General features: G+C 57.4%; 60 protein-coding genes and 1 pseudogene (1 of these 61 cut by a window edge). 11 read left to right on the forward strand and 50 right to left on the reverse strand.

Annotation, left to right across the window (positions count from 1 at the left end):
* From BN1189_RS16200 to comGA, 5 genes are all read right to left on the reverse strand, one after another.
* Window positions 1-208, reverse strand: a 208-nt coding sequence (locus tag BN1189_RS16200; RefSeq protein WP_040228788.1) for a hypothetical protein, incomplete at its 3' end; no start/stop codon positions are given.
* Window positions 198-602: a hypothetical protein gene (locus BN1189_RS13380; protein WP_040228741.1), complete on the reverse strand. Its 405-nt coding sequence runs from the start codon at window positions 600-602 to the stop codon at window positions 198-200. The genes BN1189_RS16200 and BN1189_RS13380, both read right to left, overlap by 11 nt.
* A gap of 22 nt (window positions 603-624) precedes the next feature.
* On the reverse strand, window positions 625-951 hold the full coding sequence (gene comGC, locus BN1189_RS13385) for a competence type IV pilus major pilin ComGC (protein WP_040228789.1): 327 nt from the start codon (window positions 949-951) through the stop codon (window positions 625-627).
* Between the two features lie 12 nt (window positions 952-963).
* The gene (gene comGB / locus BN1189_RS13390) at window positions 964-2007 is read right to left on the reverse strand and encodes a competence type IV pilus assembly protein ComGB (RefSeq protein ID WP_040228790.1); all 1044 of its coding nucleotides are present in this window, start codon (window positions 2005-2007) and stop codon (window positions 964-966) included.
* A complete protein-coding gene (gene comGA, locus BN1189_RS13395; protein WP_052455868.1) occupies window positions 1943-2971 on the reverse strand; it encodes a competence type IV pilus ATPase ComGA in 1029 nt (342 codons plus the stop codon). Before comGA ends, comGB begins: the two co-directional genes overlap by 65 nt.
* 312 nt (window positions 2972-3283) lie before the next feature.
* On the opposite strand from comGA, the gene BN1189_RS13400 reads away from it, so the two are divergent.
* A complete protein-coding gene (locus BN1189_RS13400) occupies window positions 3284-3517 on the forward strand; it encodes a DUF2626 family protein (RefSeq protein ID WP_373604626.1) in 234 nt (77 codons plus the stop codon).
* A gap of 100 nt (window positions 3518-3617) precedes the next feature.
* On the opposite strand, the gene BN1189_RS13405 is transcribed toward BN1189_RS13400, so the two are convergent.
* Window positions 3618-4259 (reverse strand): MBL fold metallo-hydrolase, encoded by a 642-nt coding sequence (locus BN1189_RS13405; protein ID WP_306610716.1) that lies wholly within the window; start codon window positions 4257-4259, stop codon window positions 3618-3620.
* Window positions 4260-4421: 162 nt separating this feature from the next.
* Between BN1189_RS13405 and BN1189_RS13410 the strand changes: the two genes are divergently transcribed.
* A complete protein-coding gene (locus BN1189_RS13410; protein ID WP_040228793.1) occupies window positions 4422-4601 on the forward strand; it encodes a DUF2759 family protein in 180 nt (59 codons plus the stop codon).
* A gap of 127 nt (window positions 4602-4728) precedes the next feature.
* Here the strand turns inward: BN1189_RS13410 and BN1189_RS13415 are convergent, their stop codons facing one another.
* The 8 genes from BN1189_RS13415 to BN1189_RS13450 form a co-directional block, all read right to left on the reverse strand.
* On the reverse strand, window positions 4729-6630 hold the full coding sequence (locus BN1189_RS13415) for an LTA synthase family protein (RefSeq protein ID WP_098049700.1): 1902 nt from the start codon (window positions 6628-6630) through the stop codon (window positions 4729-4731).
* Between the two features lie 179 nt (window positions 6631-6809).
* On the reverse strand, window positions 6810-6989 hold the full coding sequence (locus BN1189_RS13420; protein ID WP_040228795.1) for a YqgQ family protein: 180 nt from the start codon (window positions 6987-6989) through the stop codon (window positions 6810-6812).
* The gene (locus BN1189_RS13425) at window positions 6973-7563 is read right to left on the reverse strand and encodes a 5-formyltetrahydrofolate cyclo-ligase (RefSeq protein WP_040228796.1); all 591 of its coding nucleotides are present in this window, start codon (window positions 7561-7563) and stop codon (window positions 6973-6975) included. Before BN1189_RS13425 ends, BN1189_RS13420 begins: the two co-directional genes overlap by 17 nt.
* Window positions 7564-7621: 58 nt before the next feature.
* Window positions 7622-7771, reverse strand: coding sequence for a 50S ribosomal protein L33 (rpmG, locus tag BN1189_RS13430; RefSeq protein ID WP_040228798.1), 150 nt, complete (start codon window positions 7769-7771; stop codon window positions 7622-7624).
* A gap of 156 nt (window positions 7772-7927) precedes the next feature.
* Window positions 7928-10120 carry a peptidoglycan D,D-transpeptidase FtsI family protein gene (locus BN1189_RS13435; protein WP_040228799.1) on the reverse strand — a complete coding sequence of 731 codons (2193 nt, stop codon included), beginning with the start codon at window positions 10118-10120 and terminating at the stop codon, window positions 7928-7930.
* A gap of 112 nt (window positions 10121-10232) precedes the next feature.
* The gene (gene sodA / locus BN1189_RS13440; RefSeq protein WP_040228801.1) at window positions 10233-10841 is read right to left on the reverse strand and encodes a superoxide dismutase SodA; all 609 of its coding nucleotides are present in this window, start codon (window positions 10839-10841) and stop codon (window positions 10233-10235) included.
* A 100-nt stretch (window positions 10842-10941) separates the two neighbouring features.
* Window positions 10942-11424, reverse strand: coding sequence for a DUF456 domain-containing protein (locus tag BN1189_RS13445; RefSeq protein WP_040228802.1), 483 nt, complete (start codon window positions 11422-11424; stop codon window positions 10942-10944).
* A gap of 48 nt (window positions 11425-11472) precedes the next feature.
* Window positions 11473-13104: a Na/Pi cotransporter family protein gene (locus BN1189_RS13450; protein ID WP_040228804.1), complete on the reverse strand. Its 1632-nt coding sequence runs from the start codon at window positions 13102-13104 to the stop codon at window positions 11473-11475.
* A gap of 195 nt (window positions 13105-13299) precedes the next feature.
* Between BN1189_RS13450 and BN1189_RS13455 the strand changes: the two genes are divergently transcribed.
* From BN1189_RS13455 to BN1189_RS13470, 4 genes are all read left to right on the forward strand, one after another.
* Window positions 13300-13839 carry a DUF1189 family protein gene (locus BN1189_RS13455; RefSeq protein ID WP_040228806.1) on the forward strand — a complete coding sequence of 180 codons (540 nt, stop codon included), beginning with the start codon at window positions 13300-13302 and terminating at the stop codon, window positions 13837-13839.
* A gap of 23 nt (window positions 13840-13862) precedes the next feature.
* Window positions 13863-14213 (forward strand): hypothetical protein, encoded by a 351-nt coding sequence (locus BN1189_RS13460; protein ID WP_052455869.1) that lies wholly within the window; start codon window positions 13863-13865, stop codon window positions 14211-14213.
* A gap of 166 nt (window positions 14214-14379) precedes the next feature.
* Entirely contained in the window at window positions 14380-15501 is a 1122-nt protein-coding gene (gene ispG / locus BN1189_RS13465; RefSeq protein ID WP_040228808.1) for a flavodoxin-dependent (E)-4-hydroxy-3-methylbut-2-enyl-diphosphate synthase, read from the forward strand.
* Window positions 15498-16079 (forward strand): nucleotidase, encoded by a 582-nt coding sequence (locus tag BN1189_RS13470; protein ID WP_040228809.1) that lies wholly within the window; start codon window positions 15498-15500, stop codon window positions 16077-16079. Before ispG ends, BN1189_RS13470 begins: the two co-directional genes overlap by 4 nt.
* Before the next feature lie 27 nt (window positions 16080-16106).
* Here the strand turns inward: BN1189_RS13470 and BN1189_RS13475 are convergent, their stop codons facing one another.
* The 3 genes from BN1189_RS13475 to BN1189_RS13485 are packed head-to-tail and all read right to left on the reverse strand — an operon-like array spanning window position 16107 to window position 18155.
* Window positions 16107-16526 carry a Fur family transcriptional regulator gene (locus tag BN1189_RS13475; RefSeq protein ID WP_040228811.1) on the reverse strand — a complete coding sequence of 140 codons (420 nt, stop codon included), beginning with the start codon at window positions 16524-16526 and terminating at the stop codon, window positions 16107-16109.
* Window positions 16516-17388, reverse strand: coding sequence for a metal ABC transporter permease (locus BN1189_RS13480; RefSeq protein ID WP_040228812.1), 873 nt, complete (start codon window positions 17386-17388; stop codon window positions 16516-16518). The genes BN1189_RS13475 and BN1189_RS13480 overlap by 11 nt, the downstream gene beginning before the upstream one ends.
* Entirely contained in the window at window positions 17385-18155 is a 771-nt protein-coding gene (locus BN1189_RS13485; RefSeq protein WP_040228814.1) for a metal ABC transporter ATP-binding protein, read from the reverse strand. The genes BN1189_RS13480 and BN1189_RS13485 overlap by 4 nt, the downstream gene beginning before the upstream one ends.
* A gap of 104 nt (window positions 18156-18259) precedes the next feature.
* Here BN1189_RS13485 and BN1189_RS13490 point away from each other — a divergent pair, with 104 nt between their 5' ends.
* On the forward strand, window positions 18260-18496 hold the full coding sequence (locus BN1189_RS13490) for a hypothetical protein (protein WP_040228815.1): 237 nt from the start codon (window positions 18260-18262) through the stop codon (window positions 18494-18496).
* Between the two features lie 303 nt (window positions 18497-18799).
* Here the strand turns inward: BN1189_RS13490 and BN1189_RS13495 are convergent, their stop codons facing one another.
* Window positions 18800-19687, reverse strand: a complete 888-nt coding sequence (locus BN1189_RS13495) for a deoxyribonuclease IV (protein WP_040228817.1) — start codon at window positions 19685-19687, stop codon at window positions 18800-18802.
* Window position 19688: 1 nt separating this feature from the next.
* Window positions 19689-20993, reverse strand: coding sequence for a DEAD/DEAH box helicase (locus BN1189_RS13500; protein WP_040228818.1), 1305 nt, complete (start codon window positions 20991-20993; stop codon window positions 19689-19691).
* A 276-nt stretch (window positions 20994-21269) separates the two neighbouring features.
* On the opposite strand from BN1189_RS13500, the gene vrrA reads away from it, so the two are divergent.
* The 3 genes from vrrA to BN1189_RS13515 all read left to right on the forward strand — a co-directional run bounded on the left by vrrA (window position 21270) and on the right by BN1189_RS13515 (window position 23585).
* Window positions 21270-21617 (forward strand): VrrA/YqfQ family protein, encoded by a 348-nt coding sequence (vrrA, locus tag BN1189_RS16845; RefSeq protein WP_373604620.1) that lies wholly within the window; start codon window positions 21270-21272, stop codon window positions 21615-21617.
* A 65-nt stretch (window positions 21618-21682) separates the two neighbouring features.
* Window positions 21683-22621 (forward strand): 4-hydroxy-3-methylbut-2-enyl diphosphate reductase, encoded by a 939-nt coding sequence (locus BN1189_RS13510; RefSeq protein WP_040228819.1) that lies wholly within the window; start codon window positions 21683-21685, stop codon window positions 22619-22621.
* Entirely contained in the window at window positions 22608-23585 is a 978-nt protein-coding gene (locus BN1189_RS13515) for a 4-hydroxy-3-methylbut-2-enyl diphosphate reductase (RefSeq protein WP_040228821.1), read from the forward strand. Before BN1189_RS13510 ends, BN1189_RS13515 begins: the two co-directional genes overlap by 14 nt.
* Before the next feature lie 76 nt (window positions 23586-23661).
* Here BN1189_RS13515 and BN1189_RS13520 read toward each other — a convergent pair whose 3' ends face one another.
* The 9 genes and pseudogenes from BN1189_RS13520 to BN1189_RS13560 all read right to left on the reverse strand — a co-directional run bounded on the left by BN1189_RS13520 (window position 23662) and on the right by BN1189_RS13560 (window position 33601).
* Window positions 23662-24780: a Nif3-like dinuclear metal center hexameric protein gene (locus BN1189_RS13520; protein ID WP_040228822.1), complete on the reverse strand. Its 1119-nt coding sequence runs from the start codon at window positions 24778-24780 to the stop codon at window positions 23662-23664.
* On the reverse strand, window positions 24758-25474 hold the full coding sequence (locus BN1189_RS13525) for a tRNA (adenine(22)-N(1))-methyltransferase (protein ID WP_040228824.1): 717 nt from the start codon (window positions 25472-25474) through the stop codon (window positions 24758-24760). The genes BN1189_RS13520 and BN1189_RS13525 overlap by 23 nt, the downstream gene beginning before the upstream one ends.
* 113 nt (window positions 25475-25587) lie before the next feature.
* Window positions 25588-25989 (reverse strand): cytochrome c550, encoded by a 402-nt coding sequence (gene cccA, locus BN1189_RS13530; protein WP_040228825.1) that lies wholly within the window; start codon window positions 25987-25989, stop codon window positions 25588-25590.
* A 135-nt stretch (window positions 25990-26124) separates the two neighbouring features.
* A complete protein-coding gene (locus tag BN1189_RS13535) occupies window positions 26125-27264 on the reverse strand; it encodes an acyl-CoA dehydrogenase family protein (protein WP_040228827.1) in 1140 nt (379 codons plus the stop codon).
* Between the two features lie 507 nt (window positions 27265-27771).
* Window positions 27772-28316: pseudogene (locus BN1189_RS13540) on the reverse strand (sigma-70 family RNA polymerase sigma factor); the annotation flags it as partial.
* A 577-nt stretch (window positions 28317-28893) separates the two neighbouring features.
* Window positions 28894-30069 (reverse strand): RNA polymerase sigma factor RpoD, encoded by a 1176-nt coding sequence (gene rpoD, locus BN1189_RS13545; protein ID WP_040228828.1) that lies wholly within the window; start codon window positions 30067-30069, stop codon window positions 28894-28896.
* 30 nt (window positions 30070-30099) lie between these two features.
* Entirely contained in the window at window positions 30100-31920 is a 1821-nt protein-coding gene (gene dnaG, locus BN1189_RS13550; protein ID WP_040228919.1) for a DNA primase, read from the reverse strand.
* Window positions 31921-32137: 217 nt separating this feature from the next.
* Entirely contained in the window at window positions 32138-32950 is an 813-nt protein-coding gene (locus BN1189_RS13555; RefSeq protein WP_040228830.1) for a pyruvate, water dikinase regulatory protein, read from the reverse strand.
* A gap of 12 nt (window positions 32951-32962) precedes the next feature.
* The gene (locus BN1189_RS13560; protein ID WP_040228920.1) at window positions 32963-33601 is read right to left on the reverse strand and encodes a helix-turn-helix transcriptional regulator; all 639 of its coding nucleotides are present in this window, start codon (window positions 33599-33601) and stop codon (window positions 32963-32965) included.
* 389 nt (window positions 33602-33990) lie between these two features.
* On the opposite strand from BN1189_RS13560, the gene BN1189_RS13565 reads away from it, so the two are divergent.
* Window positions 33991-35370 carry a glycine--tRNA ligase gene (locus BN1189_RS13565; protein WP_040228921.1) on the forward strand — a complete coding sequence of 460 codons (1380 nt, stop codon included), beginning with the start codon at window positions 33991-33993 and terminating at the stop codon, window positions 35368-35370.
* Between the two features lie 519 nt (window positions 35371-35889).
* Here BN1189_RS13565 and recO read toward each other — a convergent pair.
* The 22 genes from recO to hrcA form a co-directional block, all read right to left on the reverse strand.
* The gene (gene recO / locus BN1189_RS13575) at window positions 35890-36696 is read right to left on the reverse strand and encodes a DNA repair protein RecO (protein WP_040228834.1); all 807 of its coding nucleotides are present in this window, start codon (window positions 36694-36696) and stop codon (window positions 35890-35892) included.
* A gap of 59 nt (window positions 36697-36755) precedes the next feature.
* Window positions 36756-37670, reverse strand: a complete 915-nt coding sequence (era, locus tag BN1189_RS13580) for a GTPase Era (protein WP_040228836.1) — start codon at window positions 37668-37670, stop codon at window positions 36756-36758.
* Window positions 37660-38064 (reverse strand): cytidine deaminase, encoded by a 405-nt coding sequence (locus BN1189_RS13585; protein WP_040228837.1) that lies wholly within the window; start codon window positions 38062-38064, stop codon window positions 37660-37662. Before BN1189_RS13585 ends, era begins: the two co-directional genes overlap by 11 nt.
* A gap of 15 nt (window positions 38065-38079) precedes the next feature.
* Complete coding sequence (locus BN1189_RS13590) at window positions 38080-38445, reverse strand: diacylglycerol kinase family protein (RefSeq protein ID WP_040228838.1); 366 nt, start codon at window positions 38443-38445, stop codon at window positions 38080-38082.
* Window positions 38432-38923 carry an rRNA maturation RNase YbeY gene (ybeY, locus tag BN1189_RS13595; protein ID WP_040228840.1) on the reverse strand — a complete coding sequence of 164 codons (492 nt, stop codon included), beginning with the start codon at window positions 38921-38923 and terminating at the stop codon, window positions 38432-38434. The genes BN1189_RS13590 and ybeY overlap by 14 nt, the downstream gene beginning before the upstream one ends.
* A 15-nt stretch (window positions 38924-38938) precedes the next feature.
* On the reverse strand, window positions 38939-41056 hold the full coding sequence (locus tag BN1189_RS13600; protein WP_040228842.1) for an HD family phosphohydrolase: 2118 nt from the start codon (window positions 41054-41056) through the stop codon (window positions 38939-38941).
* Between the two features lie 219 nt (window positions 41057-41275).
* A complete protein-coding gene (locus BN1189_RS13605; protein ID WP_052455871.1) occupies window positions 41276-42190 on the reverse strand; it encodes a PhoH family protein in 915 nt (304 codons plus the stop codon).
* Between the two features lie 35 nt (window positions 42191-42225).
* Window positions 42226-43122, reverse strand: a complete 897-nt coding sequence (locus tag BN1189_RS13610; protein WP_052455876.1) for a PhoH family protein — start codon at window positions 43120-43122, stop codon at window positions 42226-42228.
* Window positions 43123-43177: 55 nt separating this feature from the next.
* A complete protein-coding gene (locus tag BN1189_RS13615) occupies window positions 43178-44305 on the reverse strand; it encodes a sporulation protein YqfD (RefSeq protein ID WP_082194275.1) in 1128 nt (375 codons plus the stop codon).
* Window positions 44295-44540, reverse strand: a complete 246-nt coding sequence (locus BN1189_RS13620; protein WP_040228847.1) for a hypothetical protein — start codon at window positions 44538-44540, stop codon at window positions 44295-44297. The genes BN1189_RS13615 and BN1189_RS13620 overlap by 11 nt, the downstream gene beginning before the upstream one ends.
* Before the next feature lie 50 nt (window positions 44541-44590).
* Window positions 44591-45124: a hypothetical protein gene (locus BN1189_RS13625; RefSeq protein ID WP_040228848.1), complete on the reverse strand. Its 534-nt coding sequence runs from the start codon at window positions 45122-45124 to the stop codon at window positions 44591-44593.
* Between the two features lie 28 nt (window positions 45125-45152).
* Complete coding sequence (gene floA, locus BN1189_RS13630) at window positions 45153-46151, reverse strand: flotillin-like protein FloA (protein WP_040228849.1); 999 nt, start codon at window positions 46149-46151, stop codon at window positions 45153-45155.
* 14 nt (window positions 46152-46165) lie between these two features.
* A complete protein-coding gene (locus BN1189_RS13635) occupies window positions 46166-47479 on the reverse strand; it encodes an NfeD family protein (RefSeq protein ID WP_040228851.1) in 1314 nt (437 codons plus the stop codon).
* Between the two features lie 169 nt (window positions 47480-47648).
* Window positions 47649-47822, reverse strand: a complete 174-nt coding sequence (gene rpsU, locus BN1189_RS13640; RefSeq protein ID WP_040228853.1) for a 30S ribosomal protein S21 — start codon at window positions 47820-47822, stop codon at window positions 47649-47651.
* Window positions 47823-47922: 100 nt separating this feature from the next.
* Window positions 47923-48594: a deoxyribose-phosphate aldolase gene (deoC, locus tag BN1189_RS13645; protein WP_040228854.1), complete on the reverse strand. Its 672-nt coding sequence runs from the start codon at window positions 48592-48594 to the stop codon at window positions 47923-47925.
* A gap of 99 nt (window positions 48595-48693) precedes the next feature.
* The gene (mtaB, locus tag BN1189_RS13650) at window positions 48694-50037 is read right to left on the reverse strand and encodes a tRNA (N(6)-L-threonylcarbamoyladenosine(37)-C(2))-methylthiotransferase MtaB (protein ID WP_040228856.1); all 1344 of its coding nucleotides are present in this window, start codon (window positions 50035-50037) and stop codon (window positions 48694-48696) included.
* Between the two features lie 5 nt (window positions 50038-50042).
* Window positions 50043-50792 carry a 16S rRNA (uracil(1498)-N(3))-methyltransferase gene (locus tag BN1189_RS13655; RefSeq protein ID WP_040228857.1) on the reverse strand — a complete coding sequence of 250 codons (750 nt, stop codon included), beginning with the start codon at window positions 50790-50792 and terminating at the stop codon, window positions 50043-50045.
* The gene (gene prmA, locus BN1189_RS13660) at window positions 50773-51741 is read right to left on the reverse strand and encodes a 50S ribosomal protein L11 methyltransferase (protein WP_040228859.1); all 969 of its coding nucleotides are present in this window, start codon (window positions 51739-51741) and stop codon (window positions 50773-50775) included. The genes BN1189_RS13655 and prmA overlap by 20 nt, the downstream gene beginning before the upstream one ends.
* A 13-nt stretch (window positions 51742-51754) precedes the next feature.
* Entirely contained in the window at window positions 51755-52897 is a 1143-nt protein-coding gene (gene dnaJ / locus BN1189_RS13665; protein WP_040228861.1) for a molecular chaperone DnaJ, read from the reverse strand.
* Window positions 52898-53012: 115 nt separating this feature from the next.
* Window positions 53013-54833: a molecular chaperone DnaK gene (gene dnaK / locus BN1189_RS13670; RefSeq protein ID WP_040228862.1), complete on the reverse strand. Its 1821-nt coding sequence runs from the start codon at window positions 54831-54833 to the stop codon at window positions 53013-53015.
* 59 nt (window positions 54834-54892) lie between these two features.
* Window positions 54893-55501 (reverse strand): nucleotide exchange factor GrpE, encoded by a 609-nt coding sequence (gene grpE / locus BN1189_RS13675; RefSeq protein ID WP_040228863.1) that lies wholly within the window; start codon window positions 55499-55501, stop codon window positions 54893-54895.
* A gap of 31 nt (window positions 55502-55532) precedes the next feature.
* Window positions 55533-56453: the 3' portion of a heat-inducible transcriptional repressor HrcA gene (gene hrcA / locus BN1189_RS13680; RefSeq protein ID WP_040228865.1), read on the reverse strand. The gene runs 102 nt beyond the window's last position; 921 of the gene's 1023 nt are visible here — the last part of the coding sequence; its start codon lies beyond the right edge, outside the window; the stop codon is at window positions 55533-55535.

Here is a 56453-nt window from a genome sequence, read left to right on the forward strand (position 1 = left end):
CGATCAGGTGATGGCCGGCAGATTCGCCGTAGGCCAAGTGGGCATCCGCCGCATCGGCCGCAACCGACGCCGCCTGGGCGGCCAATCGCCGCTCGTCCATCTTCAGCGTCATCCGGTCCGCTGCCGGAATGAGCAGCAGCCATACGACCGACACGACAATGAGGCTGAGCATCGCTTCCGGCCAGGAATAGCCCCGCTCATCGTTCAAACGAAACCCGCCCCTTTCCGATATGCACTTTCAGCTTCAGCGTCCCTGACGGCGCATCAAAGTGGATCGTTCCGAATGCGGCGACCGAACCCCGGGGATTGAATTCGATGTTCCGGAGGGTCCCGTATCTGGAGACGGTCACTCCTTCTGGCAACGCGCGCCTGAACAGGATTTCCGAATTTTCCCCGGAGCCGATGTAACCGGTCCCGTCGCTCGTGAACACGAGCCGTCCGGTGACCCGGTTTGCCAGCGTATAGGACTGGAGCGTCTGGATGTCCGCCTTCAGCTGTTCTTCGAATCTCATCAGGCCGCCGCCCGACGGCACGCGGCCGGCGGCATGGACGGATGCCAGCGTGACGGCGGACACGACGAGCAGCACGAGGACGACTTCCATGAAAGTGAAGCCGGCCTCCCGCTTACGGCTGCGACAGGGTGACTTCCCCATTGTTCACCGCCACTTGCCTGCCGTCCGAACAAGTCAGCGAATCCCCGTCATCTTCGAGGAAATCCGCAGCCACAAGCTCGGCAGCGCTGGCCGGATTCTTCCGCATCTCGAGCCGGTACGCCTGGACTTGGCCTTCCACCATCTTCACCAACGCATTGCAGCCGGTGTCATCGATGCTCTCCGCCCTCTTCGTGACGTTCGGAATGGCGATGAGGATCAGCACGGAGATGACGAGCAAAACAATCATCATTTCTATCAAAGTGAACCCCCTATTGTTTTTGAACAGTCGCTTCAGCATTTGGTTCTCCTTTCATTGGATATCGATCATGCTGTAAACAGGAAGCATCAGGGCGAGATAGGCGCCGAGGATGCAGACGGCAAGAACCGAAAACAAGGCCGGCTGGATCACGGCGATGAGCCGCTCCGATTCTTCGGTGATCTGTTCATCCAGCAGTTCGCCGTAGATGAGCAGCTCCCTCGGGAGGTGCCCTCCGTCTTCGCCGTGCTGGATGAAGGAGGGGAAGTCCTCTGTAAAGCCGCCGGCATGGGCAGCGGCTTCATGCAGCTTCCCGCCGCGGAACACCTCCTCCCCGAGCCTGGACGTCAGGAATTCAAGCATCGACCCCGGCGAGTGCTCGGCCAGGATCCGGATCGACTGCTGCAGGGAAAGTCCGCCGAGCAGCAGGGTCCCCATCTCCCTCGCAAACACCGCCGTATGCGCCATCCGCTGCCATCTCGAGACGACCGGGACGGCCATGATCATCCGGTGACGGTCGCCCGGCGGCCGCCTTTTCCAGGCGATGAAGACCGGAATGCCCGCCAGGACGGCAAGCAGTCCGGCACCGAACACGAAATCAGGCAGCTTCAGCAGAAGACCGGAAATGTCCATCGCCTTGCCGCCTCCGCCGCGGCTGCCGAGAAGGCGTTCCATGTTCGGCATGAACAGCAGCCGGAACAGCATGAACAGAACGGCGATGAACCCGAACAGGACGGCCGGATAAAGAGTCGCCTTCCTTAGTTTGTCGACGGTTTTCCCCCGCCTGCGGATCCGTTCGGCCATCGTGGCCAGTGCCGCCGGCAGATTCCCGTGGGTGACCGCGATTCCGACCGGCATGAGCGCATGCCTTCCGAATCCGGTGCCTTCAAGGATTTCCACCGGGCCGAGCCCAGCCCTCAGGTTCTGTTCAAGCAGCTGCAGGGCTTCCCCCGGCTCTTTCAGGTGATGGGGCAGCAGCATCCTCACGGAGTCATGGAAAGTATAGCCTTCCTGCATGAGCCCCGCGGTGCGCTCAAGGAACCGTTCCGGCTGGCGGAGCCGGTTTTTTCTTCTGATAAACGCGGATTTTTGTCGCAACGTCCCTCTCCTTCCAGTCCAGGGACAGATGTTTCGGAACGGAGAACGGACGGTTTTCCCTCAGCGCTTCAAAGGCATCCGCCAGCAACGGACCCTGCAGGATTTCATAGACTGCCTGCCGCTTCCCGTCCTGCTCGATGAGACGCTGCGCACAGATCATCTCCACGGTCTGCCGGAGCTCCTCCAGCTGGATCCCGAACTCCAACATGCGGAACAGGCTGCCGACCGTATCTTTCGAATGCACCGTCGCCATGACCAGGTGGCCGGTGAGCGCTGCCTGGACGGCGACTTTTGCAGTTTCCGGGTCCCGGATCTCCCCGATCATGATGACATCCGGCGAGTGCCGGAGGATTGCCTTCAGGCCGGTGGAGTAGCTGATCCCGGCCCGTTCGTTCACCTGCACCTGCAACAGCTGCGGCTGCGTGCTCTCGACCGGGTCTTCGAGCGAGATCACATGCCGGCTGAGCGACGATGCGCAGTGCCGGGTCAGCGCGTACATCGTGGTCGTCTTGCCGCAGCCCGTCGGACCCGTGAAGAAGATCATCCCCTGCCTGAGGGCGGATGCCTCCTGCAGCAGCCGGGCGCTTTCCGCATCCCCCGTCAGCTGCCGGACCGGAAGCGCGGCCGCCTGCAGCTGGAACCGGATCGCCGCGCTTTCCCGCATGTTGACGGACGGCAGGGTCGAGATGCGGAACGAGTATTCTTCTTCGCCGAAGCTCATTTCAAATGCGCCGCTCTGCGGTTTCCTCCTTTCCCCGATATCAAGTGACGACAAGTACTTGTAGAACGAGATGATCCGCTCGCCGAGTACGCCGGGTATTTCCGAAGCCGTGATGATCCGGCGGTCCTTCCGGTGCTGCACTTCGTAACCCGTTTCCGACGGATTCAGATGCAGGTCCGTCGCCCCTCCCCGCAGGGCTTTGCCGAGCAGTTCCCTCGCCTTCTTCTCGATGAGATTGTCCATCGCCGCGCCTCCCCCTGGATCGGTGGTCAGACAAGGAAGGACCGCTCTTCCCCGTCATCCCGAGTATAGGCCCTCCGCGTGTGTCCGGGTAGTCAACTACGCAACTTTGCAAAATGAGCCAAAATCCGATGTCAAATTTGAAAAATGACATCTCAGATTGCCCCAAAATCCGATTTTCAGCAGTTAAGCAAAGGAAGCCATCCATTTGTCACAAAGAAGATCTTGAATGAGTTTGCACCGGACGGGGAAAACCCTTATAATGAATAGGAGATTATTGCACCGCTGATAAAGGAGGGAACGCGCGTGGATAATATGTACAAGCTCATGGGCTTCTGGACGGGTATTTTTGCAGTCATGTTCTATGTCGGCGGCATGATGACGCCTTCGCTCCTCATGCTGGCCAGTACCGGATTCTTCATTCTCCTTGGTTACATGAACCTGACAGAACGTATGTATATGTACATCCTCGGAGCGTATCTGATGGTCTTTATGGTCGGATTCAGCTATTATACGAACTTCATCCATGTACCGGGAGCAGGCCACTGATCACTGCGGTACATAAAAAAGGCTCCAGCTGCAGGAACTTCCCGCGGCTGGAGCCTTTTTAGTTCATCACGCGGCCGACGGGCGGCGCTTTTCTGCAGGTTCAGCCGAACCCGTTCAGGAACGGATTCGACATCGCTTCATCCTCGATCACGGCCGGTCCTCCGTGACCCGGCAGGATGACCGTATCTCCCGGCAGCGTGAGCAGTTTGTCATGAATGGACCGAAGAAGTGTTTCATGGTCCCCGCCCGGAAGATCGGTCCGGCCGATGCTCCCCTTAAACAACGCGTCGCCGCCGACGGCCACTCCTTCATCCGGGAAGTGGAATGCCACGCTCCCCGGGGAATGGCCCGGCACATGCAGGATTCTGAATCGGAACGGCCCCTCCGTGCGCTCTTCTTCGCCGGAAATGATTTTCTCGGGGCCGGCGATCCCGATCGTGCCGAGATCCGGCCAGCGTCCCGAACCGTTCAGCATCGGATCGCCCAGCCAGTCCTCTTCCTCCTGATGAAGATGCACCGGCACCCCGTATGCCCGCCGGACGCCGTCCACGCCTCCGATATGGTCGAAGTGGGCGTGGGTCAGATAGACGGCGACGGGTTGAAGGTCCATGCTCTGAAGCTGGGCAATCAGCCGATCCGGCTCGCCCCCCGGATCGAAGATGAGGCACTGTCCCCCTTCGGCTTCTGCAATATAGCAGTTGGCCTGAAGGGCGCCGAGCGGCATTGTATGGAATTTGATCATCGTGACACCTCCGCCGCTATTGTACCATGTACGGCGATGAGCCAAGTTCATACTTTCGTCACGAATATTCCTCGACAAACGGACGGCCAGACATTACAATAGAGGAGGAGTTTATATGCGGTATTTTTATTATAATGAACCAAGTCGGAAGGAGTGTCACCGATGAACCTATTGATGGTCTTTTTCGGCCTAATCGCCATTCTGGCGGCCGTTGGCACCGTTCAGGGCTTCAAACAAAGAAACATTCTGAGCATCATCTTCAACCTTGCAACATTCGTCGTCTTCGGAGCCTTCGTCGTTCTGACGATCGCCTTCCAAGGCTACCCGCCAAAACTGCACTGATGAAAAAGGGCCGGCACAGCTTGACTGTGCCGGCCCTTTTTTGGTTGCCGACGGCGATTCCAGGAAGCAGCCACCGGGCGCACCACAAAAAAGGTCCCTGCGGAGTTACACGCAAGGGACCTTTTTGTTATTTCGCTTCCTGCATCTTCACTTCGCCGGTCTCCGGCTTTTCCTCATAAAATCTGAGAAGGTCACCATTGACGACTTTGTCCGAGTAGTTCAGCTCTTCCTGGGTCTTTTCGATGCCGCGTTCACAAGCGGCCGGATCGTCTTCCGACCGTGTTTCAAGGTTGTAGCATGTTTCCGATGCAAAAATGTGATCGGGCGACACAAACCGTCCGTCGCGGAATGGAACAAACTCATCGTGCTCAGGAGAGAAGATGTCGGTCCCGAACTGAATATCGTTCTTCGTTTCGATGCCGAGCAGGTGAAGGACCGTCGGGCGCAAATCGATCTGGCCGGCCAGCGTATCAACGTTCTCCCCTTTGCCGGATCCCGGAATGTGGATGAAGAGCGGCACTTTCTGCAGCTCGGCCGAGACGAGAGGCGTCACTTCTTCGCCGAGATACGTGCTCATGGCCTTGTTATGGTTTTCCGAGATGCCGTAGTGGTCACCATACATGACGATGATCGAGTTGTCGTACAGGCCTTTTTCCTTCAGGTCTTCAAAGAATAATTTAAGCGACTCGTCCATGTAGCGGACGGTCTGGAAATAGCGGTTCAGCGTCTTGGAATTCGAATCGTATTCAGGGATGTACATGTCTTCCTCGTCAAGCGTGAACGGATAATGGTTCGTCAGTGTCGTGAGCCGCGTGTAGAACGGCTGCGGCATTTCCGCCATGTGCTCGGCCGACTGCTCGAAGAACGGAATGTCCTTCATCCCCCAGTTGACCGCCTGGCCTTCACCGACTTCATAGCTGTCGATATCATAGAAGTTGTCGATGTCGAGGGCTTTGTACATCATGTCACGGTTCCAGAAGCTCTTGCTGTTCGCATGCATGACGTTCGTCGAATAGCCATTTTCTCCGAGCCTTTCGGCAAGGGAGTTGTATGTGTTCCCGCCGTGCGTGAAGAATACCGCACCCCCGCCGAGGCCGTAGATCGAGTTCTCAAACAGGAATTCCGAGTCGGACGTCTTGCCGAGACCGGTCTGGTGATAGAAATTCGGGAAGTAGAACGTATCCTTGTCCTGCGTCAGGCTGTTCAGGAACGGGGTCACTTCATGGCCGTTCATGTCATTGTTGATGACAAAGTTCTGAAGGGACTCCATCGAGACGACGATCAGGTTCCGGCCTTCCGCTTCCCCGAACATGTCAGGATCCGGAGCGGCGTGGTTTGCGGCCGTGTAGTTCTCAACTTCGACGAGTTCCGATCCGTCCGCAAGCGCACGTTGTGCATGGGACTTGGACTGGATGTAAATGTCGTAGAGGTGGTAATTGTACGGACCGATGTTTTTGACGAGAAGTTCCCGGTCAAAGCTCCGTGTCAGCAGCTGAGGGCGCTCCGTCTCGGCAAGGCCGAGGTTCAGCACGAGCATCGCGGCAGCGCCGACAAAGTAAATCCGGCGGAACATCGGACGGACCGCCCTGTACTCTGCAACATCTTTCAGCTTGCGCGCCGCAAACCAGATGATCAGGATGTCGGCGAAGTAAAGCGGGTCATGGATCCGGAGGCTGGATGTCACCGAAGAGCCGAGGTCGCCGAAGTTATTCGTCTGGAACAGGACCGGCAGCGTGATGAAGTCACTGTAGAATCTGTAGAAGACGACGTTCGCATAAAGGATGACCGTCAAAACGGAGCTCGTGATGAGCAAATATCGCACAGCGCCTTTCCATGTCTTCATGAAAAGTGCGAGGCCGTAGATGAATAGCAGAAAACTGAGCGGATTGATGAAAAGGATCAGTTCCTGCATCACGTTATCGATTTTCAAGTTGAAGCTTGTCTTGTAGGTAAGATAGGTCTTCAGCCAAGTCGCAACAACCGCGATGAGCAGCAGAGGCAGAAACTTGGATTTTTTTGATTGGTTCACTGCTGGTCTAACCCCTTTCTCGATGATTACCCGGAGAGCCAGGCGTGGATATGAATTTGGGGAGCAACTGCAAAATACCAGAAGTCTGCAATTATCCGAGTACCCTCATTAAGACGGAAGTAAACCCGGTTTGGTTTCACCTTTGGGGAATGTTCAATAATTCTTAAGAATTGCGGGTGCTACTTTCCCTTGCGCAAAATCAGCAGAGCCCGCGTGAAATCTGCGTCATCGATCATCTTATTCTCATGGAGATCGCGCACTTCCATCTCCATGAGAATAAGATCCGCCTTCCGGTCCCCGGTATAGACGAATGTTCCAAAGCGCTTGAGCAGCTGCATGACATCATAGACGGTGTCCATCCGGCGCTCCCCCTCCGCAGAGGATCACACGCCGGTCCGTCATGACGGCATCGACCGGGATGTCATGCGGTTCCACGGGCAGGCCTCCGGACATTTGCTCTTCAAGGGCGATGGAAACCGTCTCTCCCCCGAAACCGGCGAGAAACCGGTCGTAATATCCGCCGCCGAACCCGATCCGGAATCCCTCTTCAGAAAAGACGACGCCCGGGACCACAATGAGATCCAGCTCCTCTTTCCCGACAGGGCGGGTCCGGCTCTCCACAGGCTCGCGGAGGTCCATATATACGGTTTCCAGATCGTCGAATGAGGACAGCTCACGGAACTGCATGCTCCGGTCTCCCGGAGAGCACCGGGGGACCGCCACCCGCTTACCGGCAGACCAGGCTGCCCGGATGATCGGTTCCGTGTTCAGTTCCGGATATCTCGAAACGGTGATCCCGATCACTCCGGCATCGGCGAACCGCCGGTCAGTGATCAGCCGGCCTGCAGCAAGGAGTCCGCGTTCCCGGTGTTCGTCGCCGGGGAGTTCCTTCAGCCTGCCCAGAACGGCTCTGCGGATTTCTTTCTTTTCCATTCCATACACCTCGTTTAACGAAAAAACCAAAACCGATGAAGGTTTTGGCCATATCCGTTTATTTTGTTTCACGGTGCAGTGTTTGTTTGTTGTCACGCGAGCAGAACTTTTTCATTTCAATGCGTTCCGGATTGGTCCGCTTGTTTTTCGTTGTAATATAGTTGCGCTCGCCGCATTCTGTGCAAGCAAGTGTCACATTAACGCGCATTCGATTTCCCTCCCACTCATACAGGATCGAAGAGTTGAGCATGATTCATGAGCATGTTTTGGTTGAGCAAGATTTATACGACTGTTCCATTATAGCATAAGCCGGGTGGATGTCCACAAAAGAATACGCGAAATTCAAGCCGAGTCATCTGGTCCGTCACTCGCCTTCCCGGATGGCGTTTTCTCCTTCCGGCTCGGTCAGGGTGTAGTTGATCTCCGGCCCGGAAACCCCTTCCGCTGCGCGCTTCGCCTTGAGATCGAAGTAGAAATCCGCCATCTCGCGGGCGATCTCGTTGTTCGGGTGCGGCACTTTGGAAGGAATCGTCGTCACGTGCGGCACGAGGACGGCATACGCGATTTCCGGTTCATCGAACGGCGCAAATCCGACGTGCGAGACGCTGACCGTTTCCTTCGTGTAAAAATCACTTTCAGGGTCATCATAGTAGGCGGTCTGGGCAGTGCCCGTCTTGCCGGCGGCCTTGTATTTCGTGTTATGGAAATCTTTGTAGGCCGTTCCCCGCTGATTATAGTACACCGTGTACATCGCCTGGCGGATGCGCTCGATCTCGTTGTCGCTGTTCGCGATACGGTTCAGGTAAGTCGGCTCGACTTCTTCGGAAAGCTGGCCGAGCGTGCGGCCGTCCACCGAAGGCTCCCGGATCTCCTTGACTACATGCGGAGCGACCCGGTACCCGTCGTTTGCAATCGTCGATACGTACTGGGCGAGCTGCATCGTCGTGAACGTGTCGTACTGGCCGATGGCAAAGTCCAAAACGAGGCCCGGCTTCTTCTCGGTCCCTTTCTGGCCGGTGAACTCTCCCGGCAGATCGATGCCGGTCCGGCTGCCGAGACCGAAGGAAGCGAACGATGACCGGAATTTATCGAGCGTGTCATCTTTTAGCGAAATGGCCTGTCCCCGCTGGTAGTTGCCGCCGCCAAGGGCAATGGCAATCTTGAACATATAGACGTTCGAGGACCGAGTCAGTGCCGTGATGTCATTGATCGGGATCCGGTTATAGTCCCGCGGGTTGAAGAGGGACGCTTTTCTCTGCCTGCCGATCCAGAGCGGCTCGTCAATCTTCACTTCGCCCATCGAAGCGGCGCCGTATTGGTAGCCTGTCAGGACGGTCGCCATCTTGATGGAGGAGCCGACCGGGTACGCCATGCCGTATGTGCCGAATGAAATATCCGCCACTTCGTACTGTCCCGAATCGTTTCTCACGAGCTGCTTGCCGACCATGGCGAGCACTTCCCCGTTATTCGGGTCAAGCATGACGAAGAATGCTCTGTCCAGCATCTGGGAGCCGTAATTGCGCTTGAGTGCAAGCAGCTTCTGCGAAACGACGCGCTCGGCCTCCGCCTGGAGTTCACTGTCGATCGTGAGGACCAGGTCCTTGCCGGGCCTGCCTTCCTGGACGGGGACGGTGTCAATGACGGTGCCGGAACGGTCTGTCACGTTCTTCGCAACGGTTTTCTGTCCCTGGAGGACCGATTCATACTGCTGTTCGATATAGCTTTTCCCGACCCGGTCATTGCGGGAGTATCCGCGCGACAGGTAATAGTCCAGCTTGTCCTCGGGGACCCCCTGCTTCGGCGTGCTCGTCGTCCCGAGTATGGCGAGCGGGGAGTTTCTCACCCGTTCCCAGTCCGTCGTCGTGTTGACGCCCGGAAGGTCGCCGAGCCGTTCGGAGACGAGCGCATATTCATCCTCGCTCACGTCCCCGCTCTTGATGATCTGCGGAGAATAGTTGTAGCCGGACGCCATTTCACGGTAAATGGCGAGCACTTCCAGTTCCTGTTCCGTGAAGGAGTTTAGTTCCTCGTCCGTGATCCTTTCACGGACGAGATCATCGAGCTCGCGCTGGCGCTGCGTCTTCGATTTCGTCTCGCTGCCGCTGATCTTTTTCTTTTCTTTGTCGGACACTTTATCATAGGCCTCTTCCTTATGGTTCAGGATCCAGAAGTCCTTCTTGTCCCGGACAGTGATCGCTGAAGTGTCCTTTTCAATCAGCTCGGCAAGTTTCCGGGCGACCTTCAGCATATCCTCCGTGTTCGTGCGCTGCTGTTTCGTATAGGTGATGGCGTTTTTCGGCTCGTTGCCGACGAGGATCTGTCCGTTCCGGTCATAGATCCGGCCACGGGGAACGCTCGTATTGACCGAGATTTCCTCGGTCCGCTCGATCTCCCGCTTGTAGTCCTCCCCTTTGACGATCTGGAGATAGCCGAGCCGGAGGATCAGCGTCGAAAACAGCAGGAATATGGAGAAGAACAGAACGTTCATCCGGAATTGCGTGTTTTTCCTGAGTTTCTGTTTCGGGGAATCCTGCTTTGAGCGGCGTTTTTTATTCACCCGCCTCCCCCTTTCCTGGTAGATTCACAATGTTGATTGTAACGCAATGCGACAAAAAAAGCACACACCATTGGGACGGGCCCGGTGTGTGCCTGGTTTCCGCTTATGCGGATTATTTTGTTGCTTCTTCGTAGCGCTTGGCCACTTCGTCCCAGTTGACGACGTTCCAGAACGCCGCAGCGTATTCCGGACGGCGGTTCTGGTACTTGAGATAGTACGCGTGCTCCCATACATCCAGTCCGAGGATCGGCGTCTTGCCTTCCATCAGCGGGGAATCCTGGTTGGCGGTGGAAGTGATTTCGAGTTCGCCGTTGTTGATGACGAGCCATGCCCATCCGGAACCGAAACGGCCTTTTGCGGCTGTCTCGAACTCTTCCTTGAACTTCTCGAAGCTGCCGAACTTTTTGTTGATGGCTTCTGCAAGCGCACCCGTCGGCTCACCGCCGCCGTTCGGGGAAAGAAGAACCCAGAACAGGGAGTGGTTCGCATGTCCGCCGCCGTTGTTGCGGACCGCTGTTTTTTTGTCTTCCGGTACGGAATCGAAGTTGCGTAGGACTTCTTCGATCGATTTGTCTGCAAGATCCGTTCCCTCAACCGCAGCGTTGAGGTTCGTCACGTACGTGTTGTGGTGTTTCGTATGGTGGATCTCCATCGTTTCTTTGTCGATATGCGGCTCCAGCGCATCGTATGCGTATGGAAGCTCAGGCAATTTGAAAGCCATGTCAACATTCCTCCCGGTTTATGAATGATCAGTACAATTCCACATTATCAAAATCAACCGACTCCTTCAAATGAAACGCACCGCCCAAGTGGACGGTGCTCTATGGAATGACGATCACGAAAAGGATGATCATGACAATCTGGATCGCGCCCTTGGCGGCGACGGACGTCAGGAATCCGACCAGCGAGCCGACGCCGCTCTTCAAGGCGCGGCCGGGCGGCATCCGGTTGAAGATCAGCTCCGCCGCCACGGCTCCGATGAACGGGCCGGCGAGTATGCCGAATATCGGAATGACGAACGGCCCGACGATCAGCCCGGCGGTGCTTCCCCACATTCCCGCCTTGGAACCTCCGAACCGTTTCACTCCGACCGCATTGGCCAGGAAATCCGCCCCGAACAACAGCAGTGTGAACAATACTTGCGCCACCCAGAACCACCAGGGCAGGTCGCCGAATGAAAAGAACAGCCCGTACAGGATAAAGCCGAGGAATACGAACAGCGAGGAGGGGATCACCGGATAGACGAGCCCGATGAACGAGATGACGAAGCTGAGCAAGATCAGCGTCCAGGCTATGACCGACACGGCTTTCCCCTCCTTTCATCCGTTTTCAGTCTGCTTCACAGTTTGCGGTTAAACATTCCGTCCGAGAATGGCTTCCGCGATGTTGACTGCATGGTCGCCGATCCGTTCCAGGTTGCTGACGATGTCGACGAACACGATGCCGGCCTGCGGCGAGCACTGCCCGTCGGTCAGCCGCTGGATATGTTTCTTTCGGAATTTGCGTTCCATTTTGTCGATCAGGTCCTCTTTCTCGGCCACTTCCCTCGCCATCTCGGCATCATGATGATTGAGGGAGTCGAGGGCGCGCTGGACCGTGCCGATCGTCAGTGTGAACATCTCATCCAGGTCGGCCATCGCCCCGTCCGTCATCAGGACCCGGTGGGCTTCCCGGTAATCGATCAGTTCGATGATGTTCTCGAAATGGTCTCCGATCCGCTCGATGTCCCGGACGGTCTCCATCAGGATCACATGGCGCTCGGACTCGATCGTGCTGATCGATTCGGCTGAAATCTGGACGAGGTAATCAGTGATGCTGCGGTCGAGACTGTTGATGGCATCTTCCAGCTGATACGCCGTCTCAGAATGCTTTTTGTCGCTTGTTGTCAAATATTGATACGTTTCACCCAATCCGCGGACTGCATAATCGCCCATCCGCAAAATCTCTTCCTTCGCCTGCCCGATCGCGATCGACGGGGACTGGTGGATGAATGAAGGATCCAGATGCTTCGGCCGGAATTCGATCGTCACGTCCTCACCCGGAATGATCTTGGTCACCACATAGGCCCACATCCCGATCAGCGGAAACTGGATGACCGTATTCAGCACGTTGAACGTCCCGTGGGCAAATGCGATCTGCATCTTCGGTTCAAGCCCGAGAATCCCGCTCAGCCAGATGACATAAGACGTGAACGGGGCGAGAAGGATCAGGAAGATGATCGTTCCGAGAACGTTGAACAGGACGTGGGTAGTGGCGGCTCTCCGCGCAGCGACCGATGCCCCGAGCGATGCGAGGATCGCCGTGATCGTCGTACCGATGTTATCCCCGAACAGCACCGGGAGCGCACCTTTCAGGTCGATCAGATGTTCCGCATAAAGCCCCTGGAGAATCCCGACGGTGGCGCTCGAACTCTGGACGACGAGCGTGAACACGGTCCCGATGATGACGCCGAGCAGCGAGTGTTCGCTCATGGCGACGGTCATGTCGAGAAAGGCCGGAAGCTCTCGGAGCGGCTTCATGCCGCCGCTCATCAGCTCGAGTCCGAGGAACAGGCCGCCGAATCCGAATACGACTTCACCCAGATTCTTCACCTTGTCCCGTTTGAAGAAGAACAGAAGGAAGGCACCGAGCCCCATGATCGGGAGCGCGTAGGCGCCGACGTCGAATCCGATGATGAATGCAGTGACGGTTGTCCCGATATTGGCGCCCATGATGACCCCGATCGCCTGGCGGAGTTTCATGAAGCCCGCGCTCACCAGACCGACCACGATGACGGTCGTGCCGGAACTTGACTGGATCAGGACGGTGACGATGACCCCGACCAGCACACCCATGAACGGGTTGGTCGTAAAGCGGTCGAGAATCTCCCTGAGCCGGTCACCGGCCGCTTTCTGGAGTCCGTCCCCCATGTATTTGATGGAAAACAGGAAAATCCCGAGCCCTCCGAGAAATTGAAAAATCATTTCCTGCCAGTTTAGTTCCACGTGTTAATTCAACCCCATTCGACAAATAATCATGCTTTCCCATTATGCGGATTTCGTTAAGCGAATGTAAAGCTTCCGTGCGTAAAATTTACAATACGTTAACATTGGGGTTGATCCGGTTCATGAAAATGTTGAATATCATCCATGTCTTTTCCCCTCGGCATGCTAAACTAAACGGTAGCTGGAGGCGATCATTTGAAATTCCATCAACTGTTTAAAGCAGCGCTCCATGAGCCGAAAAAACTTGCCGCATTCCGGCTGCTGCCGCTCGGAAAGGTCGTCAGGTACATATTCGTCTTCGTCCTGATCACCGCCATCCTTTCATTCGTCAAGTTTGCGCTCTCGGCCGATACGGTCATCGGCTCCACGGATATTCCCGTGGAAGAACTGGAGGACATCGGTCCCCTGCTTTACCCGGCGGCTTTCGTCATGCAGTTTTTCATCGCGACGCTCTACTTTTACGTCAAAGCAAGCATCTTTGCGCTCGCAGGTCTCGGTTTCGTCAAAATCCGCAAAAAGAGGGGCGAGTACCGGCATCTCTGGCGCACTTCCGCCATTTCGCTGACCGTCCCGACACTCATCCTTCTGCTCGACGATCTCCTCCCATCCGGAATTCCGTTCTCTTCCTGGTTGTCCGCGGCCTCAGCACTCGTCTATATCTGGCTTGCCGTCGGCTATTATCCCAAAGCCGCGCCGAAAAAGAGAGCCGTTCATAACTCCCCGTCCGCTTCATAGAATAGTGGAAAGGGGGGTTTTTCATGCGCATCATCATTGCAGCCGTTCTGATCCTGGCCATATCCTGGTTTATCCGGACCGATCTTAGGGAAGGCACCATCCCGATGGCCGCCTTCTATGACAACGAAACGGCCTGCCACGAGCAGGAGATATCCGGCTCGATAGCGGTCACCGTCGTCGCCGGCGATACGGTCCGGTCCCTTTTCGCCCTTTATCCGGATGAAATGGGCCTGCTCGAGCGGCTGTCCGAGTTTTATGCGCTGAACCCCCATCTGAAAAAACGGGACCCGGCGGAAGGCGAGGTCATCCTCCTGCCGCTCACGTCCGTGAAGCAGGACTGCAGCCGTCCAGATGCGGATGCACCGGCCTCCTGATACAGCTCGCTTGTCATAACGGCGCGCGCATTGATAGAATAAGCAATAGTGAACGGCCCGTTTCGGGAGGAACAGGCGGATGCGATCCTCCTGTCCCTCCCGGAGCCAGGCCCGAAAAGCCGGTTGTCGGAGTGAGGCACCGGCCCGAAAAGGAGAGACCAACCAAATGGCTGAAATGACACACCGTTCGAACACCCGCCCAGTCAAAGTCGGGAACCTGACGATCGGCGGAAGCAACGAACTTTTCATACAGAGCATGACGACCACCAAGACACACGACGTTGAAGCGACTGTCGCCCAGATCAAACGTCTGGAAGAGGCCGGCTGCCAGATCGTCCGGGTCGCCTGCCCCGATGAGCGCGCAGCACGGTCGATCGGTGCGATCAAGGCACAGATCAACATCCCGCTCGTCGTCGACATCCACTTTGACTACCGCCTGGCTCTGATCGCCATCGAACAGGGTGCCGACAAAATCCGGATCAACCCGGGGAACATTGGCAAAAGGGAAAAAGTCGAAGCGGTTGTCAAAGCTGCCAAAGAAAAAGGCATCCCGATCCGGATCGGCGTGAACGCCGGATCCCTTGAACGCCATATCCTTGAGAAATACGGCTATCCGACTGCGGACGGCATGGTCGAAAGTGCCCTCCATCACATCAAGATCCTGGAGGACCTCGACTTCCATGACATCATCGTGTCGCTGAAGGCATCGGACGTCCAGCTGGCGATCGAGGCATACAAGAAAGCGTCCATGGCATTCGACTATCCGCTCCACCTCGGCATCACCGAGTCCGGTACGCAATTCGCCGGCTCGATCAAGAGCGCGGCCGGCCTCGGCACTCTTCTCAGCATGGGCCTCGGAAACACGATGCGCGTGTCGCTGAGCGCCGATCCGGTTGAAGAAATCAAAGTCTGCCGCGAACTGCTGAAAGTGTTCGGCCTTTCTTCCAATGCAGCGACGCTCATCTCCTGCCCGACTTGCGGCCGTATCGAGATCGACTTGATCTCCATCGCGAACGAAGTCGAGGAATACATCTCCACGATCAAAGCGCCGATCAAGGTCGCCGTTCTCGGCTGTGCGGTGAACGGACCGGGTGAAGCCCGCGAAGCGGACATCGGCATCGCCGGCGCACGCGGCGAAGGCCTGCTGTTCATGCACGGCAAGACCGTCCGGAAAGTGCCTGAAGAGACGATGGTCGACGAACTCAAGAAAGAGATCGACATCCTGGCCGAGGAGTATTACGAGAAACAGCGCCAAGAACTTGCGCTTCAAGAGGAAGCGGCAAAATGAGTCCGCTTCGTCTCGGAATCGACATCGACGGTACCGTGACGACCCCGGACGCACTGCTGCCGCATATCAACCGGAAGTTCAACTCGCAGTTTGTCCTGGACGATATCACGGCCTACAGCCTGACCGAGTCATTCCCGATGCTCGACCCCGAAGAGTTCGCCGCATGGTTCAAGCAGGCGGAGCCCGAAATCTACCGGACCTCGCCCGCGCATGAACATGCCCGGGAAATCCTGTCCAAATGGAACGATCTCCATGAACTTTACTTCATCTCCGCCCGCGGGCTGGAAGTGAAGGATGTGACGTTCCGGTGGTTTGAAGAACATCAGATCCCGTTCCACCATATCGAGCTCACCGGTTCCCACCGGAAGATTGAAACCGCGAGGCGCTTCGGCGTGGACGTCTTTTTCGAAGACAAGCACGACAATGCCGTGGACATCCATGAAGAGCTCGGCATCCCGGTGCTTCTGTTCGACGCCCCGTACAACCGGATGCCCATCCCCGACGGCGTGATCCGGATCCATGACTGGCGGGAAGCGGATGAATGGATCAGAACTGAATTTGCCGCAAAAAAAGCGTGAGGACCCGATAAGGGTTCCCACGCTTTATTATTTTGCAACGGCACAGTCCGGGCAGCGGCCGTACACTTCGAATTTATGATCTTCGATCGTGAAGCCGGGAAGAAGGCCGGCCGCCTCATCCATCGGACAGAGATCCAGCTCTTCCGTCCTTCCGCATTCCATGCAGATGAAATGGTGATGATGCCCGTCCCGGTCGCAGTGCATCCGGAATTTCCGCTCACCCCCGAGTTCCGTCTCTTCCAGAATGCCGAGTTCCGCGAAGGAAGACAGATTCCGGTAGATCGTATCCAGGCTCATCGCCGGGTGCTCGTAGGCAAGAGCCTGCCGGACATCGGCCGCCGAGAGATAACGGCCGTCCGAGGCGAACAGCCTCAGGAGCGCTTCGCGGCTCGGCGTCCGTTTCATGCCATTTTCCCGGATCAGCCGGATCGCTTTGTCAAATGTCATCACGTTCCCCTCCGTTATCCGCTATTTTCCCTGATACCCGGATCCGTTTGACTGCCATCACCGCCAGCAAGATCAGGACCGAGATGACAACGATCGTCCCGCCCGGTGCGATGTCGAGATGGAATGCCGAAAAGAGGCCGCCCACGACGGAAAGCTCTCCGAACACGATCGACCAGATCATCGCCTGCCGGAATCCGTTTGAAATCTGCATGGCGGCGGCGACCGGCAACGTCATGAGCGAGGAGACGAGCAGGATCCCGACGATCCTCATCGATCCGGCTACGACGAGCGCCGTGGCGATCATGAACCAGATGTTCAGCCCTTTTGTCGAAAGGCCTTGCGCCTTGGAATATTCCGGATCGAACGAAATGGTGAAAAGCTCCTTGTAGGCGAGCCCGATGAACAGGGCCGTCACAATGGCCACGACCGCAATGGTCACAAGGTCCCCGCGGCTGACCGCAGAAACCGAACCGAACAGATAGCCCATCAAGTCTGCGCTGAAGCCCTTGGCGAGCGAGATAAAGATGGCGCCGATTGCGATTCCGCCGGACATGATGATCGGAATCGCCAGTTCTTCATAGCTTTTATACGTCTCGCGCAGCCGCCCGATGAGAAGCGAGCCGGCGACCGAGGAGCCGATCCCGAGATAAATCGGATTAAGTGCGGCGAGCGCGCCGACCGACTGGCTCAAATACAGGCTCCCCGCAATGCCGGCCAGCGTCACATGGCTGAGCGCGTCGGCGATCAGCGACAGCCTCCTCACGACGATGAACAGTCCAAGCATCGGGGCGATGACGCCGATGATGATTCCGGAAGCAAAGGCGTTCTGAAGGAAGCTATATTCGAATATGGCTGAAATCATCCTTCTCCGCCCTCCTTGTCATGATGGACACGGCGGACCGGATGACCGTACCACTCATTCCTGAAGCGCTCTTCCTGCCGGTTATACTCTTCATGCGGTCCGTGGAAGTGGATCGAGCGGTTCACGCATGCCACGTGGGTCACGAGCTCGGACACCGTATCGACGTCATGGGTCACGAGCAGAATTGCGATCCCTTTCTCACGGTTGAGGCGGCCGAGCATATCATAGAACGATTCCATGTGTTGCCGGTCGATCCCGACGGTCGGTTCGTCGAGGATCAGCAATTCTGGATTGCTGATGAGCGCACGGGCGATGAAGACCCGCTGCTGTTGGCCGCCCGAAAGCTGTCCGATGCTGCGGCCGGCGTAGCTTTCCATCCCCACCGCCGCAAGGGCCTTCGTGACTTTCGCTTCCCAATCAGAGGGAAACCGCCTGAAAAGGCCCGTTTTTTTCACAAGGCCGCTTCTGACCACTTCCCTGACCGTGGCGGGAAAGGCGCTGTTGAATGCGTTCGACTTCTGGGAAACATAGCCGATTTTCTCTTTGCTCCGGAAAGAGGCTGCCGGCTCGCTGAATAGGCGCACCTGGCCGGCCTGGGGCTCGATCAGTCCGAGCACCAGTTTGAGCAGCGTGGACTTACCCGAGCCGTTCGGGCCGATCACCGCCCAGAACTCCCCTTCCCTGACTTGGAGGCTGACCCGTTCAAGCGCGGTCGTTTCACCGTAGCGATAGGAAACGTTCTCCAGTTCAATTAAAATCTCCGGCATGGTCTTTCCTCATTTCAATTCGGAATGATTACGATTTAACTTAAATGAGTATAGTATGCCGGCTTCCGTTTGTAAACGAAAACTTACCGGAAGGAGAGAATCGGATGAATCTGTATGCGACGATTGCCGAGATGAAGAGGATGACGGACAGGGAGCTCCATACCCTTGCCGGACAATACGGCATCCGCCTGACGCTCAAGGAAGTGGGAAAACTTCGGCCGCTTCTCGACGAAGTGACGATGGCCTGGGTGCTCACCGGCGTGCCGGATCTGTTTATCCGGAAAGTCCAGTCCATCATCGGCGAGCAGCGGACCCAGGAGCTCGTCGACAGGTATCTTTAAGCGGAATCGAGTTCCTGGCGTTGGAAACCGTTGCGTATCTGGGCAGAAGCGTTGTGTATCTCAGGCAAAACGTTGTGTTTCTGAGCTGAAACGTTGCGTATCTGAACTGAGACACCGTGCGATGACACTCGCGGTCCGTGCGATGACACTCGGGCCTCCTGCGATGACACTCGTCCCCGATCTCTCGATAAAAAGCAAAAAACAAGGACTCCGGTCGCGGTCCCGCAGGGGCGCCCGTTGTCCTTGTTTTATCATGTTGCAGAGAAGCCGTCCCATCTTCCCTCAGGCAGGTTCCCCGTGACCTCAGACCATCAGCGTTTCGATCGGTTCACGGTTGAATGCCTGTTCACGGAGCATGGCAATCTCCTCTTTATACGGAGCTTTCCGGCTGGCTTTGTCGGGGCCGACCCACGGGGTTTCGAGGATTTTCGGCAATGCCTTGAACTCGGGGAGGTGGACGATCGACGCAAGCGCGTCAAATCCGATTTCTCCGAATCCGATGTTCTCATGCCGGTCCTTCGCCGCCCCGCACACGTTTTTGCTGTCGTTCACGTGGACAACGGAGATGCGGTCGAGCCCGATGATCTGATCGAACTGCTTCAGCACGCCGTCCAGGTCATTGACGATGTCATAGCCTGCATCGTGGACGTGGCAAGTATCAAAACAGATGCTCAGCCTGCCGTTGTTTTCCACCCCGTCGATGATGCGGGCGATCTCTTCGAACGTCCGGCCGCATTCGGAGCCTTTGCCCGCCATCGTTTCCAGCGCGATCCGGACCGGCATATCCACCGAAAGGACTTCATTCAGTCCTTCGATGATCTTGGCAATACCCTTTTCCGGTCCTTCACCGACATGAGCTCCCGGATGAAGAACGATCTGGTCTGCGCCGAGGGCAGCTGTCCGTTCGATTTCTTTTTGGAGGAACTCGACGCCGAGCGCAAACGTCTCCGGCTTGATTGTATTGGCGATGTTGATGATGTAAGGCGCATGAACGACAATGTCGGAAATGCCGTTTTCCTTCATGTGGAGGCGCCCGGCTTCGATGTTCAGCTCCTCGATCGCCTTGCGCCGTGTATTTTGCGGGGCGCCGGTGTAGATCATGAATGTCGAGGCACCATAAGACGCCGCTTCTTCACTTGCACCGAGGAGCATCTTCTTTCCGCTCATGGATACGTGGGATCCGATCAGCATCTTACTTCCCCTTTCCTTGCCACTGACGGCGCTTTTCCTTCCGCCGGATCTCGGCAATCTGTTTTTCCATTTTCTTTTTGTAGCCCGGTTTCACTTTCGCCGGCTTTTTCACGAGACTGCGCGCCTTATCGTCAAGCTGGCGGTCCGTCTTCTGCCGGTTTTCACGCGAATGTCGCTCTTTCAGTTCCTTCCATTCCCCGTCCTTCACATCCCGGTGGACGAACGGGACACCCATCTTCTCGATTCTGACGATTGCGTCGTTGTCCGTCGGCTCATACAGGGTGATGACCGTCCCTTCCAGCCCGGCGCGTGCAGTCCGGCCGGAACGGTGGACGAAGAACTCGAGATTTTCAGGCAGGTTGAAGTTGATCACATGGCTGACGCCCGGGATGTCGATGCCCCTGGACGCAAGGTCGGTCGCCACGATGTACTGGTAATCAAGGGAACGGACCCGGTTCATCATCTTCCGGCGTTCGCGCGGTGTCAGGTCGCCGTGGATCTGGCCGGCCTGGATGCCCTGTCCCGAAAGCCAGGAAGCCACTTCCTCGGCCTCTTTCCGGGTGTTCGTGAAAATGATGGCCAGATACGGGTTGATCGCCTTCATGACGTCACGCAGTTTTTTCTTCCTGTCCATGCCGCGGACGGGGACGAGCGGGAAAGTGATCCCTTCGGCGACAGGCCGGCGCTCCCCGACCCGGACATGTTGCGGGGCCTCCATATACTTCTTCAGGAAAGGCTTCAGGTTCTCCGGAATCGTGGCGGAGAACACATACATCTCGAGGTCTTTCGGCATCCGGGAAGCGATCTTGTCGATGTCTTCCACGTAGCCCATGTCAAACGCCAGGTCGGCTTCATCGACGACGAGGATTTTCGCGGTATGGACGTGCAGTGCGCTTGCCTCGGCAAGATCGCGCAGTCTTCCCGGCGTGCCGACCGCGATATGCGGCTGTGTTTTCAGCTTGTCGATCGACCGCTGTTTGTCCGTGCCGCCGATGTACAGGCCCGTGCGGATATCAGTGTTTTCCACAAGACGCAGAAGCTCTGCGTGGATCTGTTCCGCAAGCTCCCTCGTCGGTGCGGTGATGACGGCCTGGATCTCGCCGGATTCCGAATCCGTCCGCTCGACAATCGGAATCAGGAAACTGTGGGTCTTCCCCGTCCCGGTATGGGCCTGGCCGATTGTGCTCCGGCCCTCCATCATCAGCGGGATCACCGCTTCCTGGATCGGTGTCGGGCTCTTGAAGCCGATGCTGCGGATGGCCTCCTGCAGGAACGGTTTCAAGTTCATGTCTTCAAAGTTAGGCATTCGTTTTCCTCCTCGTGTCCCCCTATTTTATCAGGATTCTTCAATAAGTTCATGTCCGGGACCGAGTTTTTGCCGAATACCGCCGGGATGAGCGTGTGTCGCCGAGGAAAACCGAGCATATGATGAGTGGTAGGAGAAGATAAAAGAAAGGAGCCTCAATCGGTGAGATATCAATCCTTTTATCCATTTTCGTCAGGCGGAAGAGCCGGCGGAATGCCGGGATCCTTCCCCCCGCAGGCACGCCCGTTCAACATGATGCAGGGTCAGGGTGGTTATATGGGCCCAGGACCCGGTCCAGGTCCGGGCGGCGGGCGGTTCGGGGCGGGCGGCACCCCGTTCGGCGGGAGGGGCGGAGGCCCCTCGCGTCTGGAATCATTCATGGGGACGGCGGATAAGTTCCTGACCACCGCGCAGCAACTGTCCCCGATCATCAGCCAGCTATCCCCGATGATGCAGAATATCCCCGCACTCTGGCAGATTTACAGAGGGTTCTCCGGAAGCCCGGCGGCAGGCCAGGCCCCGGCCGCAACCGGTGGGACCTCTTCCGCAGCACCGGCCCCCTCCCGTCCGCAACCGGCTTCGGGCGGGCAATCCGTGCCCCGGATTTTTCAGCCGCCTTTGTGAATCTTTGAATCCGGCGCCCGGCTCGGCTATAATGGAGTCAGCGATTCCTTTAAGGAGTGGATTCCATGAAAGTCGTTAAAATCACACCGCGGGGATACTGTTACGGAGTTGTGGATGCAATGGTGATTGCCCGCAACGCCGCGATGGACAAATCGCTCCCCCGGCCAATTTATATATTGGGCATGATCGTCCATAATAAGCACGTCACCGACGCGTTTGAACAAGACGGGATCATCACGCTCGATGGACCGAACCGCAAGGAAATCCTTGAAAAGGTCGACAAGGGGACCGTCATCTTCACTGCCCACGGCGTGACACCGGAAGTCCGCGAGCTCGCCCGGCAGAAGGGCCTGGTCTCCATCGATGCCACGTGCCCGGACGTATCTTCCACACACGATCTGATCAAGGAGAAAACGGATGACGGCTACGAAGTGATCTATATCGGGAAGAAGGACCACCCTGAGCCGGAGGGCGCTCTCGGCGTCGCGCCCGGCAAGGTCCACCTTATCCAGACGCTGGAGGAAGCCGACGCTCTTGAGGTCTCGGCCGATCGCCTGATCGTCACGAACCAGACGACGATGAGCCAGTGGGATGTTGCCCATATCATGGAACGGCTGAAGGAGCGTTTCCCGCAGCTGGAAGTGCATAAGGAGATCTGCATGGCGACGCAGGTCCGCCAGGAAGCGGTGGCGACGCAGGCAGGCGAGACCGACCTCCTGATTGTCGTCGGAGATCCGAAGAGCAACAACTCCAACCGCCTGACCCAAGTCTCCGTGGAAATCGCGGGCACCCCTTCCTACCGCATTTCGGATCTGTCCGAACTCAGCCTGGACTGGCTCGAAGGCGTCGAGACGGTCGGCGTCACGGCCGGCGCTTCCACGCCGACACCGGTCGTGAAGGAAGTCATCCAGTTCCNCCTTTGTGAATCTTTGAATCCGGCGCCCGGCTCGGCTATAATGGAGTCAGCGATTCCTTTAAGGAGTGGATTCCATGAAAGTCGTTAAAATCACACCGCGGGGATACTGTTACGGAGTTGTGGATGCAATGGTGATTGCCCGCAACGCCGCGATGGACAAATCGCTCCCCCGGCCAATTTATATATTGGGCATGATCGTCCATAATAAGCACGTCACCGACGCGTTTGAACAAGACGGGATCATCACGCTCGATGGACCGAACCGCAAGGAAATCCTTGAAAAGGTCGACAAGGGGACCGTCATCTTCACTGCCCACGGCGTGACACCGGAAGTCCGCGAGCTCGCCCGGCAGAAGGGCCTGGTCTCCATCGATGCCACGTGCCCGGACGTATCTTCCACACACGATCTGATCAAGGAGAAAACGGATGACGGCTACGAAGTGATCTATATCGGGAAGAAGGACCACCCTGAGCCGGAGGGCGCTCTCGGCGTCGCGCCCGGCAAGGTCCACCTTATCCAGACGCTGGAGGAAGCCGACGCTCTTGAGGTCTCGGCCGATCGCCTGATCGTCACGAACCAGACGACGATGAGCCAGTGGGATGTTGCCCATATCATGGAACGGCTGAAGGAGCGTTTCCCGCAGCTGGAAGTGCATAAGGAGATCTGCATGGCGACGCAGGTCCGCCAGGAAGCGGTGGCGACGCAGGCAGGCGAGACCGACCTCCTGATTGTCGTCGGAGATCCGAAGAGCAACAACTCCAACCGCCTGACCCAAGTCTCCGTGGAAATCGCGGGCACCCCTTCCTACCGCATTTCGGATCTGTCCGAACTCAGCCTGGACTGGCTCGAAGGCGTCGAGACGGTCGGCGTCACGGCCGGCGCTTCCACGCCGACACCGGTCGTGAAGGAAGTCATCCAGTTCCTCGAGCAGTATGACCCGGAAGACCCTTCCACACACCAAAATGTGTCACAAGTGAAGATCGAAAAAGTCCTGCCGAACATCAAGAAACCGAAACCGGTCGTGCGGATTGAACCTTATCCGATATCCTGAAATGATGAACACCCTGGAAGCATTGGCTTCCAGGGTGTTTTTTGGACCTGACCGGTTTGCTTTGCCGCAAGCCGTTTCACATGAACCGGAACGGTTCGGTGATGACGGAAGATTGGTGGAACGTGCAGCCGAGTTTTTCTTTCCCCGCCATCTCTTCGAGCTTTTTGGCTACGCCGCCGACCATGATCCGCTCGATATGGTGTCCCGGGTCGACGATGGACAGACCGAGCAGGGCGGTATCCTGGGCCGTATGGTAGTCGACATCACCCGTGACGAGCACATCGGCCCCCCGGGCAACGGCATCCTGTCCGTACTTTCCGCCCGAGCCGCCAAGAACGGCGACCGTGCGGATCTCCTCTTTTCCGGAATCCACGACACGGAGCGCGGGGACGCCGAGACGATCTTTCACCAACTCGGCAAATGAATCGAGCGTCATCGCTTCTTCCAGCCGTCCGATGCGGCCGATCCCATATTCCTCGAGGCGCTGGTCAAGCACGAAGAAATCATAGGCCGGCTCCTCGTATGGATGCGCTTCGATCATCGCCCGTTCAACCCGGTTCCGGATCGATGCGGTCAGCACGACCTCGATCTTCGTTTCTTCCACGGATTCAGACTTGCCGATTTCGCCGATGTACGGATCGGCGCCTTCAGACGGCGTGAATCTTCCCGTCCCTTCAATCTCGTACGTGCAGTTGACATAGTCGCCAATGGCTCCTGCGCCTGCCCTGCCCAGCGCCTCACGGACCGTCTCCACGCTATCATGCGGCGTATAGACGGCCAGCTTGAACAGCGGCTCCACATACGTCTCGGAAAGGACGGACAGGTCCTGCAGGCCGAGCCGCTCCGCCAGCATGTCGTTGACGCCGCCGGGTGCCACGTCCAGATTCGTATGGGAGGCATAAACCGAAATCCCATTCCTGATGCAGGCTTCGATGACGGCACCCTGCGGCGTGTCGGTTCTGAGCGCCTTCATCGGCTTGAAGATCGGCGGATGGTGGGCGATGATCATGCCTGCCCCCATGTCTGCCGCTTCACTGACCACTTCCTCCGTGACGTCCAGCGTGATCAGCACTTTGTCCAGTTCCGTTTCCGGGCTGCCGATCTGGAGACCGACGGGATCCCAGTCATACGCGAACTTCTTCGGAGCCCACTCTTCCATCAGCCGGATGATATCACTGACTTTCGCTTTTCTCATCTTCCAGCACCTCCGTTGCCATCATGATGGCCTGTTGAAGGCCCTCTTGCCTTTTCCCGATTTCTTCTGCATTGGACGCCTGTTCCATCTGCCTCAGGATCTGCTTCCAGGAGAGCGCTTCCCTTTGCCATTTCTCCCGGAAGACCTCGCTTTTCTCTTTCATGAGCAACGGGCCGAACAGCAGCTCCTTGTCGTCGTAAGAGGCGTGCCCGGGCTCCAGGACAAGGATCTCATAGATCTTTCCGTCCTCCTTGAGGATCTCTTCACCGGTGACGGCCCATCCGTTCGCAACGCCCCATTTACGGATGGCCACGGCATTGATGTTCGGCTGGAGGACGAGACGGCCGACACCGTCCAGCCTGTCTTTGCCCCGTTCAAGGATCGAAGCGATGAGCGGTCCGCCCATGCCGGCAATCGACACGGTATCCACGCCGTCTTCTGGATGGATGGCGTCGAGGCCATCCGCAAGACGGGCTTCCACGGTTCCGTCCAGTTCTTCTTCACGGATGGTGGCCGCTGCGGATTCAAACGGCCCCTTTGCCACTTCGCCCGCAATGCCCTTGCTGATGAGGCCGCGGAGCGCCAGATGGCAGGGCAGATAGGCATGATCGCTGCCGATATCGGCAAGAACCGCACCTTCCCTGACCCGGCCGGCGACCGCCGCGAGCCGTTCGGATAATCTTCTGGCATTCAAATTCCGTCCAGCCCCTTCCTTTATTATTCTTTCGACTTTGCAGGCCTGTTCTCCTGCATGCTAAAGCCCTTATCCGGCGTGCCGGATAAGGGCTCCATTCATTTCAATTCATTTTACGACTCTTGAAGCGAGACGACCCAGTCCGCCATGGCGTCGAGGTTCTCTTCCGGCACGAGGCCACCAGGCATGGTGCCTTTACCGTTCTTCAGAACGTCCTTGACCGTGTCCTTGTCATCCGAAATCTCGTGAAGGTTCGGTCCGATCGAGCCTTCAAAGTTCTGACCGTGGCAAGACACACATTTCCCTTCGGCAAATGCTTGAGGGTCGAAGTCGCCGGAGTCTGCTTCTCCGCCGTCGCCTTCTGATGCCGCGCCGCCGTCTCCGCCTTGTTCAGTCTCTTCGTGATCAGCTGCAATCTCCTCCTGCTTGTCCAGCCCATAGAGGGACATGAAGAAGATCAGGCCGATACCGAGGGCCATGATCAAGATATAAGGTACAATAGGATTTCTGTTCATCGACTAAAACCCCCTTTTCCATAAGATACCCTGTACAATACAGTGAACAATTCATATTGTACTTCATAATCCGGAAAACTGAAAGCATTAGCCGAGAAGTTTTGCGGGTTTGTGACAAATTGGACAAGAATCTGTTTAAACACCGATATGGCGGGCGATGACCATATGCTGGACTTCCGATGTTCCTTCCCCGATTTCCAGCAATTTCGCGTCGCGCATGTACCGCTCCACTTCATATTCTTTCATATAGCCATAGCCTCCGTGCAGCTGGATCGCCTCATCCGCGACTTCCATCGCGATTTCCGATGCATACAGCTTGCACATGGCCGCTTCCTTCGAGAACGGACGGCCCTGATCCTTCAGCCAGGCGGCTTTGTAAACCATGTTCCGGGCGAGCTCGATCTTCAGGGCCATGTCGGCCAGCTTGAACTGGTTCACCTGAAATTCTGAGAGCGACTTGCCGAACTGCTTGCGTTCCTTCGAGTAGCGCAACGCCCTGTCGAAAGCGGCCTGTGCGATCCCGACGGCCATCGCGCCGATGCCGATCCGGCCGCCGTCGAGCGTCACCAGGAACTGACGGAACCCGTTGCCGCGCTTGCCAAGCAAGTTTTCCTGCGGCACCCGGACGTTCTCCATGACGAGCTCGGTCGTGTTCGATGCATTCAGGCCCATCTTCTCGTAGTTGTCGATCACCTTGAAGCCTTCCGCGTCTGTCGGGACGATGATCGCACTGATCTCTTTCTTGCCATCCTGTTCCCCGGTGATGGCCGTGAGCGCCAGGTTCTTGGCATAGCTTGCGTTCGTGATGAACACCTTGCCGCCATTGATGACGAAGTCGTCCCCTTCCGTCTTCGCCGTCGTCTGGGTGCCGCCCGCGTCAGATCCGGCATTCGGCTCCGTCAGCCCGAATGCTCCGAACGATTCTCCCGTGCAGATCGGCGTCAGGTACTTCTCCTTCTGCTCTTCGGTTCCGAAGAGATTGAGCGGAGCCCCGCCGAGGGAGATATGGGCCGAGTAGGTGATGCCCGTCGATGCGCAGGCGCGGCTCAGTTCCTCGGTGACGATTGCGAAGCTGATCGTATCGGCTCCCGCCCCGCCGTACTTCTCCTCGAACGGCAGGCCCATCATCCCCATGTCTGCCAGCTGCCGGAAGATCTCAACCGGGAACTCCTTCGTCCGGTCCCGTTCGATTGCCCCCGGTGCCACTTCCTCATCCGCAAATTCCCGGATGGTGCGGCGGATCATTTCCTGTTCCTGTGTAAGATCGAAATTCATGCTGCCTTCCCCCTTTGTGAATACGCTTTCAAGAGTAAGTATAACTGAACGAGCGCTCGCTTAACAACCGCAAGTTATCCGGACGAAATATACAGAAGCGGTGCATCCGGCGGAAACTGCTCTCCGGAGGATGTGTCCAAGAAATTCTGTAAATCCGCCAGCCGAATAAATTTGCTCGCTTGCTGCTGACTTTGCCGACGCCTTCACGAAGGACGGAGTCGGCGTTCTGGCTAATTAACGTTTCAGCTTAGCTAATTAACGTCTCAGTCTAGCTAATTAACGTCTCAACTTAGCTAATTAACGTTCTAACTGAATCGGTCGACTCAGAGCGTGAATCGGGCCACCCAAAATCCCGACCTGCACCCGGGAAATTTCCGTGGTCACCGGAAGGCCATCCGCGGTCGCTTCCCCCATTTTCATGGCCGCCAGCCGAACATCCCGCTCCCCAGGACCTAATCAACAAAAAAAGCCCGGAGCGTCAGTGATTCTGACGTCCGAGCATGATTCTTATTCAAGGAAGTCTTTCAGCCGCTTGGAGCGGGACGGGTGGCGGAGCTTGCGGAGCGCCTTCGCCTCGATCTGACGGATCCGTTCCCTCGTGACGCCGAACACCTTGCCGACTTCTTCGAGCGTCCGTGTGCGGCCGTCATCCAGGCCGAAACGGAGACGGAGAACGTTCTCCTCGCGGTCTGTGAGCGTATCGAGCACATCTTCCAGCTGCTCCTTGAGAAGCTCATAGGCCGCATGGTCGGAAGGCGACTGGGCGTCCGAATCTTCGATGAAGTCGCCGAGATGGGAATCGTCTTCTTCGCCGATCGGCGTTTCAAGAGAGACCGGCTCCTGGGCGATCTTGAGGATTTCCCTGACCTTTTCGGCAGGCAGGTCCATTTCCTCGCCGATCTCCTCCGGCGACGGCTCCCGTCCGAGGTCCTGGAGAAGCTGGCGCTGGACGCGGATCAGTTTGTTGATCGTTTCAACCATATGGACCGGGATCCGGATTGTCCGCGCCTGGTCCGCGATGGCGCGCGTGATCGCCTGGCGGATCCACCAGGNTTCCTCATCCGCAAATTCCCGGATGGTGCGGCGGATCATTTCCTGTTCCTGTGTAAGATCGAAATTCATGCTGCCTTCCCCCTTTGTGAATACGCTTTCAAGAGTAAGTATAACTGAACGAGCGCTCGCTTAACAACCGCAAGTTATCCGGACGAAATATACAGAAGCGGTGCATCCGGCGGAAACTGCTCTCCGGAGGATGTGTCCAAGAAATTCTGTAAATCCGCCAGCCGAATAAATTTGCTCGCTTGCTGCTGACTTTGCCGACGCCTTCACGAAGGACGGAGTCGGCGTTCTGGCTAATTAACGTTTCAGCTTAGCTAATTAACGTCTCAGTCTAGCTAATTAACGTCTCAACTTAGCTAATTAACGTTCTAACTGAATCGGTCGACTCAGAGCGTGAATCGGGCCACCCAAAATCCCGACCTGCACCCGGGAAATTTCCGTGGTCACCGGAAGGCCATCCGCGGTCGCTTCCCCCATTTTCATGGCCGCCAGCCGAACATCCCGCTCCCCAGGACCTAATCAACAAAAAAAGCCCGGAGCGTCAGTGATTCTGACGTCCGAGCATGATTCTTATTCAAGGAAGTCTTTCAGCCGCTTGGAGCGGGACGGGTGGCGGAGCTTGCGGAGCGCCTTCGCCTCGATCTGACGGATCCGTTCCCTCGTGACGCCGAACACCTTGCCGACTTCTTCGAGCGTCCGTGTGCGGCCGTCATCCAGGCCGAAACGGAGACGGAGAACGTTCTCCTCGCGGTCTGTGAGCGTATCGAGCACATCTTCCAGCTGCTCCTTGAGAAGCTCATAGGCCGCATGGTCGGAAGGCGACTGGGCGTCCGAATCTTCGATGAAGTCGCCGAGATGGGAATCGTCTTCTTCGCCGATCGGCGTTTCAAGAGAGACCGGCTCCTGGGCGATCTTGAGGATTTCCCTGACCTTTTCGGCAGGCAGGTCCATTTCCTCGCCGATCTCCTCCGGCGACGGCTCCCGTCCGAGGTCCTGGAGAAGCTGGCGCTGGACGCGGATCAGTTTGTTGATCGTTTCAACCATATGGACCGGGATCCGGATTGTCCGCGCCTGGTCCGCGATGGCGCGCGTGATCGCCTGGCGGATCCACCAGGTCGCGTACGTACTGAACTTGAAGCCTTTTTCATAGTCGAATTTCTCGACCGCCTTGATGAGGCCCATGTTCCCTTCCTGGATCAGGTCGAGGAACAGCATGCCGCGGCCGACATACCGCTTCGCAATCGAAACGACGAGTCGGAGGTTGGCCTCTGCAAGCTTTTTCTTCGCCATGTCTCCCCGGTCGAGGATCAGCTGAAGTTCCTCCGTGTTTTCCGCCCCCTCGTCAATCTCTTTCTGGGCGGCGATCCCGTCTTCAATCCGCTTGGCAAGCTCAATTTCCTCTTTTGCGGAAAGAAGGTCGACACGGCCGATTTCCTTCAGGTACATTCTGACAGGGTCGTTGATCTTGACGCCGGGCGGCACGCTCAGGTCATTGAGATCGAATTCTTCTTCTTTTTCATCAGTGCCCGAACCGCTGTTGCGGTCAAGCTCGATTCCTTGTTCCTCGATCTGGTCAAGGAATTCTTCGAAATGATCCGGCTCCATATCGAACGCGGACAGCTTTTCCGTCACAAAGTCGAACGCGAGCTCTCCCGCCTTCTTACCCTGTTCCAGAAGTTGTGCCTTCATTTCGTCAAGTGTCATTTCATGTTCGTGGTCCTTTGGTTGCCCTGAAAGTTCTGCCACTTTTACTCCTCCTCCTACAAGCCGGCTCCCCTATACCGCCGAAAGGGATTTCTTCAACTCAATGATCTGCTTGGATAATTCAAGGGCGCGGAGATGGTCGTGCAGTTTCTCGGCTTCCCTGGACTGTTGCAGTTTTTCGCGGATCTCCACTTCGATCCGGTATTTCCTTATATGCCTGAGGCAGTCTTCCACTTCCTCGCTGACATGCTCATCGGACAGTTCCGACATGGCCGTCTCCATGACAATCCGCCTCAAATCCGGATCTTCGAGCGTTTCGGCGAAACGGTGTACATCCGGTTCGCCGAACTCTTCGTAAAATCCGGCAAGATTAACGTATATCGCTGTATATTCATCATGGAAGAAAGGATTCCCTTCTTCTGAATCCCGTATACCGGCGAAGATGGCGCCATCCCTCAACATATGGGACAGCAAAATCCGTTCGGCACGGGATACAGGCGTATTCCTCGTTTTCGCGGCCGGCTTTTCGGGTGCCGGGGGCGGCTCCCTCTCCGGCCTGGGCGGACCGGTGCGGACGGTTTTCGCTTCCGCTTTCCGGAACTGCGCAGTCAGCGCTTCTACGGTGACGCCCGTGTCCCTGGCCAGCTGGCCGAGGTACAGGTCGCGTTCGACCGGCGTCAAATTGCCGGCCATCGCTTCCAGCACCTCGTGGATATATTGAAGGATGTCATTCTCATTGTTCAGGTTCTTGCCTCTGCGCGCGTACATCATCGCGAACGACATCAATGTATGCGGCTGGCCGATCACCTGCTCGCGGAACTGCTCACCGCCGTATTTTTGGATGTAGTCGTCCGGGTCCATGCCGTCCGGAATGACGGCTACTGTCGCTTCCGTCCTCCCGTTCTTGAACATGCCCGCGAATCTCCTCGCGGCTTCCCAGCCGGCCGAATCACCGTCCGTACAGATGATGACCTGGCCGGTGATCCGTCCGAGAAGGGAAATATGCCTGTCCGAGAGCGCGGTGCCCATGACGGCAACGCCGGATTGTATGCCGGCAAGATCTGCGGAGATGACATCCATGAAACCTTCGAACAATATTACATTACCCGTTTTCCGCGCCGCAAGTCGGGCATGATGATAATTGTAGAGGATTTCGCTTTTATTGAATATCGGGGTCTCGGGGCTGTTCAGGTATTTGGGTTCATTGCCGGCTTTCCGGATGACCCTTCCCGAAAAACCGACCGCCCGGCCGTTCGGATCGTGGAGGGGGAACATGACACGTTCCCGGAACCTGTCAAAGCCGCCGCCTCCGCTTTCGGGCCGGATGACAAGCCCCGCCTCCTCCATCTCGTCTTCGGAAAAGCCCTTGCGGCCGAGCAGCCGGGCGAGCGAGTCCCGGTTGCCGAGCGACCATCCGACTCCGAACTTCTCGATGGCTTCCTGCGTAAATCCCCTGCCGGTCAGATAATCAAGGGCTTCTTCCCCTTCGACCGTGTTCAGGAGCAGATGCTGGTAGTATTCCGCCGCAAATGCATGTGCGTCTATGAGCCTGCGGTGGCGGTCCGGCAGCTGTTCATGGCCTTCCCCGCGGGTATCGGGGACCTCCACCTCGATGCCCGTCCGGCCACCCAGTTTTGCGACAGCTTCCGTGAACGGGATATTCTCGATGTCCATCACGAAGGTGATTGCATTTCCGCCAGCCCCGCAGCCGAAGCAGTGAAACATCTGCTTGTCCCCGGAGACGGAGAAAGAAGGCGAGTTTTCGTCGTGGAACGGACAGAGGCCAAACCAGTTCCGGCCCCGCTTGGTAAGCTGGACGTACTCGCTTATGAGGCCGACGATATCCGTAGCGGAACGGATCGTCTCGATCTTCTCCTCCGGAATCCGCTTCATCGACATCACCCACACTTTCTTGTCTATACTTGAATTCGAGATTCACGGTTTAATTCCTTCATCATTCGACAAAAAAGTGCGCACGAGGGAGTTGAACGCCCACTTTGCGCATTTTAGTCACAATAACATATTATAATCCCGCGCTTCCTAGAATGCCAGTAATTCATCCGGTTTATACAAAAAGATCCGGAGTGCGGCAAGCCGGCACATCCGGACTTCAAATCTTATTTTGGCGGATGCCGAGAATGACGTTTGCCGTTTCCTCGACCGCCCGGTTGGTCACGTCGATCACATGGCAGCCGATCCGGTCCGTCACCCTGTAAAAGTGATCGATCTCTTGCTGAATCCGGTTGATTTTCGCATAGTTCGCATCATCCTTCAGGCCAAGCGCCTTCAGCCGTTCCTTCCGGATGGTGTTGAGCTTTTCCGGGGAGATGACCAGACCGAAGCACTTGTCCGGGTTCACATGGAAGAGCTCCTCCGGCGGATTGACCTCCGGGACGAGCGGCACGTTGGCGACTTTCAGCCTTTTATGCGCCAAGTACTGGGAAAGCGGCGTCTTTGAAGTCCGCGACACCCCGATGAGGACGATATCCGCCAGCAGAAGCCCCCTCGGATCCCGGCCGTCATCGTACTTCACCGCGAACTCGATCGCTTCGATTTTTTTGAAATAGTCTTCGTCCAGAAGCCTCACGCGTCCGGGCTCCTCGGATGGAGTTTCTTCGAGCTTCTCGCCAATTGCCCCGATGATCGGTCCGAGGATGTCGACCGCAGGAATTTCGAGCCTTTCGCATTCTTTCCTGAGAAATTCGCGCATATTCTCTTTGACGAGGGTGTATAGGATGATGGCGTCCTGCTCGGAAGCGAGCACCGTGACTTCCCGCAGCTGCTCGATCGTCTCGACATGCGGAATCCGCGTGACTGCCGTGGACTCGAAGTTTTGCCGGAACTGGCTGATCGCCGCCTTCGCCACGAGGTCGCCGGTTTCTCCGATTGAATCGGAAATAATGAAGGTTTTCAATTGATTCATTGGGCACCTCTTTCAAAAGTCATGGTTCTCTGCAAGGGACAGAAATGCCTTCGTGAGGTTCGTTTTGGTCAGTCTGCCGATGACGGTCAGTCCGCCGTCCGCTTCTTCCACGACCGGCAGCGCATCGATCTGCCGGTCGATCAGCAGCTTCGCAGCCTGGACGAGCGTCTCGTTTTTCCGGCAGTAGGAGATGTTCGGCATTCTCGTCATGATCATATGGACCGGAATCTTCTCGAGTTCCGTCGTCCCGATCGCGGTCCGGAGCAGGTCCTTCCTGGAAAGGATGCCGGCCAGGCGTGACTGGTCATCCACGACGATCAGCGTGCCGACGTCCTCCAGGAACATCTGGGTGATCGCATCGTAGACAGACAATGATTCCTGAACGACGACCGGAATCGACTGGAAGTCGCGGACCTTCATATTCATCATGTTCTCGGTCAGCTGCTGTTCCTTCTTCTTGCCCGAATAAAAATACCCGACGCGCGGACGGGCATCCAGGAAGCCGGCCATCGTCAGGATGGCGAGGTCAGGCCGGATCGTTGCACGCGTAAGGCTCAGGCGTTCGGCGATCTGTTCGCCGGTGATGGGTCCTTCCGCTTTGACGATTTCCAGGATTTCGTCCTGGCGCTTATTGAGTTCCATTCGACTCACCACCAATCCGTCGGCAACGGGACCGTAAACGACCGAAAGCATTGCCGACCGTCTTATTTATGCAGCGCCGGGCGGGACCCGGCAAGTATATATGGCCTCGTCCATTATATCTGATTGGGACGCCGATTGCGAAACGATTGCCCGCATGCTACAATGTTGTCGAAGTCTATACGGCATTGACGGGACAATCAAGTAATATCCAACGACAGCGAGCAGGAACCGGTGAAAGCCTGCACGGATATGAAGCGGCACCCCCGAGCCGGCTCACTGAAAGAGGGCAGGTATATTTTCTGCCAATCGGGGTGGAACCGCGGGTCATCAAGCACCCGTCCCCGGACCTTGCGTCCGGAGACGGGTGCTTTTTCAATTCAACCAAGGAGGAATCGGACATGGCTTCAATGGAAACAATCGTCAATCTCGCAAAGCACCGGGGGTTCGTCTTCCCAGGATCGGACATTTACGGCGGGCTCGCCAACACATGGGACTACGGCCCGCTCGGCGTCGAACTGAAAAATAACATCAAAAAGGCCTGGTGGAAGAAATTCGTACAGGAGTCCCCGTACAACGTCGGACTCGACGCGGCAATCCTCATGAATCCGCGTGTCTGGGAAGCTTCCGGCCACGTCGGCAACTTCAACGACCCGATGATCGACTGCAAAGCCTGCAAATCCCGTCACCGTGCGGACAAGCTGATCGAGAACAAGCTCGAGGAAGAAGGCAACGAACTGGTCGTCGACGGCATGCCGTTCGACAAAATGGAAGAACTCATCCGCGAACACCACGTCACCTGCCCGGACTGCGGAGCACAGGACTTCACCCACATCCGGCAGTTCAATCTCATGTTCAAGACATCGCAGGGGGTGACGGATTCTTCGTCGAATGATATTTACCTCCGTCCCGAGACGGCCCAGGGGATCTTCGTCAACTTCAAGAACGTCCAGCGGTCGATGCGCAAGAAACTCCCGTTCGGCATCGCGCAGGTCGGCAAGAGCTTCCGGAATGAAATCACGCCGGGCAACTTCACTTTCCGCACCCGCGAGTTCGAACAGATGGAACTGGAATTCTTCTGCAAGCCGGGAGAGGATCTGGAGTGGTACGCGTACTGGCGCGATTTCTGCAAAAAGTGGCTCGACGACCTGAGCATGTCCGATGACAATATCCGTCTTCGTGAACACGACGAGGAAGAACTCTCCCACTATTCGAATGCGACCGTCGACATCGAGTATAAATTCCCGTTCGGCTGGGGCGAGCTGTGGGGCGTCGCAGACCGGACCGACTTCGACCTGAAGCGCCATATGGAGCATTCGGGCGAGGACTTCACATACACCGATCCGCAGAGCGGCGACAAATTCGTCCCTTACTGCATCGAGCCGTCCCTCGGCGCGGACCGCGTGACGCTCGCCTTCCTGTGCGATGCCTACGGCGAGGAGGAAGTCGGCGAGAACGACACGAGAACCGTTCTCCGATTCCACCCGGCACTGGCACCGTTCAAGGCAGCCGTCCTGCCGCTTTCGAAGAAGCTCTCGGATGAAGCCGGCGAAGTCTGGGCGGAGCTCCGCAAGCACTTTGCGTGTGACTACGACGACTCCCAGTCGATCGGCAAGCGCTACCGACGCCAGGATGAAATCGGCACACCGTTCTGCATCACCTACGACTTCGACTCGAAGGAAGACGGCCAAGTCACCGTCCGCGACCGAGACTCGATGGAACAGGTCCGCATGCCGATCGGCGAAGTGCAGGCATTCATCGAACAGCGACTGGAATTCTGATTTTGTTTGTTGCCCTCCCCCCCTTTTTGGGTGCCGGGAGGGCTTTTTGTGATTGGGATGAGGCGAGTGTGATCGGAGCGAGGCTGAGTGTAATCGGAGTGAGGGCGAGTGTAATCGGAGGACGGCCGAGTGTAATCGGAATGAGGTCGAGTGTAATCGGAGCGATGTCGGGTGCAATCACGTTAGCTTTTCCCGCAGGTGTCTCGCGGATTCCTTCTCCTTCTGAATAATATTTTCACAGAAAACCGGACTCCATCGCGATTCGTTCCGATGCCCTTCCTGGAGTGAATCTGCAGCTGGAGATATCGGATCTGTTCCTGCTGAAATGGCGCGGGCTCCGCTCTGTGCCGCCATCCCGGAAAGAACCGGATGAAGCGGAAGTGCCGCAGCGGCAGGCGACGCCGTGGAATCCGCTCCGGAGCGCCAGCGGAGAACGGAGTCCCCGGCCAAAGCCGTCCGCCGGCACGGAGCGTCACATCCCCCTCTCCCACACACTGAAAAAAGAGCCGCGCGTCGGGGTCAGTCTTCCCCGGCATGCGGCTCTTCTTCGTGTTCTTCCCTTTCCGGCTCCTCCCGCTTGAACTCCGGCATCCTCGATAGCTGGTCGATGAACGCGGCGGACTTCAGACGGATGCCGACCTGCTCATCATAGATCGTCCGGACCAGCTTTTGCATGAACGCCTTTGTCGCCGGCTTCAGCGTCAGCTTGCCGACCTGTTCGATTGGCACGGTGTAAAACGTGCGGATGAGCCGGACCTGCGACGGAGAAAGACGGATCAAGTACGGGTCACGGTCGTAGCACCGGTGACAGAGGAATCCGTTCTCCTTGAACGAAAACGCAAACTCCCCCTCGGTCGCCCCGCAGCTCGCGCACTGGTGAAGCACCGGATAAATCCCGGCAACGGGCAGCATCTTCCATTGCACGAACAGGGAAATCGCCTCGGGGTCGTATTCCTCATTGATGGCGTGGAAGGCCTGAAGGAGCAGCGAAAATTCGGCGGGTGCCGGCCGGCCGTCTTCGATGAGCTTGTCCATCAGTTCCGCAATGAAGCTTGCGTAGGCGGCAGCCGTGATGTCCTGATGCAGATAACGCATCGGCTCCAGCGGGTCTCCGGACTGGAGTGTCCCCATTCCCCGGCCCTGGTAAACGAGAAAGAGGCCGTGGGTGAACGGCTGGGTGACACCGGCCAGCCGGCTCGCCGGTTTTTTTGCGCCCCTTGCCATCGCTGTGACTTTGCCGGCCTCCCGGGTAAGGAGAGTCACCACTTTGTTGGATTCGCCGTACGGACCGGTCCGGAGAACGATCCCTTCCCATTTGTTCAGCATGTTCCGCCCTCCCTTTTTAGCGGGGTATCAAAAGCGCGGGCCAGCCGCCCGCGCCCCGTTCAATATTCATCTTCCCTGAATCCGTATTCCCTAAGCTGGGACTGCCGGTTCCGCCAATCCTTCTGGACCTTCACCCAAAGTTCCAGGTACACCTTGCTGCCGAGCAGCATTTCGATATCCTTCCGGGCACGGGTTCCGATCTCTTTCAGGAGGGACCCCCGCTTGCCGATGACAATCCCTTTCTGGGAGTCGCGTTCGACGATGATCGTCGCCTGGATATCGACTGTTTCCTCGCCTTCGCGCTTGGCGATCCGTTCGATCACGACGGCGATCGAGTGGGGGATCTCTTCCCGGGTCAGATGGAGCGCTTTTTCACGGATGAGCTCCGAAATGATGAAACGCTCGGGATGATCGGTCACCTGGTCGGCCGGATAATATTGAGGGCCTTCCGGCAAGTACCCTTTCAGCACGTCGAGCAGCCGGTCGACGTTGTTTCCCTGCAGGGCGGAAACCGGAACGATCTCATCAAATTTGAACAGATCCTTATAGGACTCGATCACTTCCATCAGCCGGTCCGGATGGATCAGGTCGATTTTGTTGATGACGAGGATGACCGGCGTCTTGCTTTCGCCGAGCATATCGATGATGAACCGGTCCCCTTTTCCGACCGGCTCGTCCGCGTTCACCATGAACAGGACGGCGTCGACTTCCTTCAGCGTGTTGCGGGCGACTTTCATCATGAAGTCGCCCAGCTTGTGCTTCGGCTTGTGGATGCCCGGCGTGTCGATGAAGATCATCTGGCTGTCGTCGGTCGTGACGACCCCCTGCACTTTGTTCCTTGTCGTCTGCGGCTTGTCGCTCATGATGGCGATCTTCTGCCCGACGACCCGGTTCAGGAACGTTGATTTGCCGACGTTCGGCCGTCCGATGATCGAGATGAAGCCGGATTTGAATCCCTCAGTATTATTCAGCATTGTGCATATCCTCCGCTTTGAACGCACCCGGGAGCAGCTGTCCGACTGTTGTCTCGAGCAGGTCGCCCTTCAGATTCGTCAAATAGACCGGCATATCGGCCGGGCAGAACTCGGAGAGGACCTGCCGGCACGCGCCGCACGGGGATACGGGGCCCGGCGTGTCGGCCACAACGGCAAGTGCCGAAAATTCGCGTTCGCCTTCCGAAATCGCCTTGAACATGGCCGTCCGCTCCGCGCAGTTCGCCATGCTGTAGCCGGAGTTCTCGATGTTGCAGCCTTTGTATACGTTGCCGTCTTTCGTCAGCAGGGCTGCTCCGACGGGGAATTTCGAGTACGGGACGTAAGCCCGCTGCCGGGCATTCCCGGCTTGTTCGATCAATTGTTGTTTGTCCATGGCATTCAACCACCTTCAATAAAATAAGTTCCACCATTTCGGCAGGAAAATCAGGGCGCCGATCAAGGCACTGGCCGCCGCGAAGACGAGCACGGCACCGGCCGCCGTGTCCTTTGCCTGGCCGGCAAGCGGGTGCAGTTCGGGGGAGGCCTTGTCGACGATCCGTTCAATTGCGGTGTTCACAAGTTCCAGGGAGAACATGCCGGCAAACAGGAGAATGAGGATGATCCATTCGATCGCTGAAAGGCCGGTCAGGACGCCGGCCGCTGTGGCAGCCGCCGCCGCGGCCAGGTGAAGACGGAAATTCTGTTCAGTTCCCAGCGCATGCCGGATCCCTCTTCCGGCAAAACGGAATGACCGGAAAAACTTACGGACGTCCATCCGTTCCCCGCCCAAGGCCGAACGATTCCAGGATCTCGTCCTGTCTGCCGAACATTTCGCGCTCATCGGCTTCCGTCATATGGTCGTAGCCGAGCAGGTGCAGGAAGCCGTGGAGTGCGAGGAAACCGAGTTCCCGCTCCCGGCTGTGGCCGTACTCTTCCGCCTGGCGCTCGGCCGTTTCAGTGGAGATCAGGATGTCGCCGAGCATGCGCGGCATCCCGGCCGGCACCGGCATGGGTTCTTCGCCCTCTGCCGTCTCCTCCATGGCGAAGGAAATGACGTCGGTCGGCCGGTCCTTTTCCCGGTATTCCCGGTTGATTTCCCGGATCGCCTCATCTCCCATGAAGGTGATGGATAGTTCCGCTTCTTCTCCGATCCCCTGCATCTTGGCCGCATGGCTCAGTAGATTCCGGATCAGTTCCTCGTCTGACGGACGGATGTTTCCCGTTTCGTCAATCATATCGATGCTGAGTGTCATCTTGTTCACCTCTGGTTACTCCGGATATTCGATCCGGTTATGGAATATGCCGTTCAGGGTCGTGCAGATCACATCGCCGACCGTCTTGAGCTCTTTGAAGCTCAGATCGCACTCATCGAACTGCCCGTCGTTCATCTTATCCCGGATGATGGCCCTGACGAGATTTTCGATTTTTTCGGGCGTCGGGTTTTTCATTGACCGGACTGCCGCCTCGCAGCTGTCCGCGATCGAAATGACGGCGATTTCTTTCGTCTGCGGCTTGGGGCCGGGATACCTGTATGTATCCTCCTCGACGGACGGGTCCGCCTCCCTCGCCTTGACGAGGAAGAACTTCAGCAGGCTCGTTCCGTGGTGCTGTCCCGCGATGTCCACCAGCTCGGCGGGCATTTTATGCTCTTTCAGAATCGATGCGCCTTCCGTTGCATGGGCGATGATGATATCCCGGCTCTTCTCCGGCGGCAGGCTGTCATGCGGATTGATGCCGTTCATCTGGTTTTCGATGAAGAACGCCGGCCGGACCGTCTTGCCGATATCGTGATAATAACTGCCGACACGCGCCAGCAGGCCGTGTGCGCCGATCGCCTCGCATGCCGCGTCCGAAAGATTCGCCACCATGACGCTGTGGTGGTAGGTGCCCGGCGTTTCGGTCAGGATTTTCTTCAGCAGCGGATGATTCGGATTGGACAGTTCCACGAGCCGCATATCCGACAGGATGCCGAACAGCGATTCGAAGAACGGGAGTGTGCCGATCGTCAGTGCACCGGACAACAGGCCGGATGCAAGGGCGGCGATCATATAGACCGCCAGCTCCTGAAGGTCAAACTGGGTGCGGAGCATAAGCAGGTGGAACAGGATGAACACGGCATTGACGACCGATACCCCGAGGCTGGTGGCGAGGATGCTCGACCGCCTCCCGTTCTCCTGGATCAGATAAAAGCCGGCCAGTCCGCCGAATAGCATGTAAAGCGCAAACTCCATGTTGATGACGGACGAATAGCCTTCCTGGAGGACGAGTCCCCCGGTCGCGGCGGTGAGCACCGTCATGATGAGGGCGAGTTTCCCGTCCGTCAGCAGCCGGAGGAGCAGTGGAACGAGCGCCGTCGGAAATACGTAGGCGATCGTCACGTCAAAGTCTTTTTCCAGTCCTCCGAGTATCTTCATGGAGGCCAGCGCCAGGAAGTAGACCACAAGAACGATGGCGAGCCATTTCTTTTTCACGCGTTCATCCCTGTCGGTCCGTTTGAAGTGACGGTAGAGGACCCAGAAGATCAGTGCTGTGAAAAGGGCAAGGCCCGCCGCCGGCCGGGATGAGGTCTTTTCATTGAGGAGTCCGGCCAGCTCCAGTTGACGGTACACTTCCCGGTCGATGATCTGCCCTTCCTGGACAATCACCTGGCCCTGCAGGATTTTTGTCGGCTCGACGGAAGCCTTTGCCTGCTCGATCCGGTCGCCGGTTTTTTGATCGTCGATCTTTTCATTGGCCACGATGCTCGCCTTGCCGATCGCTGCCGCCGTTCCCTTGAGCGGGTCGGGAACCCGTGAATCGTTGATGAGCTGGCCGATTTCATTTTTCCTGTCAGTCAGGTCTCCTTCGCGTACAGGCTGTTCCATCATCGTTTCCACGAGATTGGCAACCGTATCGCGGGCGCTTTCAAGTTCTTTCTTCTCTGCCTTGATCAGGCTGGCGAGATTGTCATCGCTCAGCTTGAACGAGCCGTCGGAGTCTTCGATCCGGGAAAGCTCGTCCTTCAAAATGACCAGCTGCTTAGCCGGCGAGTTGGACGATGCTTCCTTGTCTCCCTTTTTCGGTTCTTCCTTTGCCTCGATGGCATAGTCGAAGACGGAATGGACAACCGCCGCCCGGTTTTTTGCCGCTTCTTCATCGAAATCATAGACGGGGCTGATTTCCGAGGCCGCCCGTTCGCGCTCTTCCTCCGTCTTCACCGGGTCCTCGACTGTCTTTGTGGCCCGGATGGTTTCATTGGCGAGCTGGAACAGGCGGATATCGTAGGTTTCGTCTTTTACGCTTCCGAGCATCAAGACAAACGCGAGGATTGCCGCGATCGTCAGAAGTGCCGCAGAAAGCCAGGCGAATGAAAATCGGTTCAGCAGTCGAATCAGGTTCCGAAGCAATGCAATCCCCCCCTTTTTACGGCTGCGGCTTTCTCTGTCTCACCGGAGCCGTCTTGCCGGGACGTCCCGGCAAGCAGAAAAAGCAGACACCGGGGAGCGTGCGATTCCCGCAGGTCGCCGGCGGGACAAGTTGCCGCACCCGGTCAGTCCGGGCGCGGCAGCCCGGACGGCTGATCCGCGGGAGCACGCCCCCGATGTCTGCTGAAAAAACAGGACTTGTCAGTCGTTCCTCGGCTGCGACTTCTCATAAGCTTCGATGATCCTCGCCACAAGCGGGTGACGGACGACATCTCCCTGCTCGAATTCCTGGAAGTGGATCCCTTGCACGCCTTCCAGGATCTTCTCGGCGACCATCAGGCCGGAATCCGTTCCTCGGGGAAGGTCGATCTGGGTCTTGTCCCCCGTCACGACCATCTTCGAACCGAACCCGAGCCGGGTCAGGAACATCTTCATCTGTGCCTTTGTCGTGTTCTGTGCTTCATCCAGGATGACGAATGCATCATCAAGCGTGCGGCCGCGCATGTAGGCCAGCGGGGCGATCTCGATCGTGCCCCGCTCAATGAGCCGTTCGGTCTGCTCCGTTCCGAGCACGTCGTGGAGGGCATCGTAGAGCGGCCGGAGATAAGGATCCACTTTTTCCTTAAGGTCCCCCGGCAGGAATCCGAGGTTTTCCCCGGCTTCCACCGCCGGACGGGTCAGGATGATTCTCTTCACCTGGCCGTTTTTCATCGCCTGGACGGCCATGACGACTGCCAGGTAGGTCTTGCCCGTGCCGGCCGGGCCGATGCCGAAGACCATGTCGTGGCTGCGGATGGCCTGGATATATTCCCGCTGGCCGATCGTTTTCGCCCGGATGGCCTTGCCTTTCGTGTTGCGGGCAATTTCTTCATCGTACAGTTCAGCAAAATATTCGATTGTCCCGCTCTTGGTCATCTCAAGTGCGGTCGATACGTCCCTCAGCCCGATGTTGATCCCTTTGCGGATCACTTTCAGCAGCTGCCCGAGCAATTCCCTCGCCGCTTCGGCAGCTTCCTTCTCACCTTTGACGCTGATGATGCCGCCTCTCGTGAGCACCCGCACACCGAGTTCGTCCTCGACGAGCTTCATGTTCTGATCAGATATTCCGAGCAGCATAACGGCTTCATTCGGGTCTTCCACATGCAGTTGAATCAGGTTGTCTTCCANTCGATGATCCTCGCCACAAGCGGGTGACGGACGACATCTCCCTGCTCGAATTCCTGGAAGTGGATCCCTTGCACGCCTTCCAGGATCTTCTCGGCGACCATCAGGCCGGAATCCGTTCCTCGGGGAAGGTCGATCTGGGTCTTGTCCCCCGTCACGACCATCTTCGAACCGAACCCGAGCCGGGTCAGGAACATCTTCATCTGTGCCTTTGTCGTGTTCTGTGCTTCATCCAGGATGACGAATGCATCATCAAGCGTGCGGCCGCGCATGTAGGCCAGCGGGGCGATCTCGATCGTGCCCCGCTCAATGAGCCGTTCGGTCTGCTCCGTTCCGAGCACGTCGTGGAGGGCATCGTAGAGCGGCCGGAGATAAGGATCCACTTTTTCCTTAAGGTCCCCCGGCAGGAATCCGAGGTTTTCCCCGGCTTCCACCGCCGGACGGGTCAGGATGATTCTCTTCACCTGGCCGTTTTTCATCGCCTGGACGGCCATGACGACTGCCAGGTAGGTCTTGCCCGTGCCGGCCGGGCCGATGCCGAAGACCATGTCGTGGCTGCGGATGGCCTGGATATATTCCCGCTGGCCGATCGTTTTCGCCCGGATGGCCTTGCCTTTCGTGTTGCGGGCAATTTCTTCATCGTACAGTTCAGCAAAATATTCGATTGTCCCGCTCTTGGTCATCTCAAGTGCGGTCGATACGTCCCTCAGCCCGATGTTGATCCCTTTGCGGATCACTTTCAGCAGCTGCCCGAGCAATTCCCTCGCCGCTTCGGCAGCTTCCTTCTCACCTTTGACGCTGATGATGCCGCCTCTCGTGAGCACCCGCACACCGAGTTCGTCCTCGACGAGCTTCATGTTCTGATCAGATATTCCGAGCAGCATAACGGCTTCATTCGGGTCTTCCACATGCAGTTGAATCAGGTTGTCTTCCAAACGATCAGTCTCCTTGGGATATCTGTTTTCTTACGGCAATATTTTCATTTATGAGAAATAATACGGTCCCCTCTACTTTATCATTATCATAATGGACACGCAAAATTTTTTCATCTTTTACCGCTGCCCCCGGCGTGAGCGAGAGGCGCAGTTTTTCACGGAGGATCCCGAGGATCAGCTCTTCATCGTCCTGTTCGCTCAGCTGCCTGGAGAACTTCCTGGACGAAGACAGTTCGCGGACAGACATGAAGTCCGACAGCGGCTGCGGGAGGCGGAGTTCCCGCCACTCTTCCCCTTTTGCGCCCCCGCGTTTGCCGGGAGCCGTGATCTTGTAGGCACGTCCCGAGAGAATCGAATAACCGACGGTGGCCGGCATCTTGAAATTCATCTCCAGGATATAATCGCCGAACACCTTGCCCTTCGCGCCGGTCACCACTGATTTCTCCCCCTGGGTCACGATGCCCGAAGCGAGGATATCCCCTTTCTCCACCGTTGTATTCGGAAGGACGTTCCGGATGCCGCTCGTCAGTTCGAACCGTGTGACGACCGCCCTCCGGGAAGCCGCAAGATGGGCGGGTTTTTCTTTCGACGCCGCGTCATCGGCGATTTCAGGCGCTTCCACCGCGTGGACTGTCAGCCTGCCGCCCTTTCGCTCGACCCTCACCCAGGCCAGGCCGGGATCCGACGCCATCAACGCGTTGCGGACCCGGCCCTCGTCCGGTACCGATGAAATCCGGAGCGGAACCGTCACTCCTTGTTTTAAAAGCCATGCCCCGATCCGCTCTTCGCGCTCCGGTGTGCCACCCGCCACATCCACGGTCCAGATGAACATCGACAAAAGAACCGGCATGCCCAGAAAAAGCAGAAGGCCTGCCAGTTTGCGGGGGGACATGAGCAAGTCGGCCTGCCCGGGTTCGGCGCGGAGACGCAGCCTGACCCCGCAGGACCGCCTGATCTGCCGGAGGACGGGCATGTCCGCTCTTCGGGCAGAGAAGCAGAGCACCTCCCCTTCTCTCCTGACATTCCGGATCGACAGCCCCTTTGCAGCAGCCTTGGAAAGGAAAGCATCACTGCCGCTGCCCCGTATTTCGACCCAGACCCTTCCCGGATGCTTCAAGCGCTCAGTCCGCATGATCCCGGGTCCTGATCAGAGTCATCCGGTCGAGCCGGCCGAATGTGATGAGAGCGGCTTCTTCCCCGATCTCATCCACGACCAGTTCTTCCCCCTCCAGCGAAAGAGCATAAGGTGCAATCCGGATATTTACAGCACGCCCCCCGATCTTCTCAACGGAAAAACTGCCGTTCAGGCGAAGTGTGCGATGATCCTCGATTTCAAGGAATGGCACCATCTTGAAAAATCTGCGCATGGAAAAACCCCCTTGGCCTTCATTTTATGAAAGCCCATAGGGGGACATGATTATTTGCGCTTCGCTTTTGGAGGACCGAGAATTTCCGAGAAGATGATACCGCGCACGATGTCTTCCCGGGTCTCCGGAAGCAGCCGGGATGAGCCGATCTCCCCACGGGAGATTTCTCCTTGGGTGATCGGGTTTTCTGCCGCAGCCGGACGGCCTCTGCGGGACGGTCTCGCTGTTTGCGCGGGTGCCGTCTCTCCGACGGGCTTCCGCCCTCCCCTCGGGGTCGATGTCCGGGCAGATTCCGCAGGCTTGCTCTCCCGCGCTCTTTCGGACCGCTGAGTTTCACGGGGATCCCGGCCGACTTCCTGCACCTCTTGCTTGATCTCTTTCTGAAGATCCTCGTAAAGCTGGCGCGTCAGATCTTTCAGGTTGCCGGCCGTTGTCTGGCGCGGAGCCGGTTTCATGGGCTCCGGCTTTACGGGCATCCCGGGTTTCGGCCCGGGCGGCTGGCCGCCCTGCGTCTTTTTCTTTTCGTTTCCTTTCATGAGCGAACCCACGATGAGAGAAATGATCAGCAGGATGATCGGTTCCATGGCCTCATCCTCCTTCTGTCCGGCTCAATCACTTCTCTTTGTCGATGCCGCCGGACGGGTCGCTCACCTTGCCGAGCGCTTCGCGCATGGCCGTGTCGGCCTGGACGTTGTGGTAGTTCACGTAATCCATGACACCGATGTTTCCGGAACGGAGCGCTTCCGCCATTGCGAGCGGCACTTCGGCTTCCGCCTCGACGACTTTCGCACGCATTTCTCCGACTTTCGCGCGCATTTCCTGTTCCCCCGCGACCGCCATGGCGCGGCGCTCTTCGGCCTTCGCCTGTGCGATCTTCTTGTCGGCTTCAGCCTGTTCCGTCTGGAGTTCGGCACCGATGTTCTTGCCGATGTCCACGTCTGCAATATCGATCGAGAGGATCTCGAACGCCGTTCCGGAGTCAAGCCCCTTGGCCAGGACGGTCTGGGAAATCATATCCGGATTTTCCAGCACGACATTGTGATGGTGGGCAGAACCGATCGTGGAGACGACCCCCTCGCCGACACGGGCGACGATCGTTTCTTCGCCGGCGCCCCCGACGAGTCGGTCGATGTTGGCGCGCACCGTAATCCGTGCCTTCGCCTTCACTTCAATCCCATTCATGGCCACACCGGCGATGAACGGCGTTTCGATGACTTTCGGGTTGACCGACATCTGGACGGCTTCGAGCACGTCACGGCCGGCCAGGTCGATCGCAGCGGCCCGTTCGAATGTCAGGGCGATGTTCGCGCGGTGGGCGGCAATGAGCGCATTGACGACCCGGTCCACGTTACCCCCTGCAAGATAGTGGCTCTCCAACTGGTTGATCGCCACATCGAGCCCGGCTTTATGCGCCTTGATGAGCGGGTTGACGATCCGGTTCGGGATAACCCGGCGGAGCCTCATCCCGACGAGCGTGAAGATGCTGACCTTCACGCCTGCCGCCATTGCGGAGATCCACAAGGTCACCGGCACAAACGTAAAGAATATGGATAGGGCGATGATCACGAGGAATACAACGATGATCAGCCCGACTGTTCCAAAACCTAACATTCCTTTTCCTCCTATCAGATGCCCGATTCCCTGACGACCACGCGGGAACCTTCCACCTTGATCACTTTCACTTCTTTTCCTTTTTCGATAAACCGTCCTTCAGAGACGACGTCGATCATTTCGTTTCCGATCTGCACGGCTCCCGACGGACGGAGGGCTGTGAGGGCCCTGCCCGTTTTGCCGATCAGTTCAAGCCGGTTCTCGTTGGAGACGTAACCGCTTTCGGTATCGGTCGAATCCATCAGCACGAGCTTGCTCAGAAGATGGAGCCTCTTTCCGAAGAATTTCATGAGAATCACCATTCCCAAAATCATGATGACGAGTGCGATTGCGACCGATACGCCCATCACGAGCGGGTCTCCGCCCGCCATGATGATTCCGCCGACCACGGCCGCGGCACCCGCGACGCCGAGTATGCCCCCGGAGACGAACAACTCTGCAATGAGCAGCCCCGCCCCGAGCAGGAACAGGAGGATCGCCTCATAACCCGCGAGGCCTGCGACAAGGTGACCGTAGAAGAACAGCAGGAGGGCCGAAACCCCCATCGTGCCCGGCACGCCGAATCCCGGCGAGTACAGTTCAACGATCAGTCCGAGCCCCGCAACGGAAAGCAGGATCGGAACAACGATGGGATTGGTGATGAACCGGGCCAGCTTTTCGCTGAACGTTTCGTTCATCTTGATGACTTCGGCTCCTTCAAGCCCTGTTTTCTTCAGCAGCTCATCAAACGAGGAGACGGTTCCTTCGCTGTACTTGACTTCAAGCGCTTCCTTTGCGGACAGCGTGAGCAGTTCGCCCTTGCCGGCACGGTATTGCGGCAGATCCTGGGAGGCATCCGCCATCGCCAACGCGATGGCCGGATTGCGGCCCGAAGACTCGGCCGCACTCTTCATCGATGTCAGCCAGGCGCTGTTTGCCTTGCTGTCCGCCGCGTTGCCGGCCTGGTCGATCACCTGGGCCGCGCCGATCCGGCCGGCAGGATCCATGTAGATCTCTTCCGCATGAAGTGCGAGGAATGCACCCGCCGACAGCGCATCCCGGTTAATGTACGCAATGACCCGGAGATCGGTCGAGTCCATCAGCCTGGCAATCCGCCCCGCTGCGTCCACAAAGCCGCCGGGCGTATTGATCTCCAGGATGACGGTCTCGGCTCCTGCCTTCTCGGCTTCGGTGAATGACCGGTCCAGGAACGCATAGAGGCCGCGTTCGACCTCGTTTTCAAGAGGGACATGGTAGACCTTCTCTCCCTTCGCACCGGCCATCGGCATAAACAACAGAAATGCCGCGGCCAGCAGGAAGACCATCCGGGTGATCCGGATCCCTTTCAAGACTTCACCCCCATTCTTTCATCCATTATAGTCTATTCTACGGAACACAACGGCCCAAAGTTTCATGAGTACGAAAAGAAACCGGAAAATCGTTGGATTTCCCGGTTTCATCATATACATTCATTAGGTTGGAAGTTTGCCGGTCCGGACGCAGAGGTGACCGAGGGGATCAATATTTGCGTTTGCGGGCAGCTTCGGATTTCTTCTTCCGTTTTACGCTTGGCTTATCATAATACTCACGTTTGCGGACCTCTTGAATCGTACCGGATTTGGATACGGTACGTTTGAAGCGGCGAAGAGCATCTTCGAGCGATTCGTTTTTACGAACGACAGTTTTTGTCATGTCTTTTCCCCTCCCTCCGAGCTCACTTCATACATGATTACCTCATGTACTCAAAAATTATAGCCCAAACGGCGATCGTAGTCAATCATTATCTCGCAAATTAATAATCCGAAGAAGAAGAGATCCCGTTCATGATGGCCACGCCGGAGCTGGCGCCGATCCGTGTCGCGCCGGCTTCAATCATCTTCTCGACGTCTTCGAGGCTCCGGACTCCGCCGGAAGCCTTGACGCCCAGTTCATCCCCGACGGTCAGCCGCATGAGCGCCACATCCTCGACCGTTGCGCCGCCGGTGGAGAAACCGGTGGATGTCTTGACGAAATCGGCACCCGCTTTTTTCGCCAGACGGCATGCGGTGATCTTCTCGTCGTCGGTGAGGAGGCTCGTTTCGATGATCACCTTGACGAGCGCCTTCCCGAAGGCGGCCTCGGTCACGGCACGGATATCCGCTTCCGCGGTTTCTTCGTCCCCGCTTTTGAGCGCCCCGATATTCAGCACCATGTCGATCTCATCGGCACCTTTGAAGATGGCGTCCTCCGTTTCGAACACTTTTGTCTCTTTCGTGTTGGCGCCGAGCGGGAAGCCGATCACCGTGCATACTTTCACGTCTGTGCCGGCCAGTTCTCCCGCAGCCGTCGCGACCCAGCCCGGATTCACACAGACGGAGGCGAACGCATATTCCTTTGCCTCCGTGCACAAATCGATAATCTGTTCTTTCGTCGCTTCCGGTTTCAGAAGCGTGTGGTCAATGAATGATGCGATATTCCGTTCCATCGGTAATCTCCTCCTGCTTCAATTCAACTTTTCAAGCCAAAAAAAGCGGCAGGGGAGGCCCGCTTGCTTCGAGACGTTATCCCCTGCCGTCTTCCTTTGTCAGATGGCCGGTGCCGGCTCGTCTTCGATGACGCGCACGAAGGCACCTTCGTTGTACGGATAGCCGGCTTTCGTGATTTTCACGCGGACGATCTTGCCGACCATCGATTCGTCTGCCGGCACGACGACTTTCAGGTAATTGTCGGTATAGCCTTCATACAGGCCGCTTTCCGGATCTTCCTTGTACGGCTCCTCCGGAATCATTTCAAGCACCCGGCCCTCATAGGCGGAGGCGTATTCCTTCGCCAGCTGATCGTTCAGGTCGAGCAGCCGGTGGACGCGCTCGTTTTTCACCTGCTCGTCGATCTGATCGTCCATTCTTGCCGCAGGCGTTCCGATCCGCATCGAATAAGGGAATACATGGAGTTCCGCAAACCGGTGGTCCCGGATGAACGTGTAGGTCTCCATGAACTCCTCTTCGGTCTCTCCGGGGAAGCCGACGATGACGTCCGAAGTGAGCGCGAAATCGGGCAGCGCTTCGCGGAGCCGCTCCAGCCGCTCGGCGAAGAAGGCCATCGTGTATTTCCGGCGCATCCGTCTGAGGACCGTATCAGAACCCGACTGGATCGGAATGTGAAGATGGCGCACGACGATTTCGGAATCTTTCAGGACGCCGATCACTTCGTCCGTCAGCTGGCTCGCCTCGATGGACGAGATGCGGAGGCGTTTCAGGCCTTTTACATTCGTTTCGATGTCGCGGAGAAGCTGGGCGAGGTTATAGTCTTTCAGGTCTTCGCCGTATCCGCCGGTATGGATGCCGGTCAGGACGATCTCCTTGTATCCGGCGTCCACGAGCTGCTGTGCCTGGTGCACGACTTCCTGCGGGTCGCGGGAGCGCATGAGGCCGCGTGCCCACGGAATGATGCAGAACGTGCAGAAGTTGTTGCAGCCTTCCTGGATTTTCAGGGAGGCCCGTGTGCGGTCCGTGAAGGACGGGACGTCCAGTTCCTCATAGACCCTGTTTTTCATGATGTTGCCGACCGCGTTGATCGGCTGCCGTTCGTTCCGGTACTGATCGATGTAACCGAGGAGGTTCGTCCGGTCCTGCGTGCCGACGACGATGTCGACGCCCGGGATTTCCATGATCTCGGCGGAGGATGTCTGGGCGTAGCAGCCCGTGACGCAGACGACGCCGTCCGGATTGTTCCGGATGGCACGCCGGATCACCTGCCGGCTTTTCCGGTCACTCGTGTTCGTGACGGTGCACGTATTGATGACGTAGACGTCCGCACGGCGTTCGAAATCCGTCCTTTCGTAGCCGGCATCCTTGAACAGCTGCCAGATCGCCTCCGTCTCATAGTGGTTCACTTTGCAGCCCAATGTATGGAAAGCGACTGTCGACATGGGGCTCACCTCTTCCCTTCAATTTCGCTGGATATGGCCGCCAGTGCATAAAGCGGCGCCGTTTCGGCACGGAGAATGCGGGGGCCGAGAGAGGCCGGGACGAACCCGGCCTGCCGGAGCTTTTCCGCTTCCTCCCTGCTGATCCCGCCTTCCGGACCAAAAACGGCCAGCACCTTTTGTCCATGATACACTCTTTCAAACAACCCGGCAATCGGACTGCCGCTCCGGTCCTTGGCCGATTCCTCGTCCGCCATGATGAGCAGATCGAAGTCCGCCGAGGCAGAGATCAGCTCATTGATCCCCATGACTTCCGTCACTTCCGGGATCATCGACCGGTGCGACTGTTCCGCCGCTTCTTTTGCGATTTTCTGCAGGCGTTCGATTTTCTTCCCGCTTTTTTTGCTGTCCCACCGGACGATGGACCGTTCTGCGGAAAAGGGAATGAGCGAGTGCATGCCGAGCTCCGTCCCTTTCTGGACGATCAGATCGAGCTTGTCGCCCTTTGGCAGTCCCGCCGCGATCGTCACCGAGACCGGCAGTTCATTCGACGGGAGCGGCTCTCCGTCCTTCCGGAGGGCGACTTCTTCCGGATCGACCGAGAGAATCTCGCATTCAAATGACTCATCGCCGGATACCGCGATGACCCGGGAACCCGGCTGCATCCGCATTACTTTTTCGATATGGCGGGCGTCTTCTCCGGTGATGACGGCAGTTCCGTCCGCACCGAACGGCCGGTCAAGAAAGTAGCGCTGCATTCCGGCCGCCCTCCGGCTTCTTTGCAATGATCGCCGTCCAGTCTTCCATCATCATCACTTCCATGATCTCAAAGCCGGAATCGAGGAGAGCTTCCTTGACCAGGTCTTTCTTCTGGGAAATGATGCCCGACGTAATAAAGATGCCGCCCGGCTCGAGTGCCCGGTATGCGTCATCCGTGAATGTGATGATCACTTCCGCGAGGATATTCGCGACCGCAACCCGTGCGGGCCCTTCGTATGAATCAAGAAGGTTGCCGTGCCGGACGTCGATCTTGTCCGACAGGCCGTTCAGCGAGATGTTGTCCCTGGCCGCCGTAACGGCGACTTCGTCCAGGTCGAGTGCCGCCACCCTGCCGGCGCCCAGCAAGGCCGCCCCGATCGACAGGACCCCGGATCCGGTGCCGATGTCGACGACTTCATCGCCTTCCTCCACCGTCTTTTCCAGTGCCTGAAGACAGAGGACGGTCGTCGGATGGGTTCCCGTCCCGAAAGCCATTCCCGGGTCCAGCTCGATGATCAGCTCGTCCGTGCCGAGACGCTCATAGTCTTCCCAAGTCGGGACGATCGTGAATCTCGGAGAAACCTTCACCGGATGGTAGTAGGCTTTCCAGGAGGTTGCCCAGTCCTCTTCATCGACTTCGGTGAGCGTGACGGTGTTCTTTCCCGTATCCAGGCCGTAGTCCGCGAGATTTGTAATTTCCTTTTCCAGCTCGCCGACCGTTTCCATGAGGAAGCTCGTGGCCGGAAGATAAGCCTTGACGATGACGCCTTCAGCGGGATAGTCGTCCCGGTTCAGGTCGTACAGTTCGCCGAACCGGTCTTCACGCTCGACGTCAGGCTCTCTGGAATCTTCGATGACCACTCCGCTGGCGCCTGCCTCGTGAAGGATGTTCGATACGGCTTCCACCGCCTCGTTCGTAGTGTGCACTGCAATTTCCGACCATTTCATCTCAATCAGCCCCTTAGTCGCCTTTCACTTTCCGTTTCAGCCGGTCAAACAGCGAGCTTTGATATTCATCCGGCGCTTCGTGGCCGCTGATTTCCGCGAAATCACGAAGCAGCTGTTTCTGCTTTTCCGTCAGCTTTTTCGGCGTCCTGATATTGACGATGACATGCTGGTCCCCGTTCCCATAACCGTGGACATTCGGCACGCCTTTCCCTTTCAGGCGGAATTTCGTGCCGGTCTGGGTGCCTGCCGGGATCTTGAGCTTCACTTTGCCGTGCACGGTCGGGACTTCGACCTCGTCTCCGAGGGATGCCTGCGGGAAATTGATCGGCAGGTTCAGGAAAATGTCGTCCCCGTCGCGTTCAAATCGTTCGTGCGGACGCACGCGGAATTCAACAAACAGGTCGCCTGCAGGGCCGCCGTTCACTCCCGGCTCTCCCTGGCCGGCAACTCGGAGCTGCTGTCCGTTGTCGACGCCGGCCGGCACCGTCACTTGGATTTTCTTCCGCTTGGTCACTTTTCCGCGGCCGTGGCATTCCGGGCATTTCTCCGGAATGATCTTGCCGGTCCCCTGGCACGTCGGGCACGCCCGGCGGTTGACCATCTGGCCGAACGGCGTGTTCTGGGTGACGCTGATCTGGCCGGTGCCGCCGCATTCCGTACAGGTCTTCACGCTTGTTCCAGGTTTCGCCCCGTCCCCGTGGCATGTTTCGCATGTTTCTTCACGGTCGATCTCGATTTCGGTCTCTTTGCCGAACACCGCCTCCATGAAGTCAAGCGTCATCATATAGCTGAGGTCGGCCCCTTTCCTCGGGGCGTTCGGATCCCGTCTGCGGGCGCCGCCGCCTCCGCCGAAGAATGTATTAAGGATATCGTCGAAGTCGAAACCGGCTCCCCCGCTGAATCCGCCGAAGCCGCCGCCTCCGCCGAACCCGGCATTCGGGTCAGTATGGCCGAACTGGTCATACTGTGCCCGTTTTTGTTCATCGCTCAGCACTTCATACGCTTCGGAAATTTCCTTGAATTTCTCGTCTGCACCCACCTCTTTGTTGAGGTCCGGGTGATATTTTTTTGAGAGCGTCCGGTACGCTTTCTTGATTTCTTCCTTGGAAGCGGATTTGGTCAAGCCAAGCACTTCATAGTAATCCCGCTTGCTCATGTTTCACCCTCCTGACTGACTCGCATGCAAATCATTGTACCATGCGGAAAACACACTATCAAAAAGACAGAAGAAAAGCCAAAGCCGGAACCGACTTTGGCTTGCCTTCAACAGGTTATTTGTTGTCGTCGTCGACTTCTTCGAATTCCGCATCGACGACGCCGTCATCGGAGGCTCCGCCGCCCTCTTGCTGCTGGGCCTGCTGGGCTGCCTGCTCATACATCTTGACGGACAGCTGCTGGACGATTTCCATGAGCCGGTCTTTTTTCGTCCGGATCTCGTCGATGTCGCCTTTCTCGATGGCCGCTTTCAGTTCTTCGTTTGCTTCTTCCGCGTTTTTCTTTTCTTCTTCGGAAACGTTGTCGCCGAGATCTTTCAGGGTCTTCTCGGTCATGAAGACAGCCTGGTCGGCTTCGTTGCGGAGTTCCGCTTCTTCTTTGCGCTTCTGGTCGGCTTCCGAGTTTGCTTCGGCTTCCTTCACCATCCGCTCGATTTCTTCCTCGTTGAGGGAGTTGTCGGACTGGATGGTGATGTTCTGCTCTTTGCCTGTGCCGAGGTCTTTCGCCTTGACGTTGACGATGCCGTTTTTGTCGATGTCGAAAGTGACTTCGATCTGCGGGATGCCGCGCGGTGCAGGCGGGATATCCGTCAGCTGGAAGCGGCCGAGCGTCTTGTTGTCGGCAGCCATCGGGCGCTCACCCTGCAGGACGTGGATGTCCACGGCCGGCTGGTTGTCGGCGGCAGTCGAGAACACCTGCGACTTGGAAGTCGGGATGGTGGAGTTGCGGTCGATGAGCTTTGTCATGACGCCGCCCATCGTTTCAATCCCGAGGGAAAGCGGAGTGACGTCGAGGAGCACGACATCCTGGACGTCTCCGGAGAGGACGCCGCCCTGGATGGCCGCACCCATCGCGACCACTTCGTCCGGGTTGACGCCGCGGTGGGGTTCCTTGCCCGTTTCTTTCTTGATGGCTTCCTGTACGGCCGGAATCCGCGTGGAACCGCCGACGAGGATGACCTGATCGAGTTCCTGCGGCGACAGGCCGGCATCTTTGAGCGCCTGTCGTGTCGGCACCATCGTGCGTTCAACGAGGTTTGCAGTCAGCTCATCGAACTTGGCGCGGGTAAGCGTCAGTTCCATGTGGAGCGGGCCCGCTTCCCCGGCCGTGATGAACGGAAGGGAGATCTGGGTCGACGTGACGCCGGAGAGGTCTTTTTTCGCTTTTTCCGCCGCGTCTTTCAGGCGCTGCATCGCCATTTTGTCTTTCGACAGGTCGATGCCGTTTTCTTTCTTGAATTCCTGGACGAGATAATCGATGACCGCGCTGTCGAAGTCGTCTCCGCCGAGACGGTTGTCCCCTGCGGTTGCGCGGACTTCGAACACGCCGTCGCCGAGCTCGAGGATCGACACGTCGAATGTGCCGCCGCCGAGGTCATAAACGAGGATCGTCTGGTCTTGGTCGGTTTTTTCAAGCCCGTATGCGAGCGCAGCCGCCGTCGGCTCGTTGATGATCCGCTCGACTTCAAGGCCTGCGATGCGGCCCGCGTCTTTCGTCGCCTGGCGCTCCGCGTCGTTGAAGTAAGCCGGCACCGTGATGACCGCTTTCGTCACTTTCTCTCCGAGGTAGTCTTCGGCGAATCCTTTCATGTACTGAAGGATCATCGCAGAAACTTCCTGCGGCGTGTACTCCCGGCCTTCCGCGGACACTTTTTTGTCCGTGCCCATCAGGCGCTTGACGGACATGATCGTGTTCGGATTGGTGATCGACTGGCGCTTGGCCACTTCGCCGACCTGCCGCTCGCCGTTCTTGAACGAAACGACCGAAGGGGTCGTCCGGTTGCCTTCCGGGTTGGGGATGACTTTCGGCTCTCCGCCTTCAAGGACGGCCACGCAAGAGTTTGTCGTACCAAGGTCAATACCGATGATTTTGCTCATTATCCATTCCTCCTAGAATCAACATCAATTCCGCTTTTGCCATGCAGCGGATCACTTGTTCACTGGTTCACTTTGACCATTGCCGGTCTGAGAATCCGATCTTTCAGCATATACCCTTTCTGGAGCTCTTCCAAAACGGTGCCGGACGGCAGGCTTTCGTCTTCGCCGTGCATGACGCCGTGATGGACATTCGGATCGAATTCCTTTCCTTCCGATTCGATTTCGACGAGGCCTTCCTTCTCCATGGCCGTGCGGAATGACTGATAGATCATTTCCATGCCTTTTTTCAGGGCGATCGCCTCTTCGGAGGAGACTTCGGTGTCGAATGCCCTTCCGAAATTGTCGAGTACCGGAAGCAGCTCCGTCATGAGGCGCTGGGAGCGGTATTTCTCCGCGGCCTGCTGCTCAGCGGCGCTCCGCCGTTTGAAGTTCTCGAAATCGGAGAGCAGGCGCAAGTACTTGTCCTCGCTCTTTTGCAGGGCTTCTTCCAGCTCGCCGGTCCGGTCTTCAACCGGCTCTTCGCCGCCTTCGGTGCCGGACGGGACGTCCTTCGCTGGTTCGTCGACCGGCGCACCGGCCTTTTCGGAAGCTGCGGTCGCTTGATCCGTTTCGGCAGTCTCTTCCGGATTGCTTTCTTCATTCAGGTCTTTCTTCTTTTCTTCGGACACGAATACTCCTCCTTCATCCCGGCTCGGTGTTTCAAGGGAGCCGGCCTAATTCACGGGAGAGCCCCCGGCTCATGTAGTCCAGCACGGAAACGACCCGGCCATAATCCATCCGTGTCGGACCGATGATGGCGATGGCTCCTTTCCTGCCTTCCCCCGCTGTATAAGAAGCAGTGATGACACTGCAGTCTTCCATTGCCAGATGGCCGTTCTCGGATCCGATCCGGATGTGGATCCCTTCCTTGCCGATATCGAGGAGCAGTCCCGCAAACGGGGAGTCCTCCATGTAGTGCATGACCTGCCGGGCCTTTTCCGGATCGTTGAATTCAGGCTGAGCCAGCATGTTCAGCATGCCGCCGAAAACGACACGCTCATCATTCGCCGAGCTGACAGCCTCCCGGAACGAGGAGAACATATCCCCGTACCGGCCGACATGACGCTCGAGGAGCTCGTGCAGTTCGCGGCCGAGCCGGGCATCGAGCTCGTGGAGCGGGATGCCGACAAGCCGGTCGTTCAGCAGGTTGACCATCCGCTCGATGTCGGCCGGATGGACCTCTTCCGGAACATGGAACGTCCGGTGTTCCACATGGCCCGCATCCGTGACGATGATCGCCACCGCCGAATCCGCGGACAGCGGAATGATCTGGAACCGTTTCACCCGGTGCTGCTTGACGTCCGGCCCGAGCAGGACGGACGTATAGGTCGTCAGCTCGGACAGGATGTCGGCCGTCTTTCTGATCAGCAGTTCCGTCTCGAGAAGCCGGTCATTGAAGATGGACCGGATCCGGTCAAGATCCTCCTGCTCGAGCCGTTCCTTTTCAAGCAGATGATCCACGTAAAACCGGTATCCCTTTTCCGACGGGACGCGGCCGGACGAGGTGTGGGTCTTCTCAAGGAAGCCCAGCTCCTCCAGGTCGGCCATGTCATTGCGGATGGTGGCCGCGCTGAACGGCAC

Origin of the sequence: Bhargavaea cecembensis (genome assembly GCF_000826125.2) — a bacterium.
GTDB classification, from domain to species: Bacteria; Bacillota; Bacilli; order Bacillales_A; family Planococcaceae; genus Bhargavaea; species Bhargavaea cecembensis_B.

What these genes read in the sequence shown, in the direction of transcription:
- comGA (WP_052455868.1), bottom strand. Translation starts at nt 2,971, where the DNA reads ATGGACAATCTCATCGAGAAGAAGGCGAGGGAACTGCTCGGCAAAGCC.
- BN1189_RS13470 (WP_040228809.1), top strand. Translation starts at nt 15,498, where the DNA reads ATGAGTCCGCTTCGTCTCGGAATCGACATCGACGGTACCGTGACGACC.
- BN1189_RS13620 (WP_040228847.1), bottom strand. Translation starts at nt 44,540, where the DNA reads ATGCGCAGATTTTTCAAGATGGTGCCATTCCTTGAAATCGAGGATCAT.
- BN1189_RS13625 (WP_040228848.1), bottom strand. Translation starts at nt 45,124, where the DNA reads ATGGAACCGATCATCCTGCTGATCATTTCTCTCATCGTGGGTTCGCTC.
- BN1189_RS13585 (WP_040228837.1), bottom strand. Translation starts at nt 38,064, where the DNA reads ATGGACAAACAACAATTGATCGAACAAGCCGGGAATGCCCGGCAGCGG.
- BN1189_RS13535 (WP_040228827.1), bottom strand. Translation starts at nt 27,264, where the DNA reads ATGAATTTCGATCTTACACAGGAACAGGAAATGATCCGCCGCACCATC.
- era (WP_040228836.1), bottom strand. Translation starts at nt 37,670, where the DNA reads ATGCTGAATAATACTGAGGGATTCAAATCCGGCTTCATCTCGATCATC.
- recO (WP_040228834.1), bottom strand. Translation starts at nt 36,696, where the DNA reads ATGCTGAACAAATGGGAAGGGATCGTTCTCCGGACCGGTCCGTACGGC.
- BN1189_RS13555 (WP_040228830.1), bottom strand. Translation starts at nt 32,950, where the DNA reads ATGAATCAATTGAAAACCTTCATTATTTCCGATTCAATCGGAGAAACC.
- BN1189_RS13615 (WP_082194275.1), bottom strand. Translation starts at nt 44,305, where the DNA reads ATGCGGACTGAGCGCTTGAAGCATCCGGGAAGGGTCTGGGTCGAAATA.
- BN1189_RS13380 (WP_040228741.1), bottom strand. Translation starts at nt 602, where the DNA reads ATGGAAGTCGTCCTCGTGCTGCTCGTCGTGTCCGCCGTCACGCTGGCA.
- prmA (WP_040228859.1), bottom strand. Translation starts at nt 51,741, where the DNA reads ATGAAATGGTCGGAAATTGCAGTGCACACTACGAACGAGGCGGTGGAA.
- BN1189_RS13460 (WP_052455869.1), top strand. Translation starts at nt 13,863, where the DNA reads ATGCGCATCATCATTGCAGCCGTTCTGATCCTGGCCATATCCTGGTTT.
- mtaB (WP_040228856.1), bottom strand. Translation starts at nt 50,037, where the DNA reads ATGTCGACAGTCGCTTTCCATACATTGGGCTGCAAAGTGAACCACTAT.
- BN1189_RS13605 (WP_052455871.1), bottom strand. Translation starts at nt 42,190, where the DNA reads ATGCTGCTCGGAATATCTGATCAGAACATGAAGCTCGTCGAGGACGAA.
- BN1189_RS13495 (WP_040228817.1), bottom strand. Translation starts at nt 19,687, where the DNA reads ATGCTGATCGGATCCCACGTATCCATGAGCGGAAAGAAGATGCTCCTC.
- BN1189_RS13490 (WP_040228815.1), top strand. Translation starts at nt 18,260, where the DNA reads ATGAATCTGTATGCGACGATTGCCGAGATGAAGAGGATGACGGACAGG.
- BN1189_RS13410 (WP_040228793.1), top strand. Translation starts at nt 4,422, where the DNA reads ATGAACCTATTGATGGTCTTTTTCGGCCTAATCGCCATTCTGGCGGCC.
- ybeY (WP_040228840.1), bottom strand. Translation starts at nt 38,923, where the DNA reads ATGACACTCAGCATCGATATGATTGACGAAACGGGAAACATCCGTCCG.
- ispG (WP_040228808.1), top strand. Translation starts at nt 14,380, where the DNA reads ATGGCTGAAATGACACACCGTTCGAACACCCGCCCAGTCAAAGTCGGG.
- dnaK (WP_040228862.1), bottom strand. Translation starts at nt 54,833, where the DNA reads ATGAGCAAAATCATCGGTATTGACCTTGGTACGACAAACTCTTGCGTG.
- floA (WP_040228849.1), bottom strand. Translation starts at nt 46,151, where the DNA reads ATGTTAGGTTTTGGAACAGTCGGGCTGATCATCGTTGTATTCCTCGTG.
- sodA (WP_040228801.1), bottom strand. Translation starts at nt 10,841, where the DNA reads ATGGCTTTCAAATTGCCTGAGCTTCCATACGCATACGATGCGCTGGAG.
- BN1189_RS13405 (WP_306610716.1), bottom strand. Translation starts at nt 4,259, where the DNA reads ATGATCAAATTCCATACAATGCCGCTCGGCGCCCTTCAGGCCAACTGC.
- dnaJ (WP_040228861.1), bottom strand. Translation starts at nt 52,897, where the DNA reads ATGAGCAAGCGGGATTACTATGAAGTGCTTGGCTTGACCAAATCCGCT.
- BN1189_RS13520 (WP_040228822.1), bottom strand. Translation starts at nt 24,780, where the DNA reads ATGAGAAAAGCGAAAGTCAGTGATATCATCCGGCTGATGGAAGAGTGG.
- BN1189_RS13655 (WP_040228857.1), bottom strand. Translation starts at nt 50,792, where the DNA reads ATGCAGCGCTACTTTCTTGACCGGCCGTTCGGTGCGGACGGAACTGCC.
- rpsU (WP_040228853.1), bottom strand. Translation starts at nt 47,822, where the DNA reads ATGACAAAAACTGTCGTTCGTAAAAACGAATCGCTCGAAGATGCTCTT.
- rpmG (WP_040228798.1), bottom strand. Translation starts at nt 7,771, where the DNA reads ATGCGCGTTAATGTGACACTTGCTTGCACAGAATGCGGCGAGCGCAAC.
- BN1189_RS13475 (WP_040228811.1), bottom strand. Translation starts at nt 16,526, where the DNA reads ATGACATTTGACAAAGCGATCCGGCTGATCCGGGAAAATGGCATGAAA.
- BN1189_RS13400 (WP_373604626.1), top strand. Translation starts at nt 3,284, where the DNA reads ATGTACAAGCTCATGGGCTTCTGGACGGGTATTTTTGCAGTCATGTTC.
- vrrA (WP_373604620.1), top strand. Translation starts at nt 21,270, where the DNA reads ATGGGCCCAGGACCCGGTCCAGGTCCGGGCGGCGGGCGGTTCGGGGCG.
- deoC (WP_040228854.1), bottom strand. Translation starts at nt 48,594, where the DNA reads ATGGAACGGAATATCGCATCATTCATTGACCACACGCTTCTGAAACCG.
- BN1189_RS13485 (WP_040228814.1), bottom strand. Translation starts at nt 18,155, where the DNA reads ATGCCGGAGATTTTAATTGAACTGGAGAACGTTTCCTATCGCTACGGT.
- dnaG (WP_040228919.1), bottom strand. Translation starts at nt 31,920, where the DNA reads ATGAAGCGGATTCCGGAGGAGAAGATCGAGACGATCCGTTCCGCTACG.
- comGC (WP_040228789.1), bottom strand. Translation starts at nt 951, where the DNA reads ATGCTGAAGCGACTGTTCAAAAACAATAGGGGGTTCACTTTGATAGAA.
- BN1189_RS13515 (WP_040228821.1), top strand. Translation starts at nt 22,608, where the DNA reads ATGAAAGTCGTTAAAATCACACCGCGGGGATACTGTTACGGAGTTGTG.
- BN1189_RS13500 (WP_040228818.1), bottom strand. Translation starts at nt 20,993, where the DNA reads ATGCCTAACTTTGAAGACATGAACTTGAAACCGTTCCTGCAGGAGGCC.
- BN1189_RS13480 (WP_040228812.1), bottom strand. Translation starts at nt 17,388, where the DNA reads ATGATTTCAGCCATATTCGAATATAGCTTCCTTCAGAACGCCTTTGCT.
- cccA (WP_040228825.1), bottom strand. Translation starts at nt 25,989, where the DNA reads ATGAACAGAAATCCTATTGTACCTTATATCTTGATCATGGCCCTCGGT.
- BN1189_RS13420 (WP_040228795.1), bottom strand. Translation starts at nt 6,989, where the DNA reads ATGGACACCGTCTATGATGTCATGCAGCTGCTCAAGCGCTTTGGAACA.
- BN1189_RS13425 (WP_040228796.1), bottom strand. Translation starts at nt 7,563, where the DNA reads ATGGAAAAGAAAGAAATCCGCAGAGCCGTTCTGGGCAGGCTGAAGGAA.
- BN1189_RS13565 (WP_040228921.1), top strand. Translation starts at nt 33,991, where the DNA reads ATGGCTTCAATGGAAACAATCGTCAATCTCGCAAAGCACCGGGGGTTC.
- BN1189_RS13590 (WP_040228838.1), bottom strand. Translation starts at nt 38,445, where the DNA reads ATGGACGTCCGTAAGTTTTTCCGGTCATTCCGTTTTGCCGGAAGAGGG.